This is a genomic window from Streptomyces sp. NPDC058464 (assembly GCF_042721035.1).
Taxonomy (GTDB): Bacteria; Actinomycetota; Actinomycetes; order Streptomycetales; family Streptomycetaceae; genus Streptomyces.
This window is the reverse complement of the sequence record NZ_JBHXMA010000010.1, coordinates 169,302-221,433: the sequence shown is the minus strand read 5'-3', so window position 1 is coordinate 221,433 and position 52,132 is coordinate 169,302. Positions and strand designations below refer to the sequence as shown.

51 protein-coding genes and 1 pseudogene (1 of these 52 running past the window's edge) are annotated in these 52,132 nt (G+C 72.1%); 29 read left to right on the top strand and 23 right to left on the bottom strand.

The genetic code is table 11. The annotated features are described in order from the left end of the window. A pseudogene (locus ACFWPQ_RS16490) lies at positions 1 to 414 on the bottom strand (hypothetical protein); the annotation flags it as partial. A gap of 80 nt (positions 415 to 494) precedes the next feature. Then, positions 495 to 857, bottom strand: coding sequence for a hypothetical protein (locus ACFWPQ_RS16485; RefSeq protein WP_384034418.1), 363 nt, complete (start codon positions 855 to 857; stop codon positions 495 to 497). A gap of 59 nt (positions 858 to 916) precedes the next feature. Here ACFWPQ_RS16485 and ACFWPQ_RS16480 point away from each other — a divergent pair, with 59 nt between their 5' ends. From ACFWPQ_RS16480 to ACFWPQ_RS16470, 3 genes are all read left to right on the top strand, one after another. Then, positions 917 to 1,657, top strand: coding sequence for a response regulator transcription factor (locus tag ACFWPQ_RS16480; protein ID WP_384034413.1), 741 nt, complete (start codon positions 917 to 919; stop codon positions 1,655 to 1,657). A gap of 152 nt (positions 1,658 to 1,809) precedes the next feature. After that, entirely contained in the window at positions 1,810 to 3,030 is a 1,221-nt protein-coding gene (locus ACFWPQ_RS16475; protein ID WP_384034320.1) for a metallophosphoesterase, read from the top strand. A gap of 64 nt (positions 3,031 to 3,094) precedes the next feature. Further along, on the top strand, positions 3,095 to 3,244 hold the full coding sequence (locus tag ACFWPQ_RS16470; RefSeq protein ID WP_384034317.1) for a hypothetical protein: 150 nt from the start codon (positions 3,095 to 3,097) through the stop codon (positions 3,242 to 3,244). 148 nt (positions 3,245 to 3,392) lie between these two features. On the opposite strand, the gene ACFWPQ_RS16465 is transcribed toward ACFWPQ_RS16470, so the two are convergent. The 3 genes from ACFWPQ_RS16465 to ACFWPQ_RS16455 form a co-directional block, all read right to left on the bottom strand. Further along, entirely contained in the window at positions 3,393 to 4,055 is a 663-nt protein-coding gene (locus ACFWPQ_RS16465; protein ID WP_384034314.1) for a hypothetical protein, read from the bottom strand. 106 nt (positions 4,056 to 4,161) lie between these two features. Then, on the bottom strand, positions 4,162 to 4,686 hold the full coding sequence (locus ACFWPQ_RS16460) for an SRPBCC domain-containing protein (RefSeq protein WP_384034311.1): 525 nt from the start codon (positions 4,684 to 4,686) through the stop codon (positions 4,162 to 4,164). 28 nt (positions 4,687 to 4,714) lie between these two features. Further along, entirely contained in the window at positions 4,715 to 5,410 is a 696-nt protein-coding gene (locus tag ACFWPQ_RS16455) for a type 1 glutamine amidotransferase domain-containing protein (protein WP_384034309.1), read from the bottom strand. 158 nt (positions 5,411 to 5,568) lie between these two features. Between ACFWPQ_RS16455 and ACFWPQ_RS16450 the strand changes: the two genes are divergently transcribed. Beyond that, positions 5,569 to 6,516: a LysR family transcriptional regulator gene (locus ACFWPQ_RS16450; protein WP_384034305.1), complete on the top strand. Its 948-nt coding sequence runs from the start codon at positions 5,569 to 5,571 to the stop codon at positions 6,514 to 6,516. Here the strand turns inward: ACFWPQ_RS16450 and ACFWPQ_RS16445 are convergent. From ACFWPQ_RS16445 to ACFWPQ_RS16430, 4 genes are all read right to left on the bottom strand, one after another. Further along, positions 6,419 to 7,933 carry a DHA2 family efflux MFS transporter permease subunit gene (locus tag ACFWPQ_RS16445; RefSeq protein WP_384034302.1) on the bottom strand — a complete coding sequence of 505 codons (1,515 nt, stop codon included), beginning with the start codon at positions 7,931 to 7,933 and terminating at the stop codon, positions 6,419 to 6,421. The genes ACFWPQ_RS16450 and ACFWPQ_RS16445 overlap by 98 nt on opposite strands. Continuing rightward, positions 7,930 to 8,862 (bottom strand): aldo/keto reductase, encoded by a 933-nt coding sequence (locus ACFWPQ_RS16440; protein ID WP_384034299.1) that lies wholly within the window; start codon positions 8,860 to 8,862, stop codon positions 7,930 to 7,932. Before ACFWPQ_RS16440 ends, ACFWPQ_RS16445 begins: the two co-directional genes overlap by 4 nt. Continuing rightward, positions 8,862 to 9,491, bottom strand: a complete 630-nt coding sequence (locus ACFWPQ_RS16435; RefSeq protein ID WP_384034296.1) for a carboxymuconolactone decarboxylase family protein — start codon at positions 9,489 to 9,491, stop codon at positions 8,862 to 8,864. Before ACFWPQ_RS16435 ends, ACFWPQ_RS16440 begins: the two co-directional genes overlap by 1 nt. 261 nt (positions 9,492 to 9,752) lie before the next feature. Further along, a complete protein-coding gene (locus tag ACFWPQ_RS16430) occupies positions 9,753 to 10,577 on the bottom strand; it encodes an alpha/beta hydrolase (protein WP_384034294.1) in 825 nt (274 codons plus the stop codon). 200 nt (positions 10,578 to 10,777) lie between these two features. Between ACFWPQ_RS16430 and ACFWPQ_RS16425 the strand changes: the two genes are divergently transcribed. The 6 genes from ACFWPQ_RS16425 (at position 10,778) to ACFWPQ_RS16400 (ending at position 19,370) form a co-directional block, all read left to right on the top strand. Beyond that, positions 10,778 to 11,581: an IclR family transcriptional regulator gene (locus tag ACFWPQ_RS16425; protein ID WP_384034291.1), complete on the top strand. Its 804-nt coding sequence runs from the start codon at positions 10,778 to 10,780 to the stop codon at positions 11,579 to 11,581. A 566-nt stretch (positions 11,582 to 12,147) separates the two neighbouring features. Further along, complete coding sequence (locus ACFWPQ_RS16420) at positions 12,148 to 13,761, top strand: ABC transporter substrate-binding protein (protein WP_384034288.1); 1,614 nt, start codon at positions 12,148 to 12,150, stop codon at positions 13,759 to 13,761. A gap of 64 nt (positions 13,762 to 13,825) precedes the next feature. Then, a complete protein-coding gene (locus tag ACFWPQ_RS16415) occupies positions 13,826 to 14,764 on the top strand; it encodes an ABC transporter permease (RefSeq protein WP_384034285.1) in 939 nt (312 codons plus the stop codon). Next, entirely contained in the window at positions 14,761 to 16,794 is a 2,034-nt protein-coding gene (locus ACFWPQ_RS16410; protein WP_384034283.1) for a dipeptide/oligopeptide/nickel ABC transporter permease/ATP-binding protein, read from the top strand. The genes ACFWPQ_RS16415 and ACFWPQ_RS16410 overlap by 4 nt, the downstream gene beginning before the upstream one ends. Further along, complete coding sequence (locus ACFWPQ_RS16405) at positions 16,787 to 17,809, top strand: oligopeptide/dipeptide ABC transporter ATP-binding protein (RefSeq protein WP_384034280.1); 1,023 nt, start codon at positions 16,787 to 16,789, stop codon at positions 17,807 to 17,809. Before ACFWPQ_RS16410 ends, ACFWPQ_RS16405 begins: the two co-directional genes overlap by 8 nt. Positions 17,810 to 17,882: 73 nt before the next feature. Continuing rightward, entirely contained in the window at positions 17,883 to 19,370 is a 1,488-nt protein-coding gene (locus ACFWPQ_RS16400) for an aldehyde dehydrogenase family protein (RefSeq protein WP_384034278.1), read from the top strand. Positions 19,371 to 19,443: 73 nt separating this feature from the next. On the opposite strand, the gene ACFWPQ_RS16395 is transcribed toward ACFWPQ_RS16400, so the two are convergent. Further along, positions 19,444 to 20,259 carry an SDR family oxidoreductase gene (locus ACFWPQ_RS16395; RefSeq protein ID WP_384034275.1) on the bottom strand — a complete coding sequence of 272 codons (816 nt, stop codon included), beginning with the start codon at positions 20,257 to 20,259 and terminating at the stop codon, positions 19,444 to 19,446. A gap of 66 nt (positions 20,260 to 20,325) precedes the next feature. On the opposite strand from ACFWPQ_RS16395, the gene ACFWPQ_RS16390 reads away from it, so the two are divergent. Together ACFWPQ_RS16390 and ACFWPQ_RS16385 are read left to right on the top strand one after the other, a co-directional pair. Beyond that, positions 20,326 to 20,760: a VOC family protein gene (locus ACFWPQ_RS16390; RefSeq protein ID WP_384034272.1), complete on the top strand. Its 435-nt coding sequence runs from the start codon at positions 20,326 to 20,328 to the stop codon at positions 20,758 to 20,760. 107 nt (positions 20,761 to 20,867) lie between these two features. Next, positions 20,868 to 22,424: an oxidoreductase gene (locus tag ACFWPQ_RS16385; RefSeq protein ID WP_384034269.1), complete on the top strand. Its 1,557-nt coding sequence runs from the start codon at positions 20,868 to 20,870 to the stop codon at positions 22,422 to 22,424. Between the two features lie 198 nt (positions 22,425 to 22,622). On the opposite strand, the gene ACFWPQ_RS16380 is transcribed toward ACFWPQ_RS16385, so the two are convergent. Together ACFWPQ_RS16380 and ACFWPQ_RS16375 are read right to left on the bottom strand one after the other, a co-directional pair. Further along, the gene (locus ACFWPQ_RS16380; protein ID WP_384034266.1) at positions 22,623 to 22,838 is read right to left on the bottom strand and encodes a hypothetical protein; all 216 of its coding nucleotides are present in this window, start codon (positions 22,836 to 22,838) and stop codon (positions 22,623 to 22,625) included. 321 nt (positions 22,839 to 23,159) lie between these two features. Beyond that, positions 23,160 to 23,525, bottom strand: coding sequence for a VOC family protein (locus tag ACFWPQ_RS16375; RefSeq protein ID WP_384034264.1), 366 nt, complete (start codon positions 23,523 to 23,525; stop codon positions 23,160 to 23,162). Between the two features lie 92 nt (positions 23,526 to 23,617). On the opposite strand from ACFWPQ_RS16375, the gene ACFWPQ_RS16370 reads away from it, so the two are divergent. Then, on the top strand, positions 23,618 to 24,583 hold the full coding sequence (locus ACFWPQ_RS16370) for a helix-turn-helix transcriptional regulator (protein ID WP_384034261.1): 966 nt from the start codon (positions 23,618 to 23,620) through the stop codon (positions 24,581 to 24,583). 63 nt (positions 24,584 to 24,646) lie between these two features. Here the strand turns inward: ACFWPQ_RS16370 and ACFWPQ_RS16365 are convergent, their stop codons facing one another. The 3 genes from ACFWPQ_RS16365 to ACFWPQ_RS16355 form a co-directional block, all read right to left on the bottom strand. Further along, the gene (locus ACFWPQ_RS16365) at positions 24,647 to 25,984 is read right to left on the bottom strand and encodes a DUF3500 domain-containing protein (RefSeq protein WP_384034258.1); all 1,338 of its coding nucleotides are present in this window, start codon (positions 25,982 to 25,984) and stop codon (positions 24,647 to 24,649) included. Positions 25,985 to 26,199: 215 nt separating this feature from the next. Beyond that, complete coding sequence (locus ACFWPQ_RS16360; protein WP_384034255.1) at positions 26,200 to 27,711, bottom strand: sensor histidine kinase; 1,512 nt, start codon at positions 27,709 to 27,711, stop codon at positions 26,200 to 26,202. Continuing rightward, positions 27,689 to 28,405, bottom strand: coding sequence for a response regulator transcription factor (locus tag ACFWPQ_RS16355; protein WP_384034253.1), 717 nt, complete (start codon positions 28,403 to 28,405; stop codon positions 27,689 to 27,691). Before ACFWPQ_RS16355 ends, ACFWPQ_RS16360 begins: the two co-directional genes overlap by 23 nt. Positions 28,406 to 28,777: 372 nt before the next feature. Between ACFWPQ_RS16355 and ACFWPQ_RS16350 the strand changes: the two genes are divergently transcribed. Next, positions 28,778 to 29,854 (top strand): DUF3500 domain-containing protein, encoded by a 1,077-nt coding sequence (locus tag ACFWPQ_RS16350; protein WP_384034250.1) that lies wholly within the window; start codon positions 28,778 to 28,780, stop codon positions 29,852 to 29,854. A 110-nt stretch (positions 29,855 to 29,964) separates the two neighbouring features. After that, positions 29,965 to 31,272 (top strand): HupE/UreJ family protein, encoded by a 1,308-nt coding sequence (locus ACFWPQ_RS16345; protein ID WP_384034247.1) that lies wholly within the window; start codon positions 29,965 to 29,967, stop codon positions 31,270 to 31,272. 436 nt (positions 31,273 to 31,708) lie between these two features. Here the strand turns inward: ACFWPQ_RS16345 and ACFWPQ_RS16340 are convergent, their stop codons facing one another. Continuing rightward, a complete protein-coding gene (locus ACFWPQ_RS16340) occupies positions 31,709 to 33,157 on the bottom strand; it encodes an aldehyde dehydrogenase (RefSeq protein ID WP_384034244.1) in 1,449 nt (482 codons plus the stop codon). A 223-nt stretch (positions 33,158 to 33,380) separates the two neighbouring features. Between ACFWPQ_RS16340 and ACFWPQ_RS16335 the strand changes: the two genes are divergently transcribed. The 10 genes from ACFWPQ_RS16335 to hypA all read left to right on the top strand — a co-directional run bounded on the left by ACFWPQ_RS16335 (position 33,381) and on the right by hypA (position 41,414). Continuing rightward, on the top strand, positions 33,381 to 33,869 hold the full coding sequence (locus tag ACFWPQ_RS16335) for a TetR/AcrR family transcriptional regulator (protein WP_384034410.1): 489 nt from the start codon (positions 33,381 to 33,383) through the stop codon (positions 33,867 to 33,869). 69 nt (positions 33,870 to 33,938) lie between these two features. Continuing rightward, a complete protein-coding gene (locus ACFWPQ_RS16330; protein WP_384034241.1) occupies positions 33,939 to 34,763 on the top strand; it encodes a maleylpyruvate isomerase family mycothiol-dependent enzyme in 825 nt (274 codons plus the stop codon). A gap of 222 nt (positions 34,764 to 34,985) precedes the next feature. Further along, entirely contained in the window at positions 34,986 to 36,482 is a 1,497-nt protein-coding gene (locus ACFWPQ_RS16325) for a hypothetical protein (protein ID WP_384034238.1), read from the top strand. Positions 36,483 to 36,485: 3 nt separating this feature from the next. Beyond that, complete coding sequence (locus ACFWPQ_RS16320) at positions 36,486 to 37,580, top strand: hydrogenase expression protein HypE (RefSeq protein ID WP_384034235.1); 1,095 nt, start codon at positions 36,486 to 36,488, stop codon at positions 37,578 to 37,580. Between the two features lie 59 nt (positions 37,581 to 37,639). After that, positions 37,640 to 39,430 carry a nickel-dependent hydrogenase large subunit gene (locus tag ACFWPQ_RS16315; RefSeq protein ID WP_361287668.1) on the top strand — a complete coding sequence of 597 codons (1,791 nt, stop codon included), beginning with the start codon at positions 37,640 to 37,642 and terminating at the stop codon, positions 39,428 to 39,430. Then, entirely contained in the window at positions 39,423 to 39,971 is a 549-nt protein-coding gene (locus ACFWPQ_RS16310) for a NifU family protein (protein ID WP_384034232.1), read from the top strand. Before ACFWPQ_RS16315 ends, ACFWPQ_RS16310 begins: the two co-directional genes overlap by 8 nt. Continuing rightward, on the top strand, positions 39,968 to 40,588 hold the full coding sequence (locus ACFWPQ_RS16305) for a DUF5947 family protein (protein WP_384034229.1): 621 nt from the start codon (positions 39,968 to 39,970) through the stop codon (positions 40,586 to 40,588). The genes ACFWPQ_RS16310 and ACFWPQ_RS16305 overlap by 4 nt, the downstream gene beginning before the upstream one ends. Positions 40,589 to 40,649: 61 nt before the next feature. Next, positions 40,650 to 40,856 (top strand): hypothetical protein, encoded by a 207-nt coding sequence (locus ACFWPQ_RS16300; protein WP_093506980.1) that lies wholly within the window; start codon positions 40,650 to 40,652, stop codon positions 40,854 to 40,856. 35 nt (positions 40,857 to 40,891) lie between these two features. Then, complete coding sequence (locus tag ACFWPQ_RS16295; RefSeq protein ID WP_384034226.1) at positions 40,892 to 41,068, top strand: hypothetical protein; 177 nt, start codon at positions 40,892 to 40,894, stop codon at positions 41,066 to 41,068. A 7-nt stretch (positions 41,069 to 41,075) separates the two neighbouring features. Continuing rightward, on the top strand, positions 41,076 to 41,414 hold the full coding sequence (gene hypA / locus ACFWPQ_RS16290) for a hydrogenase maturation nickel metallochaperone HypA (RefSeq protein ID WP_384034223.1): 339 nt from the start codon (positions 41,076 to 41,078) through the stop codon (positions 41,412 to 41,414). Positions 41,415 to 41,493: 79 nt separating this feature from the next. Here hypA and hypE read toward each other — a convergent pair whose 3' ends face one another. The 7 genes from hypE to ACFWPQ_RS16255 all read right to left on the bottom strand — a co-directional run bounded on the left by hypE (position 41,494) and on the right by ACFWPQ_RS16255 (position 49,639). Further along, a complete protein-coding gene (gene hypE, locus ACFWPQ_RS16285) occupies positions 41,494 to 42,483 on the bottom strand; it encodes a hydrogenase expression/formation protein HypE (protein ID WP_384034407.1) in 990 nt (329 codons plus the stop codon). Positions 42,484 to 42,550: 67 nt separating this feature from the next. Continuing rightward, positions 42,551 to 43,678 (bottom strand): hydrogenase formation protein HypD, encoded by a 1,128-nt coding sequence (gene hypD / locus ACFWPQ_RS16280; protein WP_384034220.1) that lies wholly within the window; start codon positions 43,676 to 43,678, stop codon positions 42,551 to 42,553. Next, complete coding sequence (locus ACFWPQ_RS16275; protein ID WP_384034217.1) at positions 43,675 to 43,977, bottom strand: HypC/HybG/HupF family hydrogenase formation chaperone; 303 nt, start codon at positions 43,975 to 43,977, stop codon at positions 43,675 to 43,677. The genes hypD and ACFWPQ_RS16275 overlap by 4 nt, the downstream gene beginning before the upstream one ends. Positions 43,978 to 43,980: 3 nt before the next feature. Beyond that, positions 43,981 to 46,398 (bottom strand): carbamoyltransferase HypF, encoded by a 2,418-nt coding sequence (gene hypF / locus ACFWPQ_RS16270; RefSeq protein WP_384034214.1) that lies wholly within the window; start codon positions 46,396 to 46,398, stop codon positions 43,981 to 43,983. Next, complete coding sequence (hypB, locus tag ACFWPQ_RS16265; RefSeq protein ID WP_384034212.1) at positions 46,395 to 47,117, bottom strand: hydrogenase nickel incorporation protein HypB; 723 nt, start codon at positions 47,115 to 47,117, stop codon at positions 46,395 to 46,397. The genes hypF and hypB overlap by 4 nt, the downstream gene beginning before the upstream one ends. Positions 47,118 to 47,327: 210 nt before the next feature. After that, the gene (locus tag ACFWPQ_RS16260) at positions 47,328 to 47,963 is read right to left on the bottom strand and encodes a hydrogenase maturation protease (RefSeq protein WP_384034404.1); all 636 of its coding nucleotides are present in this window, start codon (positions 47,961 to 47,963) and stop codon (positions 47,328 to 47,330) included. Positions 47,964 to 47,968: 5 nt separating this feature from the next. Then, entirely contained in the window at positions 47,969 to 49,639 is a 1,671-nt protein-coding gene (locus ACFWPQ_RS16255) for an enoyl-CoA hydratase-related protein (protein WP_384034209.1), read from the bottom strand. 467 nt (positions 49,640 to 50,106) lie between these two features. Between ACFWPQ_RS16255 and ACFWPQ_RS16250 the strand changes: the two genes are divergently transcribed. From ACFWPQ_RS16250 to ACFWPQ_RS16235, 4 genes are all read left to right on the top strand, one after another. Then, positions 50,107 to 50,436 carry a hypothetical protein gene (locus tag ACFWPQ_RS16250; RefSeq protein ID WP_384034206.1) on the top strand — a complete coding sequence of 110 codons (330 nt, stop codon included), beginning with the start codon at positions 50,107 to 50,109 and terminating at the stop codon, positions 50,434 to 50,436. Between the two features lie 107 nt (positions 50,437 to 50,543). Beyond that, the gene (locus tag ACFWPQ_RS16245; RefSeq protein WP_384034203.1) at positions 50,544 to 51,278 is read left to right on the top strand and encodes a nuclear transport factor 2 family protein; all 735 of its coding nucleotides are present in this window, start codon (positions 50,544 to 50,546) and stop codon (positions 51,276 to 51,278) included. Further along, a complete protein-coding gene (locus ACFWPQ_RS16240) occupies positions 51,275 to 51,619 on the top strand; it encodes a YciI family protein (RefSeq protein ID WP_384034200.1) in 345 nt (114 codons plus the stop codon). Before ACFWPQ_RS16245 ends, ACFWPQ_RS16240 begins: the two co-directional genes overlap by 4 nt. Beyond that, positions 51,616 to 52,132, top strand: partial view of an RNA polymerase sigma factor gene (locus tag ACFWPQ_RS16235; RefSeq protein ID WP_384034197.1) — the 5' portion only. 752 nt of this gene lie beyond the right edge of the window; the window shows 517 of its 1,269 coding nt (coding positions 1-517); its start codon is at positions 51,616 to 51,618; its stop codon lies beyond the right edge, outside the window. Before ACFWPQ_RS16240 ends, ACFWPQ_RS16235 begins: the two co-directional genes overlap by 4 nt.

The following is a 52,132-nucleotide window of genomic DNA, read 5'->3' as shown; positions in this document are numbered from 1 at the left end:
ACGCGTTACCCAACCCACTAACCCGCGGGCTCGCCCGCCCGCTACGCCGTGGGGGGGGGGGGCCGGCGCCCCCCCCCGGGTGTGGGTTTGGTGGTGTCTTTCCCGGGGGGACCACCCTTTCCCCCCCGCCACGGTGAGCCAGTACACGCCCGCCCGGTAGGCGCTCGTGCGGAACTGGACCGCCAGGACGACGGCCAGCAGGGCGCTCATCAGCACCGAGACTCCGGTCAGCCCCAGGCCGGCCTTCTCGTTCAGCAGGTCGGCCGCGGTCGCGCCGACCGTCGTGCACAGGACCTTGATGATCCAGAAGTAGACGGTGGGTTCGGGCACCTTGTTCCGGCGCGGGCGATGACCCGAAGCGGCTGTCCGGCCGGCCTCCGGAACCACCTGGCTCGCAGACGTTTCATGGGTCATGCCGCCCGACCCTGCCAGGCCGTTCCTGAACATATCCTGACCGCCGCCGCGCGTCGGCCCGCCCGGAGCCGGAGACCGCCTTACCGGGCGGCCGAGGCGGCGGCCGGGATGTGGGCGGAGGTGATCGTCATCGGCGTGCCGGTGACGGCGATGAGATAGCTCCCCGGCCCGTGGCCACCGGGCATCGCCCGGAAGCCTCCTTCGGGTTCCACCCGGTACTCCGAGGTGGCGTGCGGGGCCAGCACGGTGGGACCGGAGGCGATCGTCCACCAGTTGGAGGCGCCCTGGCCGGTACGGCTCGCGAAGTGCGGTTCGAGTGCCGTACCGGTGGTGTTGACGGCCCGGACGTCGATGGTGGTGACACCGACACGTGACCCGTGCCTGGCGAAGTGCGGGGCGAGGCTCATGCGCAGCGGCGGCGGGCTCGCGGCGGCGATCACCACGCACGCGAGGGCCGGGGCGAGCAGCCCGGCCGCGACGACGGTCCTGGCGCGGCGGCCACCTGGAAACCGGGCTGCGCGGCCACGACTACGCGCCGACGTGGTGCCGTACCGGAGCGGGCGCGCTGGCGGAGGCCGGGCGGGCACCGTACGAGGTGCTGCTGCTGGACCTGGGGCTGCCGGACATGGACGGCCTGGACGTCGCGCGGCAGCTGCGTGCCCGCCTCCCCGACCTGCTGATCGTCGTCCTGACGGCGCGGACCGACGACATCGACATCATCGCCGGGCTGGACGCCGGGGCCGACGACTACCCGGTCAAGCCGTTCAGCCTGACCGTGCTGCTCGCCCGGCTGCGGGCTCACCTCAGGCGGCACGCGGTGGCCGCGCCGGCCCGGGAGCCGGTGCGGCTGGGCGATCTGGTCGTCGACGTGACGGCCCGGCGCTGCGTCCCGCTCGGTGCCGAAATCCCTTTGCGGGCAAAGGAGTTCGACCTGCTCGCGGTGCTGGCCGAGCGGGTCGGCGAGGCGGTCTCGCGCGAGACGCTGATGGCGGAGGTGTGGGACGAGAACTGGTTCGGCTCCACCAAGACCCTCGACGTGACGCTGGCGGGCCTCCGCCGCAGACTGGCCGGCGCAGCACAGGCGACGCAGACGACCCAGGCGACCCAGGCGACCCAGGCGACAGAGACGGCGCAGGCGGCACAGGCGGGTGGGCGGCAGGCCCGGTTGCCGCGGATCACCACGTTGCGGGGGCACGGGTACCGGCTGGAACGGCTCCCGGATCTGCCGGATCTTCCGGATTGAGAAGGTGCGCATGGCACCCCCTGCACGGCGGACACCTCGTCCCTCGGTCCCGTCGCGCAGGCCCCGCCGGCGCCCTCATGAACGCCGGTCCGCCGGCCCGAGGACGACCGGATACAGTGCGCGAGACGGCAGCCTGGTCAGTGAGGGGAAACGTGACCGACACCAGCAGCACCCGACCCGCCGACAGCGAAGCACAGGCACCGCGGCAGAGCCGCCTGCACCGCCTGATGCGCTACATCCCCCTCATCGCCCCCGTCCTGCTGTGGGCCGTGCCGTGCTGGGTGCTCCTGTACACCGGCCAGCACTGGCCGCTGCCCGTCGCGGCGGCCGGCACCGTCCTGTTCGCCCTCGGCCTCGTCGGCATGCCGCTCGCGATGATGCGCGGCCACGGCCGGCGCCAGCAGGACCGGGCGGCCATCGTCGGTGACACCCTGCTGGGCACCAGTTGGGTCCTGTTCACCTGGTCCGTCCTGCTCGGCGTCCTCCTGCGGCTCGCCCTGGCCGTGGCCGGCGTCGGCGAGGGCCAGGACCGGGCCCGGATCGTCACGTGGGCCGTCCTCGGCGTGTCCGCCGTCCTGCTTGCCTGGGGCTACGCCGAGGCGCGCCGCGTGCCACGCGTGCGCCGGCTCGACGTGCGACTCCCACGGCTGGGTGCCGGGTTGGACGGCACCCGCGTCGTCCTCATCACCGACACCCACTACGGCCCGCTCGATCGCGCCCGTTGGTCGGCACGGGTGTGCGAGACGGTGAACTCCCTGGAGGCCGACCTGGTCTGCCACACCGGCGACATCGCGGACGGCACCGCCGAACGCCGCCGCGCCCAGGCCCTCCCGCTCGGTACCGTGCGGGCCACCCGGGCCCGCGTGTACGTCACCGGCAACCACGAGTACTACAGCGAGGCCCAGGGCTGGGTCGACCTGATGGGCGAGCTGGGCTGGGAGCCGCTGCGCAACAGCCATCTGCTGCTCGAACGCGGAGGCGACACCCTCGTGGTCGCCGGCGTGGACGACGTCACCGCCGAGTCCTCCGGCCTGGCAGGCCACCGCGCCCACCTCGCCGGGGCCCTGGACGGCGCCGACCCTGACCTGCCCGTCCTGCTCCTGGCGCACCAGCCCAAGTTCGTCGACCGGGCGGCGACCGCCGGCATCGACCTCCAGCTCTCCGGCCACACCCACGGCGGCCAGATCTGGCCCTTCCACCACCTGGTCGGCATCGACCAGCCCGCCCTCGCCGGTCTCAGCCGGCACGGCACCCGCACCCTCCTCTACACCAGCCGCGGCACCGGCTTCTGGGGCCCGCCGTTCCGCGTCTTCGCCCCCAGCGAGATCACCCTGCTCGTGCTCCGCTCCCCGCACCTGCCCACCTCGCCGTAACACCGGGCGGGCCACCACTGCCGCGTGGAGCAGTCCACGGGATCCCGTCCACACCGGACGGGCCATGGCCGGTCTCGTCGCGGCCGTGCGCGAGGGGGACATCCGCCCGGGCGACCGCACCGTCTTCCTCCACACCGGAGGGCTGCCCGGGCTCTTCGGCCACCAGGAGGCACTACGACGCGCCGGAGAGGTTCTCACGGACCACACCGTGTGACCGATCGCCGTCTCCACAGCCCACAGCCCGTAACCCACAGCCCGTAACGCACGGCCCACGGCCCACGCCATAGCCCACGAAAGTCCGTGATCGTCCGCGAAGCCGCTGCCACCCCGGACGCCGGAGCGGGTGGGCGTCGGGTCCGTCCTCATCCGGTCGCACCGGGGAGGGGCAGGGATCGCTCCACCTCGACCGTCGTGGTGACCCGGGTGAGAGCGGGTCGGCGCGGGACCGAGCCGAACCCGAACCGCACGGGAGGTTCGACCGGTGCGAGCGCGCCCAGGTCCGCACCGTCGTAGGCGCCCGACAGTTCACGGATGGCGAGCAGATCCCGCGCGCCGTACCACTCCCTGCGGCCGTTGCCCGCGCTGCCGCGGGTCCGTACGCCGGGCAGCAGCACGCGGGCGACCCCGTCCGTGATCGCGGACCACGCCGGGCGGCGGGCGAGCGGGCCGGGAACGGCGTGCAGCAGGTGGCCGAGGGGCGTACGGCGCCCGGTGGTGAAGCGCAGGCGGAGCGGTCCGGCCGTGACCGTCCAGGTGTCCGCGAGGACGGCGACGTCGACCGGTACGACGTGTACCGTGTCGAATTCGTAGGTGTCGCTGACGAATTCAGCTGTTTGCCGCGTCGGAGCGAGCAACAGCCGTTCCCCGTCGCTGCGTTCCAGCATCACATCGCTGAACGGGCCGAACGGCGACCGGGGCCAGTGGCCGAGCACGACGCGGGTGCCGGAGCCGGTGCCGAGTCCCGCGATCCAGCCGTCGAAGCACTGCCGGGGGCGCCGGGTGCCCGGTCGCCACGTCCACGTCACAGGTCCGTCTTCCCCTCGTGGTCCCGGTGGAGGTCGTACCTGAACCGGCGTCGGTGGCCACGGCCGGGTGCGTCCCCGAAAGCCGGAGGCGCACCCTGGAGTCGCGTCACTCGGCGGCGGCGCGGACCAGTCCGTCCAGCCAGGCCTGGTGGCCGTTGAGCATCGGGTTCGGGCGCTCGTCCGCCAGGGCCGCGGCCGGTTCGCCGATCTGGGTCTCCTGGGTGAGGATCCGCACCCGGCCGCCGGGCAGGTCCTCGACCAGCCAGGCGTGCAGCACGTCCAGCCGTTCCTCGGGCTTGCCGTCCTGCTTCGCCGTCCAGGACAGCCGGCCCGGGACGCCGTCCGCCGGCGCCTGGAACTCGACGACGTGGGCGTCCAGGGGCGGGAAGCCGAAGGTACCGAAGCTGAAGACCTGGTCGTCCGTCAGCTGCGGGCCGCCGCCCTCGGGGAAGGAGATGTCGGCGACGTTGTCGTAGTAGCCCTCCCACTCGGATGTGTCGGCCAGATAGTGCCAGACACGGGCGGCCGTAAGGCCCTGGACGATCACCTCGTTGGAGACGAAGTTGTCGCCGGTGCCGGGGAGGTACTTCTCGGGCCAGTTGATCGCGTTCTGCGTGGTCATGCGGGTCATGCGGGTGTCCTTACGGTGAAGTGCGTTGTCAGGAAAGCTTCTTGAGGAGTTCGGCGGCGAGCCTGCCGGCGGAGGCCGGGTTCTGGCCGGTGACGACGTTGCGGTCGACCACGACGTGCGGGGCCCACGGCTCGCCCGCCTCGACCTTCAGGCCGGCCTCGGTGAGGCGGTCCTGGAGCAGCCACCTGGCGCCGTCGGCGCTGCCGGCCAGCCGCTCCTCGGTGTTGGTGAAGGCGGTGATCCGGTAGCCGGCGAACGCGTTGGTGCCGTCCTCCTCGACGGCGGCGAGCAGTGCGGCCGGGCCGTGGCAGACCACGCCCACCGGCAGGCCGGACGCCAGCGCGCGGGTGAGGATGCGGCCGGAGTCGGCGTCGACGGCCAGGTCCTCCATCGGGCCGTGCCCGCCGGGGACGTACACGGCGTCGAAGTCGTCGAGCCGTACGTCCGTGAGGGCGACCGGGGCGCGGAACTCCGGCGCGCCCGCCACGACCGCCCGGACCGCCGCGGCGTTCTCCTCGCCGCCGTTGGCCTGCGCGGTCAGGCTGGCCGGGTCGACCGGCGGGACCACACCTCCCGGGGTGGCGACGGTGACCCGGTGTCCGGCGGCCTTGAACGCCTCGTAGGGGACGACGGCCTCGTCGGCCCAGAAGCCGGTGGGGTGTGCGGTGCCGTCGGCCAGCGTCCACCGGTCGGCACCGGTCATCACGAAAAGGATCTCCGCCATGTCTCTCCCCTGCTTCTGCCTGCATCGTCGCCACTCGGGTGGGCTGCCGCCACTCGGCGACGCCCTTCACGCTAGGACGGCCACCCATCCGGGCACCAATAGGGAAGCCGATTCCCGCCATCGGAGAGCCGATGGCAGGCCCGGTTAGGCTGGAGGCCATGAAGCACCGGACGCACGCCACGGTCACGCCCCGGGAGACCGGCGGCGGACAGCTCCCGCAGCACGCGGACCTCAACCTGCTGCGGACCTTTCTGGCCGTGTACCGTGCGGGGTCGTTCACGGCGGCGGCGCCACGGCTCGGGCTCTCCCAGCCCACGGTGACCGCGCAGATCCGCACGCTGGAACAGCAGACCGGCCGCGAGCTGTTCACCCGGCTGCCCCGGGGCGTGGAGCCCACGCCGTACGCCCGCGAGATGGCGGGACGGATCGCCGCCCCGCTGGACGCGCTGAGCGGCCTGGAGGAGTCCGGCGCGCTCGCCGCGCCGGTGCACCTGGCCGGCCCCTCGGAGCTGCTGTGCGTACGGGTGCTGCCCGCGCTCGTCCCGCTCGTCGCGGACGGCGTTCAGCTCCGGGTCGCCCAGGGACTGCCCGAGCCGCTCCTCGAGGAGATGCGGGCCGGTCGCCACGACCTGGTCATCGCCACCCGGCGGCCCCGCGGCCGGGCGCTGGAGTCGGTGCCGCTCGCCGACGAGGAGTACCTCCTGGTCGCGAGTCCGGCCTGGGCCGAACGCCTCGCCGGTCACCCCGAGGCGGACGATCCGGGCGCCTTCCTCCGAGAGGTGCCCATGGTGACGTACGCGGAGGACCTGCCGATCGTCCGCCGCTACTGGCGCACCGTGTTCGGCAGGCCGCTCACCGCCCGTGCCGCCGTCACCGTGCCCAACCTGTACGCGGTGCTCTCGGCGGTCAACGCGGGCGCCGGCTTCAGCGTGCTGCCCCGTTCACTGTGCCAGGAGTACCTCGACTCCGGCCGTCTCGTCCTCCTCCACGCCCCGCAGGAGCCGCCGCTCAACACCCTGTTCCTCGTCCAGCGGCCCGGCGCCGAGGCCAACCCCGACGTGGTCCGGGTACGGGACGCTCTCCAGCGCACTGCCCGCGGCTGGTAGCGGCCGCGTCGTACGCCTCCCGGACCCGTCGGTCGCTGACGTGCCGGGCCAGGACGGCGGCGCCCAGGCACAGGGCGGCCAGGGTGAGAAAGGCGATGCGGTCGGCGAAGGCGGTGCCGGTGCCGGCCGGTGGGACGAGCGAAGCCGTCAGGGTCCCGGCCAGGGCCACTCCGAAGGCGCCGGCGGTCTGCCGCTGCATGTTGAGGAGGGTGGTGGCATCGGCCGTACGGGCGGGCGGGATGGTGACGAAGGCTGCGTTCTGGGCGCTCGCGAAGAGCAGGCCGACGGAAGTCCCGAGCAGGTACATCGACGGGTACAGGGCGAACGGGTGCGGGGCGGCCGTCAGGATCGCCAGGAGAACGATGATCAGCGCGGCTCCGGCGCCGCCCGCGGCCATCAGGCGGCGGGGGCCGACCCGGTCGTGGAGGCGGGGCACGAGCTGGGAGGCGGTCAGCATGCCGAGCGCCTCCGGGAAGGTGGCCAGGCCCGAGTGGAGCGCGTCGTAGCCCAGGTCGGTCTGCAGGAACTGGGGATAGAGGTACAGCACCCCCATGAACGCCGCGCCCGTCGGCAGCAGGACCAGCTGGGTCGTGCGGAACAGCTGGTCCTCGGCCACCCGCAGATCGATCATCGGGTGGGCGGCCCGCAGCTCCCACGGAACGAACGCGGCGAGAAACGCCACACCGCCCACCAGCGGAACCAGTGTGCCGGCGCTGCCCCAGCCCCGGTCCGGGGCGCCGGTGAGGGCGTACAGGACCGCCGCGAGCCCGCCGCCCGCGAGAACGAAGCCGGGCAGGTCGAAACGGGGTGCGCCCGGGCCGGGGAAGTCGGGCAGGACGGCCGCCCCGAAGAGCAGGGCGAGGACGCCGACCGGCAGGTTGACCAGGAACACCCAGTGCCAGGAGGCGGTGTCCACCAGCCAGCCGCCCAGGACCGGGCCGAGGGCCGGGGCGACGGCGGTCGGCAGCATGACGTACTGCTGCGCCCGCAGCCGCTCGGCCACGGGGAACGCGCGCAGCATCATCGTCATCCCGACGGGGGCGAGCAGACCGCCGCCGACGCCCTGCAGCACGCGGTACCCGGTGAGCGCTCCGAGCGAGCCGGCGGTGGCGCACAGCGCGGAGGCCACGGTGAACAGCAGCAGGGCGGTCAGCGCGGTGCGCCGGGTGCCGAAGCGGTTGCCGAGCCAGCCGGAGACGGGGATGAACACCGCGAGGGCCACCAGGTAGCCGACGTTGACCGAGCTCAGACCTGAGGTGTCGACGGCGAAGTCGCGGCCGATGGCCGGAAGGGCCACGTTGACGATGGTGGTGTCCATGATGGCCATGAAGTTCGCGGCGACGAACACCCCGCAGACGGCGACCTTCGCGGGGACCCGGTGACCGAAGCGCGGCCCGGTCGGCTGGGCGGAGCTCACCGGCCGTGGCGGAGCCAGTGGACCTGCTCCTCGGTGAGGGTGAGGCGGCGCGCCTGGAGGGAGTTGTCGATCTGGGCGGTGGTCCGCGCGCCGATGGACGGCCACACGCCGGGGTGGTGGAGGGTCCAGGCCAGGGCCACGGTCTCGGGCCGGGAACCGAGTTGTCCGGCGAGCTCCCGGCAGCGCTGCCGACGGGCTCGGTTGTCCACGGTGTCGTACGGATCGGGCTTGCCGTGGTGCTCTTTGGGTCCGGTGCGGGCGAAGTGACCGCGGGCCTGCGAGGACCAGCCGAGCAGGGGCAGCCGGTGTCGTCGTACGACGTCGAGCACGGCGGCGTCGGCGTGCAGGCTGCCTTCCAGCAGGGCCGGGTCGGGTTCGGCGAGGCTGAACTGGTAGCTGGCGACGGGCGTGTGGCCCCTCGCGACGAGTGCGGCGGCGAGCTCCGCCAGCCGCTCCGCCCGCCAGTTGGAGACGCCGACGCGGCGGACGTGTCCGGCGTCGACGAGGCTCACGAGGGTGTCCGCGAGCTCTGCGACGGGCCGGGTGGGGTCGTCGCAGTGGTAGAGGAGGACGTCGATGACGTCGACGCCGAGGTTGGCCAGCGCGGACCGCACGTGGGCGAGGACGGTGTCCCGGTCCAGCGGGATGTCACCGCCGGTCGTGTCGTGGCCGACCTTGGTGGTCACGCCCAGCGTGCCGGGGTTCGCGCGCAGCCACGCGCCGACCGCCGCCTCGGCCCGCCCGCCGGCGTAGCTGTGCGAGGTCTCCACCAGCAGCCCGCCGGCGTCGGCGAAGTGGGCGAGCCGCTCGGCGGTGGCCTCGGCGGGCTCCGCGCCGAACGGGCCCCCGAGGACGAAGCGGTGCGCGGCCGTCTCCAGGCCGTCCTCGTCGAGGAGCCCGTCGAGCAACTGCAGCGGGGAACGAGGCATCAGGCGTCGCCTCCGGGGACCCGCCGGAAGCCGTCGACGTCGGCGAAGGGCCGGGGCAGGTGCGGCCGGAGCGGAACCTGGAAGGTGTTGAGCATCATCGCGGACATGCTGAAGCTGCCGATGCAGCCGATCAGGTCCAGTACCCCGTCCTCGCCGAACAGCCCGATCGCCTCGGCGTAGGTGGCGTCCGTGACGAAGTGGTCGTGGAGCATCTCGTGGGCGAAGGCGTGGAAGACGCGCTCGTCCTCCGCCTTGAAGCCGGGGTCCTCGCCGCGCGCGAGGCGGTCGAGGCACTCGGCCGGGATGCCTTCCTCGACGGCCTGCTCGATGTGGGCGTTCCAGGCGGCCTGGCTGTCGAAGTGACGGCCGGCGATCAGCACGCTCAGCTCACGCAGCTTCTGCGGGAACCGGGACTCGTTGCGGCAGTACCGGCCGAGGTTCTCCACCCAGTGGGCGAGTTCCATGTTGCGTGCCCAGACGAGGAAGGGCGGGGGTGGTTCGACGCCGGGGCCGACGATGGTGTCGAGCAGTTCGGTCTGTTCGGGGGTGAGGCTGGTCAGCGGGGTCAGTCGCATGGTCGCGCTGCCTTTCAGGGGGAGGTGGATCACCGAGTCGTGGTCTGTGCTCACGGGCGACGACGGCGCTGGTCCGTCGGAGAGGCCCGCGCCCGGGGCAGGCCCGTCCGTGACCGCGGGCCGCGCCCGAGGGGCGTGCGGTCCCGCGGTCAGGACGGGTGTCGGGGGAGGCGCCCCGGGGCGCGGGCGGCCGCGCCGGCGGGCCGACGGCGAGGGCCTGTCGGCGACCGGGGGAAGGGGTGGTGGTGCGGCGACTCGGGCGGGGAACATCCCGGACGGGATGGTCAACCCGCTGGAGCAGGTGGACGGGGGTCGTCAGGCGGTGCGCCACCACGCGTAGTACTTGTCGCCGTAACCATCCATGATGTCCGCGTACTCGTGGTCCGCGTCCGGGAACTCGAAGAAGTCGTGCGGCACTTCGAGGTCGGTGAAGCGGGTGTCCAGGTCGCGGATGGTGGGTGCGAGGCGGGTGTCGAGCCGGCCGGACAGCAATCGGACCTGGCTGGTGCGGCGCAGTTCGGGGGCGCCCGCGAGGACCAGGCTCCAGGGGTGGCAGAGGTCGTAGTACTCCTGGTCGCCGAAGTAGGTGTTGTTGACCCGGTCCTCCGGCTCGTCCTTGAGGTCGCGCAGGATGGCGGGGGCGACCGCGGACACCTTGCCGAAGGTCTTCGGGTACTTCAGGCCCAGGTGCAGGGCACCGAAGCCGCCCATGGAGAAGCCCTCGACGGTACGGGCGGCGGCTTCGGGAATCGTCCGGTAGGTGTCGTCCATGTGCCGGACCAGGTCGAAGGCGGTGATCTGGGCGAGCGGGCGGGCGCCGTCCTTGGAGTCGACGTACCAGCCGATCGGCAGGATCTGCGGGACGACGACGATCGCCGGGGGCATGACCTCGCCCCGGATCGCCTTGTCGATCCGCGCAACCATTTCGGAACCCTGGCGGGCGTTGCCGAACCCGCCGTGCAGCCAGTAGATGACGGGGAAGCGTCGGTCGGGCTCGGTCTCGTACTGGGGCGGGAGGTAGAGCTGGTAGCTGCCCTGGGCGTCCGCGCTGCCGCGCGAGGGCTGCGGGTAGAGACCGAAGGTGGTGAGTTCCTGGTCCTCCTGGACCTCGTCGATCCACTGCTGTTCGATCTCTGCCATCTGTTGCGGGGTCGTGCGTACCTTGTGGACCTTCTCTGGCACGGGGGTTGTCCTCTCGGGGATGGTCGTGGTGCGGTTCCGGGGTCCTCCGAGGCAGGTGCGGCAGCCCTCCGACCCACCAACCCGGTGTTCCATTACGTGGAATGATGTATTCTGTTGTGGAACGCTCATCAGTGAAACCGTGCGACGGGAGCCTGTCAATGGCCGGGATCGAAACTTCCGAGGACTCACAGACGGGCGGCCGCGGGGGACGCAGCTCCAGCGCGGGCAACGCCACCGACAAGGCGCTCAACCTGCTGGAGGCCGCCTCGGCCCCCGGCTATCCGCACCGTCTGGGAGACATCGCGGCCACCGCGGGAGTGCCCAAGGCCAGTGCGCACCGCATCCTCCAGAACCTGGTGGGGACGGGTTTCCTGGCCTCCGACGGGGCCGGGAGCTACAGCCCCGGGCCGCGGATCCGCGCGCTCGCGGCCCGGATCACCCAGGGCTGCGAGGAGGACCAGGTGATGCGGGCCGAACTCGAAGTTCTGGGCCGGCGCATCGGCCACACCGTGCACATGGGCGTGCGGACCGGCGACGTGGTGACCCTGCTGGTCAAGGTGTCCGGGCCGAACGCGGTGCAGGACTCCTCCCGGGTCGGCCAGCAGCTCGCCCTGCACACCACCGCCATCGGCAAGTGCGTCCTCGCCGGTCTGGCCGACGCGGAACTCACCGCGCTGGTGGACAGGGTGGGTCTGGCACCGCGTACGGAGAGATCCCTCACCGGTCTCGCCGGACTGCGCGCGGAACTCGCCAAGGTGCGCGAGCAGGGTTTCGCCGTGGACGACGAGGAGAACGAACTGGGCGTACGCTGCCTGGCCGTACCGGTCCGCGACGCCAAGGGCGCGGTCGTCGGCGCGGTCAACGTCTCGACGATCACCTTCCTGGAGACGCGGGAGGCCCTGGTGGGCTGGGCCGACACCGTGCGTACGACGGCGGAAGCCCTGCACGGCCTGCTGGGCTGACGCCCGCCTGCACGACCCGCCTATACAACAGGGTCCGGTCTGTACACCAGTCCATGATCCGCACGCTTATCTTTCGCGGCCGGCACCCCATTCCCCTTGCACGGATGCTGGACAGCAGGGCCCCGTTTCATCAGGGTTACACCACTGGGCCGATCGCGTCTCGTCCGCACTGCGGCCGGAGGACGCCCAGGCCCCGGTTCACCGGCCAGCCCCCGGTGGACCGGCACCACCTCAGTACCTGAGCCTGATCCTCGCGAGCAGCGGGAGCACCTCCGGTTCGTCGCCGCTCATCCCTCTGGACCGCCGGTTCCGCACGGCCCGCTCCGGCCGGCACCGCACGACGGTCCCCCGCGACGCACCCGACCCTCCGCACCTCCCGGCCCTCCGCCGGCCGACTCGCACCCTCCGTGAACACGCGCAGGTGGCCCCCTCCTTTACGGGTGCCGCCCGGGCCCCGCGACCCCTCGTCCGCGCCCGGCACGTGCAGATGTTCCTCATCACACCCAGCTGCCCGCCTCCCGGCCCCCGTTGCCCTGGCGGACCTCCCGTGGCGCAAGGAGAAGTACATGCACTCCCTCGACTCCACCTCCGGCCGACTCACCCCGAGATCGCTCCGGACCGCCCGCACCGGCCTCGTCGCCGCGTGCGCCGCGCTCGCCCTGACCCTGACCGCCTGCGGCGGCGGCAAGAACGCGGCAACCGGCGCCCAGAGCACCGGCAAGGCGGTGCCCGGCGACATCCTGACCGTCGCCGAGCAGCAGGCCCCGCCCACCCTCAACCCGGGCAGCCTGGACCTCGGTTTCGTCGACTTCACGATGCTGTCGTACGAGTCGCTGTTCTACCTCTCCCCCGAGGGCACCGTGCAGCCGGCGCTGGCGAAGTCCTGGAAGTACGTGGGTTCCGGCAACACCGAGCTGTCGGTCACCCTGCGCTCGGGCGTGAAGTTCGCCGACGGCGAGGCGGTCACCGCCGACGCGGTGAAGGCCTCCCTGGAGTACGCGAAGAAGGCCCAGGGCAACCAGGCGCACTACCTGACGGACGCCACGATCACGGCTACCGGCCCGCTCACCCTCACCATCAAGCTGGCCAAGGCCAACCCGATCCTGCCGACCCTGCTGACGCAGTCGTACGGCATCGGCCAGATCATCAGCCCCAAGGGCCTGGCGGGCGCGTCGAGCCTGACGCCGACCAAGACCAGCCAGGGCGCGGGTCCCTACATCTACCAGCCGTCCGACAGTGTGGCCGGCGACCACTACACGTACACCGCCAACCCCGGCTACTACGACAAGTCCAAGCAGCACTACAAGAAGATCGTGATCCGGATCGTGCAGAACGGCCAGACCGCGGTCAACGCCATGAAGACCGGCCAGATCGACGTCTACAAGGGCGACTACACCTCCGCCGCCTCGGCCAAGGCCGCGGGCATGTCCACCGTCGGCCTCCCCGTGATCCTCCAGGGGCTGAGCCTGATCGACCGCGAGGGCGAGGTGTCCAAGCCGCTCGGCGACGTCCGGGTCCGCCAGGCGATCAACTACGCCATCGACCGGGACGCCGTCACCAAGGCCCTGCTCGGCTCGGCCGGGACACCGACCGTGCAGACCGTCATCAAGGGCGGCGACGGCTACTCGGAGGAGATGGCGAAGGAATACCCCTACGACCCGGCGAAGGCCAAGCAGCTGCTCAAGGAGGCCGGTTATGCGGACGGCTTCACGCTGCCCGTCCTCGCCGCCACCTTCGTCGGCTTCGACACGATGGCCGAGGCGATCGCCGGCCAGCTGTCCAAGGTCGGCATCAAGGTGAAGGTCACCGCGGTCACCAGCATCACCTCGTTCGTGGAGAACCAGACCAACCACAAGTACCCGGCCGTCTCCGGCGGGTTCACCGAGGAACCGATGTACCTGGAGGGCCTCGACCTCTTCATGCCCGGCTCGAAGGTCTTCAACGGCTTCGGCAGCACCGCCCCCGAGCTGACCGAGCTGTTCGACAAGGCGGCCGCCGCCGAGCCCGCCGAGCGCGCGAAGCTCGACCAGCAGATGCAGGAGTACCTGGTGAAGAACGCCTGGTACGCCCCGGTCGCCTTCACTCCCGTCAACTACTACGTCCGGCCCGGCGTCGGCGGGGTGAAGGTCAGCGCGGGCGCCCCCTTCGTGAGCCCGCTGGCCATCTACGCCACCAAGTAAGCGCTCCGGGCGGCCCCCGGCCTGACCACGGGGGCCGCCCGGCCCGAGAAAGGAGTGAGGTGAGATGCACAGGATCCTCTTCCGCTGGCTCGTCGGCGCGGTTCCCGTGGTGTTCGGCGTGACCGTGCTGACGTTCGTCCTGACCAGCCTGGTCCCCGGCGACCCCGGCCGCACCATCCTCGGTGCGAACGCGAGTCCCGCCCAGGTCAAGGCGCTCGACACCCAGCTCGGCCTCGACCATCCGCTGCTGGTCCGCTACTGGGACTGGCTGACCGCCGCCCTGCACGGCGACCTCGGCGACTCGATCACCTCCGGCGTCCCGGTGAGCGACCAGCTCAGCTCCCGCCTGGGCACCACGCTGTCACTGATCGGCGGCGCGATCCTGGTCGCCGCCGTCGCCGGCGTCGCCCTCGGTGTCCTCAGCGCGCTCAAGGGCGGCTGGCTGGGACGGGCCGTGGACGGCATCGCGCTGGTCGGCCTCGCGGTCCCGAACTTCTGGTTCGGACTGGTGCTGATGACCGCGTTCGCCGTGCAGTTGCCGCTCTTCCCCGTCTCGGGGTACGTGCCGTTCACCGACTCCCCGGTGCAGTGGTTCGAGTCCCTGGTCCTGCCGGTGCTCACCCTCGGGGTGCCGGCCACCGCGCCGGTCGCCAAACAGACCCGGGACGGCGTGCTCACCCAGCTCGACCGGGAGTACGTCCGGGTGCTGCGCGCCCGGGGCGTCCCGGAACGCTCGGTGATCTTCCGGCACGTGCTGCGCAACGCGGCCGCACCGATCGTCACCGTCCTCGGCGTGGTCGTGGTGACCCTGTTCGGCGGGACCGTGCTCGCCGAGACCCTGTTCGTCATGCCGGGCCTCGGCGGCCTGGCGGTGACCGCCGCACAGACGCAGGACATCCCGATGGTCCAGGGTGTCGCGCTCGTCTTCACGGTCACCGTGATGCTGATCAACCTCCTGATCGAAGTGGTGTACGCGATGCTCAACCCGAAGGTGCGGACATGAGGGCCCCGGCGATCGAGCGCGGGACGGCGTCCGGGAGCGGCGGCCCTCGACGGGGTGCGACACGGCGTGGGTTCACCGCCCGGCTGCTGCGCAAGCCCGCCGCGGCCCTCTCCGCCGGCTACCTCCTCCTCGTCGTCCTGGTCACCGTCCTGGCGGGCCCGCTCGCTCCCTACGACCCCGACGAGCAGGACCTGACCGCGGCCCTGCAAGGCCCCAGCGGTGCGCACTGGCTGGGCACCGGCGAACTCGGCCGCGACGTGCTCAGCCGGCTGATGCACGGCGGGCAGATCACCCTGCTCGGCGTGCTGATCACCCTGGCCGTCTATCTGCCCCTCGGTGTCCCGGCCGGGATGGTCGCGGGCTACCGGGGCGGCTGGTTCGACCGGCTCGTCCTCAAGAGCGCCGACCTGATCTCCGCCGTCCCCGTGATCATCGTCCTGCTGGTGGTCCTGTCGGTCTTCACCGACAACGAGAGCGCGGCCATGGCCGCCAACGGCCTGCTCGGCGCTCCCCTGCTGGCCAGGGTCGTACGCTCGGCGACGCTCGGGGTGAAGGAGGAGCTGTACGTCCGGGCGGCGGTGGCGGGCGGCATCCGCGACCGGGTCATCATCCGGCGCCACGTCCTGCCGCGGGTCACCGGAGTGGTCCTCGTCCAGGCCTCGGTGTTCGGCGCCTACGCCGTGCTCCTGGAGACCGGGCTCGGCTTCCTCGGCCTCGGCACCACCCGGGCCAGCTGGGGCAGCATGATCGCCGAGGCGTCCAAGAACATCGGCACCGACCCGTGGCTCCTGGTCCCCTCCGGCTTCATGATCATCAGCTTCATCCTCGCGCTCGGCCTGCTCAGCGACGGCCTGCGCGACACGCTCGCCGAACGGTACGCGCCCCCGGCCGACAAGCCGCCGTCCCGCCGCATGGGCCGACCGCGGGGAGCCACGCCGGAACCGGTGCGGGCCGAGGTCACGGGCACGGTCACAGACACCGACGCGGACGCGGACACGGACACGGACACGGACACCCCGCGGATGATCGAGGAGCCCGACCCCGACGCGCTGCTGTCGGTGCGCGGTCTGACGGTGTCCCTGCGCATCGAGGGCACGCCCACCGAGGTCGTCCGGGACGTGTCGTTCGACCTGCGGGCCGGCGAAGTCCTGGGCATCGTGGGCGAGACCGGTTGCGGCAAGACCGTCACGGCCACCTCGCTGCTGGGCATGCTGCCCGCCGGCGGCGCGATCACCTCCGGCACCGTCCTCTTCGAGGGCGCCGACCTCGCCCGTGCCGATGCCGCCGCGCTGCGCCGCGTCCGGGGCCGTCGTATCGGATGGATATCCCAGGACCCCATCTCCGGTCTCGACCCGTCCTTCACCGCCGGTGCCCAGGTCGCCGAGGTCGTGCGCCTGCACACCGGCTGCTCCCGCAAGCAGGCCCGGGAGCGCACCCTGGAGCTCTTCGCGAAGGTACGGCTGCCCGACCCGGGCCGCGTGGCCAGCAGCTACCCGCACCAGCTCTCCGGCGGTATGGCCCAACGGGTCGGCATCGCCGCCGCGTTGGCGGGCGACCCCGCCCTGGTGATCGCCGACGAGCCGACCACCGCTCTCGACGTGACCGTGCAGGCCGAGATCCTCGACCTGCTGCGCGAACTGCGGGCGGGCGGCACCTCCGTCATCCTCATCACCCACGACTGGGGTGTGCTGGCCGACCTGTGCGACCGGGCGGTGGTGATGTACGCCGGCGAGGTCGTCGAGGAGGCCGAGGTCACCGACCTCGTCACCACGCCCGCGCACCCGTACACGGCCGGCCTGCTGGGGTCCGACCCCCACCACGCCCTGCCGGGGCAGCCGCTGCCCGCCGTGGAGGGCGCGGTGCCGCCCCCGACCCAGTGGCCGGTCGGCTGCCACTTCCAGAACCGCTGCCCGCGGGTGACCGACGCCTGCAAGGAGAAACCCGTCGTGATCTCCCACCTGGTCGAACTGGAACGGTCGACGCGATGCATCCGCCCGCTCGAACTGATCGGAGGAGGAGCACATGAGTGAGCTTCTTCGGGTGCGCGGCCTGGACGTCACCTACCGCCGCTCCCGGCGGCACGGCGGCGACGTCAGCGCCGTACGCGGCGTGGACCTGACCGTGGGCCGCGGCGAGACCGTCGGCCTGGTCGGCGAGTCCGGCTCCGGCAAGTCGACGATCGGCTCCGCCGTACTGGGGCTGGTACCGGTGACCGGCGGCAGCGTCGAGTTCGACGGCGCCGACATCACGCACGGCACCCGCGCGGACCGCCGGATGCTGGCCCGCCGGATGCAGGTGGTCTTCCAGGACCCGTACGGCTCCATGAACCCGGCGCACACGGTCGGCGACACCCTCGCCGAAGCTCTCCGCCACAACCTGGGCCTGCCCGCGGAAGAGATCCGCGAGCGCGTCCTGCGCGCCCTCGACGACGTCGGTCTGCCGCCCGGCGCCGCCCACCGCTACCCGGCCGCCTTCTCCGGCGGGCAGCGCCAACGCATCGCCATCGCCCGGGCGTTGGTCATGGAGCCGGACTTCGTCGTGTGCGACGAGGCGGTCAGCGCCCTCGACCTGTCCGTGCAGGCGCAGGTCCTCAACCTGCTGGCCCGTCTCAAGCAGACCCGGGGCCTGAGCTACCTCTTCATCTCCCACGACCTGGCCGTGGTGCGCTACCTCAGCGACACCGTCGTCGTCCTGTACGCCGGCCGGGTCGTCGAGCGCGGCCCGGCGGCCCTGGTCGCCGACCACCCCTCCCACCCCTACACCCGGGCGCTGCTGGCCGCCGCCCCGGTCCCCGACCCGATCGTCCAGCGGCGCCGCCAGGCCGAGCGGCGCCTCGCGAGCACGACCGTCCCGGCCGGCCCGGTGGCCGGGGGTGTCGGCGCGGGCTGCGCCTTCGCCGCCCGCTGTCCGTTCGCGCAGGAGATCTGCCGGTCCGACCAACCCGAACTGGTGGAGCACGACGGGGTCGCCGTCGCCTGCCACCGCCGCGACGAGATCGCCGCCGGTACGGCCGTGCCCCTGCGGTCCCCGGCCGGAGCCGCCTGACCACCCAGCGGGCTCCGCCCGACCACCCGGCAGGCCTTGCCTCTCCCACCACCCCCGCCTCACAAGGAACTCGATGACCGCCACCGCCCCCGCCTCCACCACCTCCTTCGACATCGCCGTACTCCTGCCCGACGGCAGGCACCTCATCGCCGGCGAGTGGGTCCCCGCCCGCTCCAAGGCCGTACTGGAAGTCATCGACCCCGCCACGGGCGCCCTGCTCGCCCGGGTGCCCCGCGGCACGGCCGAGGACATCGACGACGCCGTACGCGCCGCCGAGGAGGCGCTGCCCGCCTGGCGCGACACCAGCCCCGCCGTGCGCGGCGAACTCCTCTACCGCTGGGCCGAGTTGGTGCGCGAGCACGACGACGACATCAACCGGCTGGAGGCCATGGAGGTCGGCCACCCCGTCGGCCCCTCCCCGATCGCCGCCCGCCTCACCTACCTCGCGGGCAAGGCCGACAAGGTCTTCGGCGACACCCTGCCGACCCGCTCCCCCGACCTGCTCGGCCTGACCCTGCGCGAGCCGTACGGCGTCGTCGGCGCGATCATCCCCTGGAACGCGCCCGGCCCCATGACCGTCTTCAACACGGCCGCGCCGATCGCCGCCGGCAACACCGTAGTCCTCAAGCCGGCCGAGGACGCCCCGCTCACGGCGCTGTACCTGGCCCGGCTCGCGCAGGAGGCGGGGATCCCGCCGGGCGTCCTCAACGTCGTCACCGGATACGGCGCCGAGGCCGGTGCGGCGCTGCCCGCGCACCCCGGCATCCGCAAGATGAGCTTCACCGGCTCGCCCGCCACCGGCACCGCCGTGATGGAGGCCTGCGCCCGCAACCTCATACCGCTGCAACTGGAGTTGGGCGGCAAGTCCCCCCAGATCGTGCTGCCCGACGCCGACTTGGCGAAGGCGGTGCCGGCGATCGTGCGCAGCATCGTCATGAACAGCGGCCAGGTGTGCGCGGCCGGCTCCCGCGTCCTGGTGCACCCCTCGCTCCACGACCGGCTCGTGACCGAGGTCGCGGACGCCTTCCGCGCCGTCCGGGTCGGGCTGTGGGACCAGCCCGTCGACATGGGGCCGCTCATCAACGCCCGCCAGGAGAAGAGGGTCCTGGACTACCTGGCCGTCGGACGCGAAGAGGGTGCCGAAGTGGTCGTCGGCGGCGGCAAGCTGACCGGAGCGCCGTACGACGACGGGTACTTCGTCGAACCGACCCTCTTCGACCGGGTCCGGCCCGGGATGCGCATCGCCCAGGAGGAGATCTTCGGCCCGGTGCTGTCCGTGCTCACCTACGAGGACGAGGAGGAGGCCGTCGCCATCGCCAACGGCACCCGCTACGGCCTCACCGCCACCGTCTGGACCCAGGACGTCGGCCGCGCCGTACGCCTGGCCCGCCGGGTCCAGGCCGGCCAGATCGCCGTCAACACCCTCGGCGACGGCGGGCCGGCCGGAGCCATCGGCGCCCCCTTCGGCGGCTACAAGCACAGCGGCTTCGGCCGCTCCATGGGCCCCGACTACCTGGAGGACTGGACGCAGGTGAAGTGCGTGGTCATCAACGCCGGCTGACGCGGGCGGCCCTGCGCCGCGAACCGCCGGACGGCATGCCGCCGGACGCGACCGTTCACGGGCCTTGAGGCGATCACGACCTACTGACCGCCCTGGCCCTCCGGTCGAACTCCCGGTTGAGCAAGGGCAGGAGAACGCTGCCGAACCGGGCCAGGGCGCGGGTGCCCGCGTCCGGGCAGATCACGAAGCGCCTTCGCTCGACGCCGTCCACGATGGCCGCCGCGACCCGCTCCGCGGTGAGCGGCTTGATCGTCCCACCGACCGCGCGGGTCTCGGCCGGCTTCCACTGGTTCTCCTCGGCGAGCTGCGGGGTGTCCACGTCCGGCGGGAAGACGACCCCGACGTGCACCCCGTGGGGCGTCAGCTCGGCCCGTACCGACTCCAGCAGCCCGCGTACGGCGAACTTGGCCGGTCCGTAGGCGCTGTAGCCGAAGATCCCGATCAGCCCGGCGGCCGACGAGACGGCGACGACGCTGCCGTGCCCGCGCTCCACCATGCCGGGGGCCACGGCCCGGATCGCGTACAGCGTGCCGAAGTAGTCGACGTCCATCATCTGCCGGAAGACCTCGTCGGGCAGTTCCAGGAAGTGCCCCGGGCGAGCGAGCCCCGCCGACGTGACCAGGACGTCGCAGGGCCGGCCCTGCTCCTCCTCCAGCTCCCCGATGGCACGGGTGAGGGACGCCTGGTCGGCCACGTCGGCCGCCCGCGCGGCGGCCGACAGCTCCTTCGCGGCCTCGCCCAGCCGTTCCGGCCCCCGCGCGATCAGCGACACCTTGGCCCCGCGGGCCGCGAACAGCCGGGCGGTGGCCAGCCCGATACCACTCGATCCGCCCGTCACGATCACATGTTCCGAACCGGCGTCCGACGAACGGGAGTTCCGCAGTCTCATGGCCGGGAGCGTATCGAAACGACCCACCATCGGCAGGGAACCCCTGATACCGGGTACGGTGCACCGATGTCGGCGATCAAGAAGTTCCAAGTCACCTTCGACTGCGCGGATCCCGAGCGCCTCGCCCGCTTCTGGTGCGAGGTGCTGGGGTACGTCGTACCGCCTCCTCCGGAGGGGTTCACCACCTGGGACGATTTCGACCGCACCCTGCCTCCCGAGAAGCAGGGATCGTGGGCCGCCTGCAGTGATCCCTCGGGCGTGGGCCCGCGCCTGTACTTCCAGCGTGTCCCGGAAGGCAAGGTCGTCAAGAATCGGGTGCACCTCGACGTCCGGGTCGGCACCGGGCTCGTGGGGGACGAGCGCCTCGCCACGCTCGAAGCCGAGTGCGCACGGCTGGTCGCGCTCGGCGCGACCCACGTGCAGACGCTGTACGCCGACGAGGAGAACGAGTCGTGCATCCCGATGCTGGACATCGAGGGCAACGAGTTCTGTATCGACTGAGCACTCTGTCAGCCGGGGAGGCGGGGAAGCGGGGAGCCACCTCCCTCGGGCCTCTCCGCCAACAGGTCCTGGTCGTGATCAGGTTGCCCGATCACTACCCTGCATGAGTGCTCTCATACGACGAATTGACTTCACCGGAACGTGAGTTGTGGGACGCGTTCCCCGAGGGACGCCGGGTGGACCTGCGTACGGGCGTTCCCGAGGACGACCGTGTCGTCGAGGGCGGGCAGTGGGGTGCGGGGCGGACGGTTCGGGCCGCCGTGATCGTGGCGCTCCTTCTGGGCATGAACACCACGCAGCCGGGCGCCGTCGCCTGCCTGAGGCTCGCCGGGGCGAGGATAACCGGGCCCCTCGATCTGGCCGGCGCGCAGATCGGCCAGTCCCTCTGGTTCGAGGACTGCTGGTTCGAGGAACCGGTGAACCTGTTCGGGGCGTCGACACGGACGCTCGTGATCACCGGCAGCCGGGTACCCGGCATCGACGCCGGGTCGGCGCGCATCGAGGGAAACGTCGACCTGCGCCGCTCACTCCTGGAGAGCGGCGCTTCCTCGCCCTTCAACCACGACATCACCGCCTTGTCGCTCACCAACGCCCGGGTGACCGGCGGAGTGGTCCTCAACAGGGCCGAGGTCAACGCGCCCGGAGGTTGGGCCGTGGCCGCCGGTGGCCTGGTCATGGAAGGGGGCGTCTTCTGCCGGGGCGGGTTCCTCGCACGAGGTGAAGTGCGTCTGCTGGGTGCTCAGTTGCCTGGCGGACTGTTCATGCAGGGCGCACATCTGACGGAGCCCGGGCCACGTGGAGTGGCGCTCGCCCTGGACAACGCCGTGGCCTCGACACTCGACTTCTCCGGCGGGTTCACCGCGAACGGGACCGTACGGCTGCAGGGCACCCGGGCCTCGGGCACCCTGACCTTCGAAGGAGCCGTCCTGAACGGACCGCCCGACGCCCAGGGCCCCTCCTTGGTCGCTCCGCTGATGCAGGCCGTCGACTTCGACTTCACCCTCGCCCGGCCACCGTCCGGCACCGTGGACCTCCAGGGCGCACAGGTGTCCCACCTCCACGACGGCGAGCACAGCTGGCCGGAGGTGGTGGAGCTGGACGGCTTCGTCTACGGCTCCATCAAGGTGGACGAGGCGGCCGGACGGCGGGAGGCAGCGCGCCGGCGGAACTCCGTGCCCCACCGTGTGGCGTGGATACGACGCTGCCCCGGCTACAACCCCCAGCCCTACGAGCAGTTGGCGAGCTGGTACCGGAAGGCCGGTCACGACGACGAAGCCCGCCGCGTGCTCCTGGCCAAACAGCGCCATCGGCGTCGAACCCTGCCATGGGCCGCGCGCGCGTGGGGGCACCTGCTCGACGTGACCGTCGGCTACGGCTACCGCCCCTGGCTGGCCGGCGTCTGGCTCCTCGCGTTGACCTTGCTGGGCGCGCTGTCCTTCAGCACGGACGCCCCCAAGCCGGTTCAACGAGGCGAAGGCGCCCCGTTCCAACCCCTGGTCTACACACTCGACCTCTTGATCCCCATCGGCGGCCTGGGCCAGCGCACCGCCTGGTACTGGCCGAACGCCAGCCTCCAGTGGCTGGCCTACCTGCTGATCGCCTTCGGCTGGGTCCTGACGACCGCCGTCATCGCGGGTGTCACGCGCGCACTGCAGAAGAGTTAGTCGGTCCTAGGCAACTGCGGCAGAGGCTGACTGGCTGACTGGCTCACGGGAAGATCCTCTCCCGACGTACCGCCCGCCGACACCCACAGGCCCGCGCGGCGGGCAACCCCTGCCCGGGCACCCGCCCCCCGCTCAAGGACGTCCTCGGCGCGTACGTCGCCCTCGGTGCCCGAGCGGTGCCCCGGCCTCCCGGACCGGTCAGACCGAGGTCTGCGCTCCGCGCAGCGCGCTGACCGCGTCGGGATCGCCGGCCGGCTCGCGAGTGCCGGGCAGCGTGCGCCTGGTCATCCCCGTGGCGATGACCAGGCGCTCGAACGAACGCCGCGCACCGCGATCCGTCACCACTCGACGCCCGGCCAGGTCGAGGCCCTCCGCCCGCAGCCCCGGCATTCCCCGGCTTCCGGTTGTGCTCACCGCCTGGGTCGATGAAGCGGCGTTCGCCGAGGCCGAGCCGGGTCAGGTGTCGGCTGACAGTTCGCCGGTTGATCACAAACCCGGTGCTCACAGGTTCGTCGGTGATCCGTTGCACGGACCACGTGCGCTCGCGGCGCCGGGACTCGATCTGCTCGATGACCCATGCTGGAATCGCGTTGGGACGTGTCCGGCACCGGTTCACGAGCCGCCTACGGCCCTCGACGCTCAGGGGCGCATTCGCCTGGGGCACTCGTCGTCCTCTCGAAGTCGGACGACGGCAGGCGCGACACCTGTCGTGCGCGCCTGCCGCATTGCGGCCTTTCAGCCCCGCGGGGCGACGCGGATTCGGTTCCCGTCAGGATCGGCTGCGAGGAAGGTCAGCCCGAACCCCGCATCATGCGGCTCGCGCAGGATCGTGACCCCCTTGGAATTCCACTGCTCAAAAGTCGCGTTGAGCTCGTCGGGTCCACCGTCGACGGCCAGGCAGACCTCACTGGTGCGCGGGACGTCCGGTGACAGATCCTCGAACTGGCCGGACCACAGACCGAGGTCAGCGCCTGGCCCGAGGTCGAAGGTGATGTATCCCGAAGTCTCGAACGAGGGGCTCATGCCGAGGAGGTCGCCGTAGAAACGAGCTGCGGCGGGAGCGTCGTTCACGTAGACGATGGACACGACGGATGCGGTCATGGTCGTTCCTTCTCACAGGTCGGAGGTACGCATCCAGCAGCCTGACCGGGATATGCGCCGCATCATGTCGCAATTCCTGAATAAATGTGCGTGTGACCCCGGATCGCTTCTTCACCCTGATGCTGCTCCTCGAATCGAGGGATGCCGTGACCACACAGGAACTTGCCTCAGCGCTCGGCGTGTCCCTTCGAACCATCACCCGAGACCTGAACTGGCTCCGCGACGCCGGTCTGCCGGTGACCGCACACCGGGGCCGCCTCGGAGGCGTGACCATGCTGCCCGGGTCCGGGCTCGACCTCACGCGGCTCACACCGGGCGAGCGTGATCATCTGTCGCTCACCGGGCTGGACGAGAAGCAACGTGCGGAGCTCGACGCATCGGCCGAAAGCCGGCGCGCGCTCTCCAAGATCGCCGCTGCACAGCCACATCGAGTTCATGAGCTCCTGCCGCTCACCGACGTAGTGCACGTCGACAGCCGTCCCTGGCGTCAGGCACGAGCTTCCGGCACGACTCCGGCTTCGCTGATCGGCGCAGTGCGGCGAGGCCGCCGGCTACGGATCGACTACGACAGCCCACGCGAGTCATGCCCACGCGACCTGGTCGTGGATCCCTACGGGCTGTTCGCCAAGGCCGGCGTCTGGTACCTCGTCGCCGACCGTGCCCGAGTGCCACGGCTGTACCGACTCGAACGGATCACGACGTGGAGAGAAGTCGACCAGCCACGACGGATCCGCGAGAGCCAGACCCTGGCCACCGTCGCCGCAGCGCTCGTTGACCAGTGGGAGCACAACCACGCGATAGAGGTCAGCGCCACCATCGACCAGACCCAGATCGAGCGAGCGCAACGGATCTTTGGCCTACGACTCGTCCCGGACGACCATGAAGAGTCCGCCACCGGCCGCAAGGTGACGATCCGCTTCCTGCATCTGGAGGACGTGCGGGCACTACTGCCGTTCGGGAGCGCGATCACTGTGCACGGCCCCACCGAAGCCAGGGCTCATCTCCGCGACCTCGCCACCAGTCTTGCCCACCACTATGCGCCGTCACCGACGTCCTGACCCGCAACAACCAGCCGGCAGCGGCGCCACGGCGCAGTCCGAACCGGCCACCGCCCCGGTCCCTCATCGGTGGTGCGGCGAGGTCAGATAGTGCTGCCTGAGGAGCTCCCTTCCGTAGTCGTTGCCGTTGGGGGTGCGGATGATCGAGTGGACGTGCATCTGGGTGGGCACACCGTCGGTGCCGCCGTAGGCGCCGCGCAGTGGGCCCGGCGCCTGGCAGTCGACCTCGACCCAGACGACGGGGCTGTGCACCCGCACATAGAAGGCGTCGTCCTCTCCGGTGCCGCCCGCCCACGTGACGTACGTGTCGTCGAGGTACTTGCGCACCTCCGCCATCCGTACCTTCGCGGCGTCCGCCTTCGCCCGGCCCACGAAGGCCTCGACGATGCCCAGGAGCTTCTTCTTCTGGGCGGGGTCGAGAGCGTTGCCGCGCAGGCCCTCGTACGCCTGCACCGTGTTGTCGGAGAAGGCGCCGGCCTTCATCGACTCGCTGGTCTTGGTCGACGAGGCGATGGCGACCTTCTGCTGCACGTCGGTCAGGGAGTCGATGAAGGCCAGGCTCGCGGCGACCTCCTCGTGGCAGACCGTCACCGTCTCGCCGTCGATCTCCATCGTCGTCGGCTCCGACCCCCAGAAGCAGGGACTCATCACGACCTGGTCGCCCAGCACGAAGTAGTTGATGACGAGGTGGTGGCCGTCGAACTGGAAGCCCCAGGGCTCGGTCTCGGACGGGGTGCCCATCAGCGTCCAGTAGTAGGCGTCCTCGTTGAAGGAGGTGGTGTTGCCGATCGCCTCACCGGCCGCCTGGTTGATCTTGCGGATCTTCTCCGTGGTCTCCAGACCGTCCGCGCTCAGGGCCGACTTCAACAGGGCCTTGCCGAGCGCCATCTGGTCATCCGTCAGGTCGGCGAGAGAGACGCCCTGGCGCGCGTAGGAGTCGACGTTGCTCCACAGCCGCCACTCCGTGGAGTGGACCGTGAACTGCGTCGAGGTCTTCTGAGTGTCGGTCAGACCGGCCAGGAAGGCGTTGGCGGCCGAGACGACCGGTACGGTGGTCACACCCGTGCGGTGAATCGTGAACAGGTCGTCGATCCGGCTGCCGTCGGTGGTGAGGCCGAAGAACTCCTCGGTGATCGACTGGTTGCCGGGGCCGCCGGTCCCGCCGCCCGGACCACCGCTGGGGGGACCGCTCGGGCTGGGGCTCGCCGAGGCGTCGGCCGTGCCGGTGGAGTCGTCGGCCGTCGCGGCCCAGGCGCCCGCGCCGCCCATCGTGACGAGCGCGGTGGCGCCGCTCGCGAAGAACACCCTCCGCATGAAGTTGCGACGGCTCGCAAGGGCGGCGCCCGCGTGATCGGAGTCGGGCTCCCGGTCCTTCGGCTGTGCGGCGTCGAGCTCGGGCATCGTCGCTGAGTCCCTTCGTCGTGGCACGTCCCTGGTGAACGGCCGTGGAATCACGACTCTGGGACCCCGACCTTAGCCAGGCCTTAGTCGCAAGAGCGGCCAAGCTGCCCGAATCGGGCGCTGACAAAGCTCTGACCTGCGCATCTGTGGGGACGCTGAGAGTTCGTCAGGCCCACGCGAGCCGACGCCGCGGCGCCGCCCGGCCACGAGAGCAGTCAGCGGCCGACGGCAGCGGAGGTGGCGCGCGAAGAAGTACGCGTCGCGGGCAGCCGCACGGAGAACTCCGTACCCCCCGACGCGCTTTCGACCCCGATGTGCCCGCCGTGCGCCTGGGTGATCGCGGCCGCGATGGCCAGCCCCAGGCCGGAGCCGCCGGTGGCCCGCGTGCGGGAGGCGTCGGCACGGGTGAAGCGTTCGAAGACCGAGGGCAGCAGGTCCGCGGGGATCCCCGGGCCGTCGTCCTGGACGCGGATCACACAGCCCGCCTCGGTGGCTTCCACGACGACGGTGACCTTGGTGCCCGCCGGCGTGTGCACACGTGCGTTGGCCAGCAGGTTGGCCACCACCTGATGCAGCCGGGCCTGGTCGCCGACGACCGTCGCGGGCGCGTCGAGGCGCAGGGAGAGCTGCCACTCGTGGTCGACACCGACCGCCCGCGCGTCCCACACCGCCTCCGCCACCAGGGTCGCGAGGTTCACGTCCGTCAGCTGCAGGGGTCGTCCCTCATCGAGGCGGGCGAGCATCAGCAGGTCCTCGACCAGCCCCGACATACGGGCCGACTGGGCGGAGACACGACGCCAGGCCAGCCCGGGCTCGATACGCTCGTTCCCGCGGTTCATGAGTTCCGCGTACCCCGCGATCGAGGCGAGCGGTGTGCGCAGCTCGTGGCTCGCGTCGGCGAGGAAACGCCGCATGCCGTCCTCGACACGCTGGCGTTCGGCGAGCGAGTACTCGACGTGGTCGATCAGCCGGTTGAGCGCGTCCCCGACCTGTCCGGCCTCCGTGCCCGGGTCGGTGTCCGGGCCGGGGACGCGGGTCAGCGCGCCCACCTCGCCGCGGTCCAGCGGCACGCGCGCCACCTCGACCGCGGTGGCCGCGACCCGCCCCAGCGGGCGCAGCTGGCGCCTGATCACCACCGCCGAGACACCGGCGGCCGCGGCGAGTCCGAGAGCGGCGATCACGGCCTCGGCCAGGACAAGGCCGTCGATCATGCGCTGTACGTCGCCCATGGGGAGCCCGGCCAGCACCGGGACGCCGTCGCCGGCGAGTGCGGTCAGCCGGTAGGTGCCGAGGCCCGGAACGGTACGGGTGTGCAGGGCGCCGTCGGCGGTGATTCCGGCGAGGGCCTCCCGCTGGGCGGCCGTCAGGACCCGCTGACGGCCGTCCCCGGTGACCACCTCGGCGGCGAGCACGCCTCCGCTGTCGTCGAAGCGGGCGGCGAGTGTGCCGACCGGCTGTCCGCGTTCGTTGAGGAACCCGAGATCGGTGGCGCCGCCCGGCCTGCGCTGCAGTCCGCCCTGGCTGCGCGCGGCCGCGTCGGTGACCCGCTGGTCCAGGTCCCCCAGCAGGTAGACGCGTTGCACGACGACCGTGGTGAGCGCCATGACCCCGCACACGACGACCATGGTCACGGAGATGAAGAACACCAGCCGGGCCCGGAGCGAACGCCCCCGTCCGCGGGTGCCGTCGTGCGTCGCGATGTCCTTACTCCGTGGCCTTGATCGCATAACCGACTCCGCGCACCGTGTGGATCATCCGCCCCCGCCCCTTGTCGATCTTCGAGCGCAGACTGTGGACATAGACCTCGACCAGGTTTCCCTCGCCGTCGAACCCGGCGTTCCACACGTGGTCGAGGATCTGCGCCTTGCTCAGCACCTGGTGCGGGTGGCGCATGAGGAACCACAGCAGGTCGAACTCCTTGGCCGTGAGCTGGACCTGCTCCCCGCCGCGCTGCACCTCACGCGAGCGCGCGGTGACCACGAGGTCGCCCAGCATCCGGACGGACCCGTTGTCCGGGGCCTCCTCCCCACCGACCCGGCGCAGCAGACCGCGCAGCCGGAGCATGACCTCCTCCAGCGAGAACGGCTTGGTCACGTAGTCGTCGGCACCGGCGGAGAGTCCGTCGAGCCGGTGCTCCAACGCGTCCCGGGCGGTGAGCATCAGCACCGGCAGCTTCCGGTTCTCCCGCCGCAACTGCCGCAGCACCTTGACCCCGTCGAGGTCGGGAAGCATCCCGTCGAGTACGACGACGTGGGGCGCGCAGGTCCGCGCGATGCGCAGCGCGCCGCGACCGTCCCGCGCCGCGAAGGGACGCCATCCCGCTTCGGCCACCGCCGCGGACAACAACTCGGTGAGCTCGGGCTCGTCGTCCACGATGAGCACCCGAACGCGGCCTCCACGGGTCACAGCAGCTGCGGTCATGCCGCGACGATTCCACTGCGAGCTGTGGGACCGCTGTGCCCGGTCCGGGCGCCCCGCCGCCACCGGGCAGGACGTCACGGTGCGCCCCTGGCGACTTCTCCCGCCGGCTCCGCTCCGGCACCCCACTTTACCTGCGCCTTAAGGAAGTTGACAGTCAGTCACGCCTCGGACAGAGAACTTGTTCATGCGGACCACAGCACTGGGCGGTGTGATCCTCCACACCAATCCAGTGCGGCAGGATTTCCCGAAACCCGCTTGTCATCAATTCCTTGGGGAAGCTCTGCCGATTTCCTCCCGGAAGGGAGTCTTGAATTGCAGACGCAAAACACACACCGCAGGTCGCAGGGCAGGCGTCGGAAGGCGATCGTGGCCGTGGCCGCCGCATCCGCCGCGCTGCTGGGCGCGGTGTACGCCACCGCGAACGCCGCGTCCGTCCAGGAGCGTGCCACGCCCCAGGCCTCGCAGGCCTCGGCGGCCGCGACCACCGCCGCGACCACGGCGGACTCGAGTGTCTCGGACGTGGTCGACGCCGCCGAAGCGTTCGTGGACACCCTGGACAGCGACCAGCAGTCCGACGTGCTCCTCGACTTCACGGAGGCCAACGCCACCGCCTGGTCCAATCTCCCGTGCGGCTCCACCTGCCGGGTCGGCATCGAGCTGAGCACGCTCAGCGACACCCAGCTGACCGCGGCCAAGGCGGTGCTGAAGGCGGCGGCCGGCACCACCGCGGACACCGGGTACGACCAGATCACCCAGATCCTGGCGGCCGACGACAAGCTCGGCGAGACCGCCAGCGGCTACGGCAGCGGCAACTACTACCTGGCGTTCCTCGGCACCCCGAGCACCGACGGCACCTGGCAGCTGCACTTCGGCGGCCACCACCTCGCGGTGAACCTCACCTACAAGGACGGCGCGGTCGAGGGCACCACCCCGTTCTTCGTCGGCGTGGAACCGTCCAGCTGGACGGCGGACGACGGCACCTCGTACGCCCCCCTGGACGGAATGCGCGACGCGATGCTCGCGATGGTCGACAGCCTGAGCTCGGACGAGCTGGCCGAGGCGAAACTCTCCGAGTCGTTCAGCGACGTGCTGCTCGGCCCGGACGACGACGGCGCCTTCCCGACGACCAAGGAAGGCCTCTCGGTCGGCGATCTGACCGACGCCCAGCAGCAGTCGGTGCTGGACGCCATCGAGCCATGGGTCGACGTCGCGGACGACACGACCGCCGCTTCGACGCTGAGCACGTACAAGTCGGAACTCGACGAGACCTACATCTCGTACTCCGGCACCACCGCGCTGGACACCCAGGGCGACTACGTGCGCATCGACGGACCGGGGGTCTGGATCGAGTTCGTCTGCCAGGACGGCGTGGTCTACACGAGCCAGATCCACTACCACTCCGTCTACCGCGACCACAACACCGACTACGGAGGGGAGTTCTCGTTCTGATGAACCGTCCGCCGACTTCACCGTCATCAGCACTGCGCATGATGGCAGGGGTCGCGGTAGCGGTGATGGCGGCGCTGCTTCTGGCAGCGCCGCCGGCCGTGGCGCATCCCATGCCTCACTCGGTGCTCCTGCTCGACGTGCACGAGACCTCGGTCTCGGCCGAACTGGAGCTTCCGGTCGGTGACTTCTCCCGGGCCAGCGGTATCGAGCTGGACGAGACCACCAAGGCCGAGCTGCCGGCTAGGACCTCCGCGATCCGCACCTATCTGGCCGCGCACCTGCACCCCGCCACCGTCAAGGGCAAGGCGTGGGCGGTCGCCTTCGGGGACATCGCGCTGGGCAGGGCGCAGCAGACCTCCACCGGCACCTACCGCGAACTGACCGTCCACGCCACGCTCACGCCGCCGTCCGGCGGGGATCCACGCCACTTCCTCCTCGGCTACGACGCGATCGTCCACCAGGTCGTCACCCACGTCGCCCTGGTCTCCGTCCGTCAGGACTGGGCCACCGGCCAGGTGTCCGGCACCGGCCGGGACACCGCCACCCAAGTGGGCGTCATCCGGATCAACACCCGGAACATGACCGTCCCGAACCTCACCGTCGACCTGGAGAAGGGCAGCGCCTGGAGCGGGACGTACGCCATGTTCCGGCTCGGCGCCACCCACATCCTCGAAGGCACCGACCACCTGCTCTTCCTGCTCATCCTCCTGCTGCCCGCGACGATGCGCACCGACCAGAAGCGCTGGCGCGGGACGGTCGGTGCCCGGACCGCCGTGGGCCGCATCGCCCGCACCACCCTCGCCTTCACCGTCGGGCACTCCCTCGCGCTCGCCCTGAGCGCCTTCGGCCGCCTGGACATCCCGGCCCAACCCGTGGAGGTGTTCATCGCCCTGAGCATCCTCGTCGGCGCGGTCCACGCCATGCGGCCGCTCTTCCCGGGGCACGAGGCCGTCGTCGCCGGAGTGTTCGGACTCGGGCACGGCCTGGCGTTCTCCCTCACCCTGGCCGAGATGAACCTCTCCCGCTCCCAACTGGCCCTCAGTCTCGCGGGGTTCAACCTCGGTATCGAGGCGGTGCAGCTCCTGCTCGTCGTCCTCGCGCTGCCGAGCCTGCTCCTGCTGTCCCGGCTCCCCCGGCGGTCGGCCCTGCGCAGCACCTGCGCGACTCTCACCGCCGTTGCCGCCCTGGGCTGGCTGTTCGACCGCCTCGGCGATCCCAACCCGGTCGCCCGCGCCGCGGACAGCGCCGGTTCCCACACCTCCCAGCTGCTCCTGGTACTCGTCACGACCGCGGCGCTCTCGACCCTCTGGGCTGGCGTCCTCCGCCGCCGCGACCGGAGAACGACGAGGACGTGTCAGGACACGGAGCTCCCCGCGGCTCCCGTGGTGACGGCCGCCGACGCCAACTCGGCTGCGTAGAGGGGCGGTCGCCTCGGGCGCGTAAGCAACCGAAATACGCGGCCCTTTCCATCTGCACAATGCACAACTATCGAATCAAATGGCAGTCACCCTTTCCCTGGGAGGACTCTCGCCCGGGAAATCCACGCACCCGAAACCACACCCGGAAGAAAGGTCAGCAGACCGCAGAACAATACGGAGAACGGCTCTGAATCAGCGCCGGCCGACCTCCCGGGCGCCGATGTCGACGCCCGGCGACGGATGAGGAAGAGCTCGCCGCCGCTGTCGCGGAAGCGTCCGAACCGACCGTGTGCATCGCCGGTCCCCCGTCGCCCGGGTCTTCGGAAGCAGTGCACACCCGAGCGGGAAGTCCCGGGAAAACCCCGAACATCCAGGGACATCGCGCGAGTTGCCGACGAGATGTCAGAGCGTCCGACCAGCCCGGCAACGTTCCAGGTCAGGCTCCGGACGCCGGCAGCGTCACCGACTTGTACTCCACATACTGGGCAAGCCCCGCCGCGCCGTACTCGCGGCCGATGCCGCTGGCCTTGTGGCCGCCGAACGGGCCGTCGAAGGAGATGGGTGCGCCGTTGACGGTGACCGTGCCGGTGCGCAGTCGGCGGGCGACCTCTAGGGCGTGGGTCTCGTCGGCGGACCACACGCCGCCCGAGAGGCCGTACTCGGAGTCGTTGGCGATCCGTACGGCGTCGTCCTCGTCGTCGTAGGCGATGACCACGAGGACCGGGCCGAAGATCTCCTCCCGGGCGATCCGCAGGGAGTTGTCGACGTCGGCGAAGACGGTCGGGGTGACGTAGTTCCCGCTCTCCAGCCCCGGCGGGACCTGGGGGCCGCCGGTGACGAGCCGGGCGCCCTCCGCGATGCCGAGTTCGATGTAGTCGCGCACGCGCTGCTGCTGGTCCCGGCGGACCATCGGGCCGATGAAGGTGTCGGGGTCGGCCGGGTCGCCGACCTTGAGCGACTCCACGAGGTCCTTGAGCGCGGTGACGACCTCTTCGTACCGGCTGCGCGGGGCGAGGACGCGGGTCTGGGCGATGCACGACTCGCCGTTGTTGAGGAGAGAGGCGAACTTCAGCCCCTGCACCGCCCGGTCGAGGTCGGCGTCCGGCAGGATGACCGCGGCCGACTTGCCGCCCAGCTCCAGGCTGACCCGCTTCAGCTGCTCCCCCGCGATGGCCGCGACCCTGCGGCCGGCCCGGGTCGAGCCGGTGAACGCGATCTTGTCGATGCCGCGGTGCGAGACCAGGTACTCACTGGTCGCGCGGTCGGCGGGGACCACGCTGATCACGCCTTCCGGCAACCCGGTCCGCTCCAGCAGCTCCGCGAGCAGCCCCATGCTCAGCGAGTTCTCCGGCGACACCTTCAGGACGACCGTGTTCCCGGCCAGCAGCGCGGGGATGATCTTCGCCATGGCCGCCGAGAACGGGGAGTTCCAGGGGATGACGGCGGCCACGACACCGACGGGCTCACGGCGCACCACGGTCCGTACCGAGGAGGCGGACTCCAGCGTCTCCTCCCAGCCGAACCCCTCCGCCGCCCCGAGGTAGGCCTCGGCCTGCCGGGTGAGCCCCGGCTGACCGGCCCGGGTGAACCAGCGGGCCGAGCCGTTCTCGGCCGAGACGAGGTCGGCGATCCGCTCGGCGTCGGCCTCACGCAGGGCGTTCAGCCGCCGTATGACGGCGATGCGCTCCGCCGGGGTCGTCCGCGGCCAGGGGCCCTCGTCGAAGGCGGTCCGCGCGGCGGCCACGGCGCGGTCGACGTCGGCGGGCCGGGCCTGGGCGGCACGGCCGATGACGGCCTGGTCGTGGGGTGAGCGGATGTCGAGCAGTTCCGGGTCGCTGGGCGCCGTCCAGGAGCCCGCGATGTACAGACGGTCGTAAGTGATCATGTGCCCTCTCCTGGGGATCCGAGCGAACCGGGCTAACCGGTCTTGCCGTCCGCCGCGCTGTCCGCTGTCGTCGCTATCTGCCACATCAATGTAGCACTTACAGCTGGTGTCGACTCATTGATGTGCCAGTAGGTGTGGCAGGCTCCACATCCGCGGCTATGCTCGGCGCGTGAGAGCCGACGCAGCGCGCAATCTGGAAGCCGTCCTGACGACCGGGGCCCGTATGCTCGCCGCCGACCCGGGCGCGAGCATCGCCGCGATCGCCGCCGAGGCCGGTGTCGACCGGCGTACCGTCTACCGGCGGTTCGCATCCCGCGACGAGCTGCTGGCGGCCGTCTACGAGGCGCGGTACGACGCGGTCGAGCGGGCCGTCGAGCACGCCAGGCTGCGGGAGGCCCCGGTCGCCGTGGCGCTGCACCGGTACGTCGAGGAGATCATCGGCGTCAATCGCAAGTGGCCGGTGGAGCTCACCCGGCTGAAGGCCGACGACACGATCCGGGAGCGGCGCGACGCCCTGGTCCGGGAGGTCGACGGATTCCTGCGGCGGGCCACCGACGAGGGGCTGCTCCGCGACGACCTCCCCCTCTCCTGGGCCAGTTCACTGCTGCCGCAGCTCATGCATCTGGCGTCGCAGCAGTTGCCCGAACTCAGTGCGGCCCAGGCCGCCGACACGGTCGTCGACACCTTCCTGCGGGGGCTCGGGGCACGGTGATCGCCGCGGGGGTTGTGGTGCGCCCGTACGTCTGATTGGGTTCCGCGCGACAGAACAGGGGTGACCAGCGTGGATCAGGCGGCAGGGCAGGACGCCCGAGGGGCGTTGCCCACAGGGCTCGGGCAGGCGATACGGCAGACCGCCGCCGACATCACGGCCGTGCTCGACGGCGTCGCCGACACAAGCGGCGCCGTACCGGGATCGCAGTGGACGGTCGGCGAGGCGGCGGCCCATCTGGCGCTGGCCAACGAACTGATGGCCGACCTCGCCCAGGGCCGGGAACGCCCGTACGGGGACGGCACGCCGCAGAGCCTGGCGGCGGCCAACACCGAGTCGCTGGCCGCGTTCGGGGAACGCCGGGCCGCGCCGCTCGCGGCGATGATCACCGAGCAGGCGGAGCGCTGCACCGACGCGCTGGCCGCGACGTCCGACGGCCCGGCGCCGGTGACCCCGCTCGGCCCGATGGACCGGTCCGTCCTCGCCTCCTACCTGCTCACCCACATGCTCGGCCACGGCTACGATCTCGCCCGCGCCCTGCGGCGCCCGCACATGGTCGACGCCGAACGGGTCGCCTGGTGCATGCCCTTCCTGCTCTCGGTGATGCCGGCCGTGGCGGACGGCTCGGCCACCGCCGGCCTGACCGCCCGCTACACGATCCGGCTGCGCGGAGCCGACAGCGCCTTCGGCGTCACCCTCACCGACGGTGCCGTCGAGGTGGCGCCGGAACCGCAGGACCGCGCGGACTGCACGATCCTCATCGATCCGGTCGCCTTCCTCCTCATCGCCCTAGGCCGCCGCAACCCGTGGCTGGCGATGGCCCGGGGCCAGGTGCTCGCCTTCGGCCGCAAGCCCTGGCTCGGGCCCCGCTTCCCCGCCCTTTTCGTCGCCCCCTGACCGGCCCCTCACCGTCCCCCGACCGGCCCCTCACCCGTCTCCTCAACGGCCGCTCACCGCCCCTCACCGGCCCCTCGGCCCGCTGACCCGGCGTACGCCCACGCACCATCCACCCCCACCCCCCGTCCGGCCCAACGCCGCTCGGCCAGAAGAGGCGAGCGGGCGTGACCGGTGTGACCGTGGTGGAAGGTATGGGCGCGCGCACGGATCCGAGGAGGCTGCATGGCCGAGGGACTGGTCGACGGCAGAGCGCCCCGCACTGCCCCGGTGGACGGCTCCGGCCGCCCCGTACCGACCTTCGAGCAGATGAGTGCCGTCGCCGATGCCGTGCTCTACGAGGGCTACCTCCTCTACCCCTATCGGCGGTCCTCGCCGAAGAATCGTGCCCGCTGGCAGTTCGGGGTCCTCTTCCCCCGGGACTGGGTGGAGGCCGACGGTCCGGTCAGCCCGGGTGTGTCGGGTTCGGCGGACTCCTGGTACCAGCAGACGGAGTGTCTGGTGCGGGTGCACCGGCCGGATGCGGTCCTATGGCTGCGGGTGCGGTACCTGCAGGTGCAGCACAAGCAGGTCGAGGACGGCGCCGGGCGGCCGGTCGAATCGCTGGGCTGCGACGACGGGACCGTGCAGCTGACCTTCGAGGAGGCGGTGGCCCGCGAGGCCGAGTTCACGGTCGCGCTGGCCGAGGGCGAACACCGGTTTCCGGTGGGCTCCCCGGGCGGCACCGAAACGGCGGAGCTGCCCTCCGGCGCCGGGCGGATCGTACGGCGCCGGGAGAAGGTACGGGCGGGTACCGTCCTCGTGGCCGAGCGGCTCGGCGACGGTCTCCTCCGGCTCCGGGTGCGCACCGCGAACGAAGGGCGCATGGGGGATCCGCACGCCCCGCGCGACCGGGCCCTGCGCCACGCGCTCATCGCCACCCACACCCTCCTCGGCGTCGAGGGCGCGGAGTTCGTCTCCCTGATCGACCCGGGCCCCGCCCTCCAGGAGGCCGCCCGGAACTGCCGCAACGACTTCACCTTCCCGGTGCTCGGCGGCGCTCCCCCCGCCACCGCCCCCGCGGACGGCTCGGTGTCCGCCCTGCTGCTCTCCTCGCCGATCATCCTCCCGGACCATCCGCAGGTGGCGCCGGAGAGCCCGGGTGATCTGCACGACGCCGGCGAGATCGACGAGATCCTCACCCTGCGCACCATGCTGCTGACGGACGAGGAGAAGCGGGAGGCGCGGGCCACCGACCCGCGGGCCGCCGAGATCCTCGACCGCGTCGACACCATGCCGCCGGAGGTCTTCGAGCGGCTGCACGGCGCCATCCGCTCACTCAGCCCGGTCGGCGAAGCCGCCAGTGGCGGATCCCGGCCCGCCTGGTGGCAGGAGGGCGGTGACGACGGGCTCTCCCCGGCCACCGACACCGTGCTGGTCGACGGTGTGCGGGTCGGCGGCGGCAGCCCGGTGCGGCTGTGCCCGCGGGGCAGGGGCGCCGACGCCCAGGACATGTTCCTGGCCGGCCGGACCGCGACCGTGGCCGCCGTCTTCCACGACGTGGACGGCAGCACCCATCTCGCCGTCACCGTGGACGACGACCCGGCGGCCGAACTGCACGGCTGGTACGGCCGTTTCCACTACTTCCGGCCCGACGAAGTCGAGCCGCTCGGGGGCACCGACGTCCCGGATCCAGCGGCGGCTGCCGAGCCGTCCCCGGGGCCCACTCCATCGGAGGCCTAGCGTATGAGCACCAGCAAGAACGGCACCGCGGCCGTCGCCGCCGAACCCGGCCGAGCCGACGGCGAACACCACGGGTTCGAGCAGATCACCATCCTCTGGATCTCCGAGGGCATGAGCTGCGACGGCGACACCGTCTCCGTGACGGCCGCCGACCAGCCCTCCATCGAGGACCTGGTCCTGGGCCTGATCCCGGGGATGCCGAAGGTCAACCTGGTCAACAAGGTGCTCTCGCCGAGCCTCGGCGGCGAGGACTTCCTCGCGCCGTACCGGGCGGCCGCGCGGGGCGAACTGGAACCGTTCATCCTCGTCATCGAGGGCTCCATCCCGAACCAGAACATCATCGAGGGCGACGGCTACTGGACGTCCTTCGGCAACGACCCGGAGACCGGCCAGCCGCAGACCATCAACGACTGGATCGACGAACTGGCACCCCGGGCCTGGGCGGTGGTGGCCGTCGGCACCTGCGCCGCCTTCGGCGGCATCCACGCGATGGCCGGCAACCCGACCGGCGCCATGGGCCTCGCGGACTACCTCGGCTGGGACTACAAATCGCAGGGCGGGCTGCCGGTGGTGAACATCCCGGGCTGCCCGGTCCAGCCGGAGAACTTCATGGAGACCCTGGTCTGGGTGCTCTACCACGCCGCCGGCACCGCTCCCCCGCCTCCGCTGGACCACATGCTGCGGCCGCAGTGGCTGTTCGGGCGCACCGTCCACGAGGGCTGCGACCGCGCGGCCTACTACGAGCAGGCGACCTTCGCGGCGGACTACAACTCGCCCAAGTGCCTGGTCAAGACGGGCTGCTGGGGTCCGGTCGTGAACTGCAACGTGCCCAAGCGGGGCTGGATGGCCGGCATCGGCGGCTGTCCGAACGTCGGCGGCATCTGCATCGGCTGCACCATGCCGGGCTTCCCGGACGCATTCATGCCGTTCATGGACGAGCCGCCCGGCGGCACCCTCTCCTCGCTCGCGATCAAGCCGTACGGGGCGGTCATCCGCAGGCTGCGCGGCTTCACCAACGAACTGGTCAACCACGAACCCAAGTGGCGCCACAACAAGCGCAAGCTCACCAGCGGCTACGCCCCGCGCTGGCGCCCCTGACACACCTCACCCCCACCCCCACCGACCGACTCCCCCCACAGCAAAGGTCAGCGACGCCGATGACAACAGAGGCCCGGCAGAAAGGGCGCAAGCCCGCGCAGATCGTGGACATGTCCTGGGATCCGATCACCCGGATCATCGGAAACCTGGGCATCTACACGAAGATCGACTTCGCCAACAAGGAGGTGGTGGAGTGTCACAGCACCTCCTCCCTCTTCCGCGGCTACTCCGTCTTCATGAAGGGGAAGGACCCCCGCGACGCCGGGTTCATCACCTCCCGCATCTGCGGCATCTGCGGCGACAACCACACCACGTGCTCCGACTACGCCCAGCAGATGGCGTACGGCGTGAAGCCGCCGCCGCTGGCCGAGCACATCGTCAACCTCGGCGAAGCGGCCGAGTACATGTTCGACCACACGATCTTCCAGGACAACCTGGTCTTCGTGGACTTCTGCGAGCAGATGGTCAAGGCCACCAACCCGAGCGTCCTGGCCCGCGCGCAGAAGACCAACGCACCGCGCGGTGACATCCACGGCTACCGGACCATCGCGGACATCATGAAGGCCTTCAACCCCTTCGAGGGCGAGGTCTACAAGGAGGCCCTGAAGGTCTCCCGGACCACCCGCGAGATGTTCTGCCTGATGGAGGGCCGCCATGTGCACCCCTCCACGCTGTATCCGGGCGGTGTCGGCACCATGCCGTCGCCGACCGCGTTCACCGACTACCTCAGCCGGCTGATGCACGTCATCGACTTCGTCAAGAAGGCCGTCGCCATGAACGACGACGTCTTCGACTTCTTCTACGAGGCGCTGCCCGGCTACGAGGAGGTCGGCAAGCGCCGCATCCTGCTCGGCTGCTGGGGCGCCTGGCAGGACCCGAAGGTGGTCGACTACAAGTACGAGAACATGAACCGCTGGGGCAAGGCGATGTACGTCACCCCCGGCATCGTGGTCGACGGCGAACTGGTCACCAACAACCTGGTCGACATCAACCTGGGCCTGAGGATCATGCTGGGTTCCTCGTTCTACGAGGACTGGGTCAACGAGGACCCGTTCGTCACCCACGACCCGCTCGGCAACCCCGTCGACATGCGCCACCCGTGGAACCAGACCACCCTCCCGGTGCCGCAGAAGCGGGACTTCGAGGGCAACTACAGCTGGGTGATGAGCCCGCGCTGGTTCGACCAGCGCACCGGCGACCACCTGGCCCTGGACACCGGCGGCGGCCCGCTGGCCCGGCTCTGGTCGACCGCGCTGAGCGGCATCGTCGACACGCCGTACATCAAGGCCACCGGCACCAGCGTGCGGATCTCGCTGCCCAAGGGGGCGAGCCTGCCGGAGACCACGCTGGAGTGGAAGATCCCGAAGTGGTCCAACACCCTCGAACGGGACCGCGCCCGGCCGTACTTCGTCGCCTACGCGGCCGCCATGGCCCTGCAGTTCCTGGACGAGGCGATGGGTCTGGTCAGGTCCGGCGACACCAAGGTGTTCGAGGACTTCGAGGTGCCGGACGAGGCGATCGGCTGCGGCTTCCACGAGGCCGTGCGCGGGGTCCTCTCGCACCACCTGGTGATCAAGGACAAGAAGATCGCCAACTACCACCCGTACCCGCCGACCCCGTGGAACGCCAGCCCGCGCGACAAGTTCGGCACCCCGGGCCCGTACGAGGACGCCGTCATGGGCCAGCCGATCTTCGAGGAGAACGGCCCGGACGACTTCAAGGGCGTCGACATCATGCGCACGGTCCGCAGCTTCGACCCCTGTCTGCCGTGCGGTGTCCACATGTACACGGGCAAGGGCAAGACGCTGAGCGTCACGCACTCGCCGGTGTACGGGGCGAACCATGGCTGACGCCGGACGGCTCGACGGCCCGGCGGTCGAGGCCCGGCTGGCCCGGCTCGACGCGCTGCTGGAGAGCCTGGAATCCGCTCCGGGGCCGACCGGCGGCTCGGCCGTCGAGGCGGTACGGCTGCTTACCGAGGTCTACGGCGAGGCACTCGCCCGCGTCCTCGACCACGCGGACGCCGAGGCCGTCCGGCAGCTCGCCGACGACGAGCTCCTCGACCACCTCCTGGTCCTGCACGACATCCACCCCGACCCGCCCGAGCACCGGGCCGCCCGCGCGGTCGAGCGGCTGCGCCCCGCCGTCCAGGAGCGCGGCGGCGACGTCGAGTGGGCCGGGGTGGAGGGCGAGGTGGGCCGGGTACGGCTGGCCACGGGCGGCGGTTGCGGCTCGGGGTGCGGCGGAGGTACCACGGAGGTGACCGACGCCGTCCGGGAGGCGGTGCTCGCCGCGGCCCCCGAGCTGGCCGACGTGCAGCCGGTGCCCGAGGCCCCGGCGCCCGCCTTCGTCCCCCTGGCCTCCCTGCGCCGGCCGCAGGAGGCCCGGTGACCACCCGGACACCCGCAGGCGGAGCCCTGGCCCGCCTCATCCGTTCCTCGGCCGACCGGCAGCCGGCGGCCGGGTCGGAGGTGTGCGACCTGTGCGCCGAGCCGCTGGCCGGGGAGCATCCGCATCTGTACGACACCGGGCAGGCCGAGGTCCGCTGTGCCTGCCGTGCCTGCTCGGTGCTGTTCGCCGACACCCGGCAGGGCACCGGCGGCGAGGGCGGGCAGTTCCGGCTGATCCCCACCCGCCGGGTCCGCCTCCCGAAGGTCGACACCGCGGCCCTCGGGGTCCCGGTCGGCCTGGTCTTCTTCGTGCCGCGCGCCGACGGCTCGGTCACCGCCGAGGGGCCGAGCCCGGCGGGGGCCATGCGCTGGGAGGTGGCGGCGGCGGCCTGGCAGCGCGCGGTCGCCGGCTGCCCTCCCCTCGCCGGCATGACCCCCGACGTCGAGGCCCTGCTGGTCAACACCGTGCACGGCCTGGACCACCACTGGATCGTCCCGGTCGACGACTGCTTCCGCATGCTCGCCGTGGTCCGCCGGGAGTGGCGCGGCCTGTCCGGCGGCGGCCGGATGTGGCCGGCCGTGGAGCGTTTCTTCGAGGAGCTCACCGAGCGGCCCTGAGACAGGCGCCCGTGCGAGGCGAGCGGCTTCGAGGAACGGCAACACAGGAAGGAGCAACCCCATGGGCAGCATCCGAGTCGGCCGGGCCCAGGCCCGGCCCGACACACCGTCCCACGTGCCCGGCATGCACCAGGGCAACAGGGGTCCGTACACGAAGCAGACAGGACACCACCCGGACGGCACCGCCGACGCGCGGCGCTCGACCAACATCCACTGGAAGCGGCACGACGTACTGCTGGACGTGATGCCGAACATCCCGCCCGGATGACACAGAGCGACCCAGAGCGACAGGGAGTTCCCCGTATGAAGATGCAACGCAAGAGAACCGGAACGGCGGCCCAGCGCGTGCTGACCGCCGAGGTCGCCGTGGTGGGCGCGCTGTTCCTGGCGCTGTTCGTCACCGAGATCCCCGCCCTGATGCGCGAGATGAAGATCTGGCGGATCGTCGGCGGGCCGCGCGCCGGTCACCGGTATCCGTGAGCCGGACGTGCACGAACTGTCGATCGCGACCGCGATCGTCGAGCAGGCCGACGAGTGGGCCCGGGCGGACGGCGCGGAGAACGTCTCCGCGGTGACCGTCCGGGTCGGCGAACTGTCCGGGGTCGTCCCCGACGCCCTGGACTTCGCCTTCGAGATGGCCCGCGACGGCACCGCCCTCGCCGGCGCCCGGCTCGTGGTCGAGCAGGTGACCGCGCGGGCCTGGTGCGAGCCGTGCGCCGAGGAGTTCGCGGTGGGAATGCCGCCGTTCTTCTGGTGCCCGCACTGCGACCGTCCCTCCACCGAGCTGCGCAGCGGCCGGGAACTGGAGATCACCGCGGTCGAATGACCCCGCCGGTGCCCGGGACGACTCGGGGCACGGGCGGGGTCATCGCCCTGTCGTCAACAGACGTCGTCGACGGACACCGTCAGCAGATGCGCGGCAGTTGCTCCCCGAGCGGAAGGTCGACGACCCGGGTGCCGCCCAGTCCCGTCGCCACCACCACCATGCCGGGGTGCTCGGTCACGCACTGGCCGATGACCGCCGCGCCCGCCCCCTGCGGATGGGCGTGCATCGCGGCGAGGACGGCCTCGGCCTCCGTCGGCGGGACGAAGGCGACGAGCCGCCCCTCGTTGGCGACGTACAGCGGGTCCAGCCCGAGGAAACCGCAGGCGTTGGCGACCGCCTCCGGTACCGGGACGGCGCGCTCGGCGAGCCGTACCCCGGTCCCCGAGGCGCGGGCGATCTCGTTGAGCGAGGCGGCCAGGCCGCCGCGGGTCGGGTCGCGCAGGACGTGGATGTCGGGGGTGACGTCCAGCATGGTCGCGACCAGGTCGGCCAGCGGCGCGGTGTCGCTGGCGATCTCGACGCCGAACTCCAGCCCCTCTCGCACGCTGAGCACGGCGACGCCGTGCAGGCCGATCGGCCCGCTGACGATGACGGCGTCGCCGGGCCGGGCCCGCTGCGGCCGGATGTCGACGCGCTCGGGGACCAGGCCGACGCCGGCGGTGGTGACGTACACCCCGTCCCCGTGGCCGCTCTCGACCACCTTGGTGTCGCCGGTGGCGATGGTGACACCGGCCGTCTCGGCGGCCGCGCCCATGGCGCGCGCGATGCGTTCGACGACGGTCAGCTCGACGCCCTCCTCCAGGACGAAGGCGGCGGAGAGGTAGGCGGGCCGGGCACCGCTCATCGCCAGGTCGTTGACGGTGCCGTTGACGGCCAGGTCGCCGAGGCAGCCGCCGGGGAAGAACAGCGGGCGCACGACGTAGGAGTCGGTGGAGAGGGCCAGTCTGGCGCCGCCGAGGTGGAGGACGGCGGAGTCGGTCATCTGGGCGAGGAGGGCGTTGCCGTAGGCGGGGGCGAAGACCTGCTCGATCAGTTCGGCGGAGAGGGCGCCGCCGCCGCCGTGGCCCATGACCACGACCGGCTGGTCGCGGATCGGCGCCGGGCAGCTCCAGTTCGCGGGGTCGACGACGGTCTGCTCAGCCAACGGGGTTCATCTCCTCGCGCGGGAGCGCCGGTTCGGACATCCGGCGGTACAGGTAGTAGGCGGCGCAGGCGCCCTCGCTGGAGACCATGGTGGCGCCGAGCGGGGTGCGTGGGGTGCAGGTGGTGCCGAAGGCCGCGCAGTCGGTGGGTTTGATGAGTCCTTGGAGGACTTCGCCTGCTCGGCACTCGGCTGGTTCCTCGGTGCGGATGCCGGTGACGTCGAAGCGGTGCTCGGCGTCGAAGTCGCGGTAGGCCTCGCTCAGCCGCCAGCCGCTGCCGGGGATGCGGCCGATGCCGCGCCAGTTCCGGTCGGTGACCTCGAAGACCTCCTCGATCATGCGGATCGCGGCCGGGTTGCCGTCGGCACGCACGGCACGGGCGTAGGCGTTCTCCACCCGGTGCTCGCCGCGCTCCAACTGCCCGACCGTGCGGCGGATGCCCTCCAGGATGTCGAGCGGTTCGAAGCCGGTGACGACGACGGGGACCCGGTGCCGTTCGGCGAGTTCGGGGTACTCGGCCATGCCCATCACGCTGCACACGTGCCCGGCGGCCAGGAAGCCCTGCACCCGGCAGGCGGGGGCGGTCATGATCGCCTCGATCGCCGGGGGGACCCGGACATGGGAGACCAGGAGGGTGAAGTTGGCCAGGCCGAGGCGCTTGGCCTGGTGGACGGCCATGGCGTTGGCGGGGGCGGTGGTCTCGAAGCCGATGGCGAAGAACACCACCTGCCTGTCCGGGTGGCGCCGGGCCAGCTGGAGCGCGTCGAGCGGTGAGTAGACCACGCGGACGTCTCCGCCCGCGCCCTTGACCCGGAACAGGTCCCGGTCGGTGCCGGGGACACGGAGCATGTCGCCGAACGAGCAGAAGATCACGTCGGGGCGGGCGGCGATCTCCAGCGCCTTGTCGATGCACTCCAGCGGGGTGACACAGACCGGGCAGCCCGGCCCGTGGATCAACTCGACCTCCTCTGGGAGGAGTTGGTCGATGCCGTGCCGGATGATCGAGTGGGTCTGGCCGCCGCACACCTCCATCAGGGCCCAGGGCCGGGTGACGGTGGCCCGGATCTCGTCCAGCAGCCGGCGCGCCAGCTGCGGGTCGTTGAACTCGTCGAGGTACTTCACCGGGCCTCGCTCCCCTCGGACTCGGCCTCGGACTGCCGGGCAGCCTGCTGCCAGGCGTCGCCGAACTCCTCCTCCAGGAGCCCCAGTTCCTCGAAGAGCTTGAGGGAGGCCAGGGCCGACTCCTCGTCAAGTCGCTGCAGGGCGAAGCCCACATGGACGATGACGTACTCGCCGACCTCGACGTCCGAGACGTACTCCAGGCACGCCTGCTTCTGCACGCCGCCGAAGTCGATCAGGCCGGTGAGCGGATCGGCGGCGCGGTCGATGCTCACGACTCTGCCGGGCACTGCCAAACACATGGGTCACTCCGTCTCGTCGCTGACTGCCCTACGTCGGTCGTCATCGGGTCGTCGTCGGGTCGTCGTCGGGTCGCTGTCCGGTCGCTGTCGGTCGCTGTCCGGTCGTCGTCCGTGGGCCGCGACCATCAGTTGCCCGAGGGCCAGTCCGCCGTCGTTCGGCGGGACTTCGCCGTGCCGCAGGACCGTGAATCCGGCGCCGCGCAGCAGGTCCGTGCTCGCGTCCTCGAGGAGGGCGTTGGCGAACACGCCTCCGGTGAGGGCGACGGTGGTCAGTCCGGTGGCCCGGCGTGCGCCGTGGCAGAGGTCCAGGACGGCCCGGGCGACCCCGCGGTGGAAGCGGGCCGCGATCACCGGCACCGGGGTGCCGCGCCGCAGGTCGGCGATGATCGCGCGCAGCGCGGGGGCCGGGTCGAAGCGGTCGCCGAAGAGGTATCCGGCCGTCTCCTCGCCCCAGGCCGCGCAGGCCTGGGCCTCCAGTTCCAGGGCGGCCTGGGCCTCGTACCCGGCACGGTGGCACACGCCCGCGAGGGAGGACACGGCGTCGAAGAGGCGCCCCATGCTGGAGGTGGCCACGCAGCCGACCTGGTTCGGCAACTGCCTTGCCAGCAGCCGGAGTTCCTCGCGGGTGCAGGCGGCGACACTGGGCAGGTCGGGGTCCCAGGGCAGTCCGGCCGCCCACAGCCTGGCCAGTGCGGTGCGGCACGGGTTGGCGACGCCCGCGTCGCCGCCGGGCAGCGGGGCCGGGGCGAGGTGGGCGAGGCGCCGGTAGCCGGTGTAGTCGGCGACGAGCAACTCGCCGCCCCAGACGGTGGCGTCGTCGCCGTAGCCGGTGCCGTCGAAGGCGACGCCGATGACGGGTGTGGTGCCGTCGAGGCCTGCCTCGGCCATGGCCGAGGCGATGTGGGCGTGGTGGTGCTGGACGAACACCGGCTTGCCCAGGGCGAGTCGGGTGGCCCGGCGGCGGGCCCAGGCGGCCGAGTGGTAGCCCGGGTGACGGTCGGCGGCGACGAGTTCGGGGCGGACCCCGGTCAGCCGGTACACGTGCCGTTCCGCCCGGACGGCCGCCTCCAGGGTGGCCAGGTCGCCCATGTCGCCGATGTGCGGCCCGAACCAGGCCAGGTCGCCCTCGCCGACGCACAGCGCGTTCTTGAGGTCGCCGCCCACCGCCAGCGCGGGCCGCACCGGGACCGGCAGGCGCAGCGGGCGCGGCGCGTAGCCGCGGGAGCGGCGCAGGACCTGCTCGGTGCCGTCGGCGCGGACCCGCAGCAGGGAGTCGTCGCACGGCGAGGCGATGGGCCGGTCGTGGGCCAGCCAGGCGTCGGCCAGTCCGAACAGCCGGGTCTGCGCCTCGTCGTCGTCCGTGACGATCGGCTCGCCCGAGCGGTTGCCGCTGGTCATGACCAGGACGCGGGGGCCGGGCGGGTCGCCGGGGAGCCCGAGGAGGAGGGTGTGGACGGGGGTGTAGGGCAGCAGCACGCCGAGGTGCGGGCTGCCGGGGCAGACGCCGGGCGCGAGCCGGGCGGCGGGGCGGGGGCGGAGCAGGACGATGGGGCGCCGGGGGCTGGTGAGCGCGGCCCGCTCGGCCGTCCCGATCTCGGCGATCCGTTCCGCCTCGCCGAGGTCCGCGCACATCACCGCGAACGGCTTGTCGCCCCGTGCCTTGCGGGCGCGCAGGGTGTCGACGGCCCGGGCGTCGGAGGCGTCGCAGGCCAGGTGGTAACCGCCGATGCCCTTCACGGCGACGATCCGCCCGGCGGCGAGAAGCTCTCGTGCCCGTGAGAGGGCGTCACCATCGCGAGCGGCTCGCACTCCGCTGCCCGCGGCCGGCACCAGCCGCAGCCGGGGACCGCACTGCCGGCAGGCCACGGGCTGGGCGTGGAAGCGCCGGTCGGCCGGGGCGTCGTACTCGTCGGCGCAGCCGGGGCACATCGGGAAGCCGGACATGGTGGTGACCGCGCGGTCGTACGGCATGCCGGTGGCGATGGTGAAGCGGGGCCCGCAGTGGGTGCAGGTGATGAAGGGGTGGCGGTGCCGGCGGTCGGCCGGATCGGCCAGCTCGCGCAGGCACTCGGGGCAGGTGGCGGTGTCGGGCGGGAGGAGGGTGCGGCCCGGGGCCGACTGCTCGGTGGCGCGGATGGTGAAGCCGGGGTCCGCCCCGGTGACCGGCACCTCCTCGACGCGCACGGCGGTGACGGTGGCCAGTGGTGGCGGCTCGCCGGCCAGCCGCTCGCAGAACCGTGCGACGCCGGCCGCCGCCCCCTCGACCTCGATGAGCACCCCGCTCGCCGTGTTGCCGACGAACCCGGTGAGCGCGAGTTCGGCGGCCAGGCGGTGGACGTACGGGCGGAAGCCCACGCCCTGTACGGTCCCGCGCACCGTGATGCGCCGGCGGACGGCAGCCGTCGTGGCGGGCGCCGTCACGAGGCGGTCGGGGCATGGACGTGACCGTGCGGGTGCGGGGCGAGCGGCGGCGTGTGCACGGGGGCGCCGTCCCGTGCGGCGAGCACCCGGTCGAGGACCGTGTCGACGCCCTCACCGGTGCGGGCGCAGGAGCGGACGATCTCCACCCCGGGGTTGACCCGCCGCACGTGCTCGGCGAAGGCGTTCTCGTCGAAGCCGGCCGGCCCCGCGAGGTCGGTCTTGGTCAGCACGACCAGGTGCGCGGAGCCGAAGGCGGTGGGGTACTTCGAGGGCTTGTCCTCGCCCTCGGTCACCGCCATGAGCACGATCCGCAGGTGCTCGCCGAGGTCGTAGGAGGCCGGGCAGACCAGGTTGCCGACGTTCTCCACGAACAGCAGCGCGGTCTCCGGCGGCAGCCAGCCCTCCAGGTGGCCGCGGACCTGCCGGGCCTCCAGGTGGCACAGCCCGTCGGTGAGCAGCTGCTTGACCGGCGCTCCCGAGCGGGCCAGGCGTCGCGCGTCGTTCTCGGTGGCGAGGTCGGCGGTGAAGGCGGCGACGGGGACGCCCCGCTCCCCCGCGCGGGCCAGCACCCGGCCGAGCAGTTCGGTCTTGCCGCTGCCGGGGCTGGAGAGCAGGTTCACCACGCTCACCCCGCGCGCCGCCAGTTCGCTGCGCAGGCTCGCGGCCAGGCCGTCGTTCCTGGCCAGGACAGCCCGGGTGACCTCCTCCGACTGACACATGAAGACTCCGCTCCTCAATCGCCGGGCTCGGGACGGAGCTGCGGAGCGGGTGGGTCCGCGTCCTGGTCCGCCGAGCGCTTCGCTGGTGGTGCCGTTCGTTTGCCGCGGGCCGGTGGGGGCTGGTCGTGCCCACGCGGCGGTAGCCGCACATCGGCTCGGCCCCGCGCCCCTGCCGGGGCACGGTTCCGCAGCCGACTGCACCAGGTCCGCTCAGCGATCCTCCGCGCCGGTGGCGGCCGTCGGCGGGCGACCGGCCGCGGCGGGGGCCGTGGATTCCTCCGGGCGGTCCAACGCGGGCGTGACCAGGGGATCGGCCAGCAACGCCGGGACCAGGGTGTGCAAGGCCGCGACAGCCTGCTCGACGGCGTCCCGGACGGGTGCGCTGAGCCCGGGCGCGATGTCCTCGTCGCCGAGCGGCAGCTTCCCGGGCTCGCAGGCGAGCACGAGGACGCGGGGCAGGGCCTCCTCGCCCAGGTGGGCGGCGAGGGCGAGCACCTTCGCCGGATCCATGCCGTGCGCCTCGGGCGGGGCCGCCGCGCGGCCGTCGGGGAGTTCGGGTTCGACGAGGGACAGCGTGCCCGGGCGTTCGCCACGTGCGGCCGCGTCCACGAGCAGGACCACCGACCAGCCGTCGAGCAGCGTGTAGGCCAGGTCCATGCCCCGGATGCCGAAGTCCCGGACCCGCACCCCGGGTGGCAGCGGACGCTCCTCCAGGGCGCGGATCACCTCCGGGCCGAACGCGTCGTCGCCGAGGAAGATGTTGCCCACGCCCGCAACCAGCAGCCGCGCGCCCTCCACCGGCAGCCGCGTGCCCTCCACCGGCAGCCGTGCGCCCTCCACCGGCAGCCGCGTCACCGGGCACCGCCCGGGACCTTGCGGACGAAGTCGGAGCGCAGCGCGTGGTAGGCGGCGCCCGGGTCGAAGAACACGGCGTGCATCCGGGCGAGTTCGTCCCGCCGGTACTCGGCGAGCGGCCGTTCCTCCTCGTCGGCCCGGCGCGCCGCGGCCTTGGCGGCGATCCGGCGGTCGAGATCCGGAGCGCCCGCGAGCTCGGCGGCCAGTCGCCCGACCTCGGCGGTGAACCCCTGCGCGGGGACCCGTACCAGCCGGTCGACGAGCCCGGTCCCGGCGGCCGTCGCGGCACTCACCGGCCGGGCCTCCTCCGTCAGCCGCCGGGCGGTCTCCGCGCCGGCGCGGCGCGGCAGCGAGTACGTCCAGAACTCCGAGCCGTACAGGCCCATCCGCCGGTAGTGCGGGTTGAGGACGGCGCCGGCCCTGCACCAGACCTCGTCGGCGGCGAGGGCGAGCATGGCGCCGCCGGCCGCCGCGTTCCCGCCGAGCGCGGCCACGACGAGCCGGTCGGTGGTCCGCAGCACGGCCTCGACCAGGTCGTCCATGGCGTCGAGGTTGGTCCGGGACTCCTCGGCGGGGTCCGGGGCGGCCTCGATGACGTTGAGATGGATGCCGTTGGAGAAGAAGTCGCGCCGGCCGCCGAGCACCAGGACCCGGGAGGGCCGGGCGAGGGCGTACCGGTAGGCGGCGAGCAGGCGCCGGCAGTGGTCGGTGCTCATCGCGCCGCCGGGGAAGGAGAAGGTGACGAGGCCGACGTCGCCGTGCTGCCGGTAGCGGATGTCGGTCCAGGTGCGGCGGTCCGCGGGCAGTTCGAGCGGGACGGGGCTCTCGGGGAGGGCCGGGCCGGCGAGGACGTCGGTGGCGGGGCGGCGGAAGGGTGCCGGGTCGCCGGAGCTCTTGCGGGGGCGCAGTTCGGGGATCCAGACGGCGCCGTCGCGGGTGGCCCGGCAGACCGCGCCCGCCCGGGTCGCAAGCAGCTCACCGGGTTCGCCGCGCAGTCGGTCCTCGGGGTGACCGCCGTGCAGGAACACCTCCCGGCCGAGGAGTTCGTCCAGCACCCCGGGCTGCGAGTCGGCTCCGCGCAGTTTGCGCAGCACCGTCGCGGTGTCGTCGGCCGTCCAGTCGATCCGCCGCCGCTCCTGCCGGAAGACGTCCCGCCAGACGACCTGACCGTGGATGGCGGGGTCGCTCTGCGGTCGCGGTTTGTACGCGCCGTCCGCGTACCGGCGTACGGCGCGGTGGACGGCGGTGAGGGCGGCGTCGGCGGCCTCGTTGCGGTAGAGGTCGCTCTTGCCGACCGGCGGCACCGGGAACGGCTCGCTCGCCCAGACCGCGCCCGCGTCCATGGCCGCCTCGGCCTGCAGCACGGTCACCCCCCACCGGTCGGCACCGTCGGCGACGGCCCAGTCGAGGGACGAGGGGCCCCGGTCGCCGAGCGGTCCCGGATGGACGATCAGGCAGGTGTGCCGCTGCCAGACGTCCTCGGGGAGTGCCGTCTTCAGCATCGGCGCGATGATCAGCTCCGGGCGCCGGTCCCGTACGGCGCGGCGGACGGCGTCGGGGCCGTGGCCGGCGAGGACGACGCCCACCCGGTGGCCGAGGTCGGACAGTTCGGCGTAGACCCGCTGGGACAGGCTGTTGAACGCGCTTGCGACGAGCAGAATGTCCATGGTGCGGCATATTTGCCGCTTCAGCGGCTCCCGGAAAGGACCCGTGCGGCGTTTCGCCGACCGTCCTGCGCCGGACCACCCGCCCCCGCCCGTTCCGGGCGACCTGCCCCCGCCCGGAACGCCCACTCCATCCGGGGCTCCATCACCCACCGGAAGACCCGGCGTACCGGCGGTGTGCACAGCAGGGTCACCACCACGGCGGCGACGAGGTCAGCAGCCAGACAAGTCAGCTGCCACACGAACAGGGCCGCCAGGGACCAGGTCAGGTCAGGTCAGGTCAGGTCAGGTCAGGTCAGGTCACGATCGCCAGGTACTTCGCGTTGTCGAAGCAGGCGTCACGGCGTATGGCGGGTGTGCGGTCCGCGGCCTGCGCGGGCATGTCGAGCGCGGAAACGCGATCCGTCCGGTGCGCCGGGCACGAAGATGGTTCCGCCCGTGTCGACCGATGCCTGTTGGGAGCGTGCCGCGTGACGTCGTCGGACCGTGTCTCCGCACGATTCGTGGAACTGCTGGACACCCGTCCGGAGACCCTGCGGGAAGCCGCGGAGGACTTCGGTCACCTGGTGAGCGCTCCGCCGCTGGGCGCGCTGGGCGTGCTGCGGCCCCGGTCGGCGAAGGAGGTCGGGTACGCGCGGGCGAAGGGCGCGATCGCCTACCCGGTCAACGCGCTGCCGATGTCCCCCGCGGACCGGCGGGAGCACCACGGCAGCCGGTGGAGCACCCTGGCCGAGGCCAGGGGCGTCCACGACCCGCACGGCATCCTGGGCCGGGGAAACGGCCTGCGGGAACCGTCGTGAGGCGGGAGCGGACGGGAACGTCGGCATCCGGTTCCGCGGGTGTGTCGATTCCGGCCGGCTCCGTTCGTCGGTGGGGTGCAGGAAGCTCTTGAGGTCCGGGAGGAACCATGAAGTACATGTTGCTGGTCTGCGGCGACGACACCGCCGACGCGTCCGGGATGGCGCCGGTCGAACCCTGGGTGGAGGAGCACGGCGTCCGGCGCGGGACCCGGTTGTACGGCCACCGGCTGCAACTGCCGGACCAGGCCGTCACGGTGCGGGTGCGGGACGGGGAGGTGCTGCGGACCGACGGGCCGTTCGCGGAGACGAAGGAGTACGTGGCCGGGTTCGACGTCGTCGACTGCGACAGCCTGGCGGAGGCCGTGCGGATCGCCGCCGGGCACCCGGTGGCCACCATCGGGGCCATGGAGGTGCGCCCGTTCTGGGACGAGGGGCTCATGGAGGACGCCGGGACGGCCGTCCGCCGGATCGACGCCGAGCTGACGGCGGCCGCCCGCGACCGGGACGTCGACCGGATGGCGGCCTGCTACGCACCCGACGTGGAGGTCTTCGGGCCCGCCGGTGCGGAGGCGCAGTCGGGGATCGGCGCGCTGCGCAAGGCGGTGGAGGCGTGGTTCGCGACGCTGCGCGGGCCCGTGCACCGCGAGGTGCTGGAACTCCGCGTGCGTCCCGGGGAGGGCAGCACCTTCAGCCACGCCCTCGTCCGGCTCCACGGCACCCGGGTGACCGGGGAGCCCCTGGACCAGGTGGTGCGGGTGACCACCGGCTACCGGGACACCGGTTTCAGCTGGGTGATCGCCCATGAACACGTCTCGGTGCCCCTGGAGGCGAAGCCGTCGTGAAGTACGTCCTGTTCGTCTGCACGCCCGTGGGCGGCGGTGAGGAGCTCGGCCCCGCCGAGCTCGCCGAGGACCCGCGCCTCGCCTCGTACCTCCACGAGGTCCGTGCCCGGGACGTCGTCAGGGGCGGTGCCCGGCTGCGGTCCGGCTCCGACGCGACCACCGTGCGCGTCCAGGGCGACGAAGTGCTGCTGAGCGACGGGCCGTTCGCCGAGACGAAGGAGTACATCGCGGGCTTCGACGTCGTCGAGGTCGCCGACCTCGACGAGGCGATCGCGCTGGCCGCACGGCACCCCGCGGCGCTCGCCGGCGGCTCGGTAGAGGTCCGGCCGGTCTGGGAGTGAGCACCACGGAGGAGGTCGAGGAGGCCGTCGCCGCCGCCTTCCGCGCGGAGTGGGCCCAGGTCGTCGCCACCCTGATCCGGGTGACCGGCGACTGGGACCTCGCCGAGGAGTGCGCGCAGGACGCCTTCGCCCAGGCGCTGGAGCGGTGGCGGCGCGACGGCGTGCCGGGCCGCCCCGGCGCCTGGCTGACCACGACCGCCCGCAACCGCGCCCTGGACGTGCTGCGCAGGGAGGCGGTGGGGGCCCGGAAGCTGCGGGAGGCGGCGGTGCCGGCACGGGACGAGGGGCCGTACGACCCGTACGACCCCTTCGGCGAGGACGACGGCAGCGGGGTGGCGGACGACCGGCTGCGGCTGGTCTTCACCTGCTGCCACCCGGCGTTGCCCATCGAGGCGCGGGTCGCACTGACGCTGCGCACCATCGCCGGGCTGACCACGCCCGAGATCGCGCGCGCCTTCCTCGTCCCGGAGGCGACGATGGCGCAGCGTCTGGTGCGGGCCAAACGGAAGATCC

Bases quoted from the DNA above. Each gene is read 5' to 3' on its own strand.
- ACFWPQ_RS16470 (WP_384034317.1), top strand. From the start codon at position 3,095: ATGGCCGGTCTCGTCGCGGCCGTGCGCGAGGGGGACATCCGCCCGGGC.
- ACFWPQ_RS16460 (WP_384034311.1), bottom strand. From the start codon at position 4,686: ATGACCCGCATGACCACGCAGAACGCGATCAACTGGCCCGAGAAGTAC.
- ACFWPQ_RS16455 (WP_384034309.1), bottom strand. From the start codon at position 5,410: ATGGCGGAGATCCTTTTCGTGATGACCGGTGCCGACCGGTGGACGCTG.
- ACFWPQ_RS16450 (WP_384034305.1), top strand. From the start codon at position 5,569: ATGAAGCACCGGACGCACGCCACGGTCACGCCCCGGGAGACCGGCGGC.
- ACFWPQ_RS16440 (WP_384034299.1), bottom strand. From the start codon at position 8,862: ATGCCTCGTTCCCCGCTGCAGTTGCTCGACGGGCTCCTCGACGAGGAC.
- ACFWPQ_RS16430 (WP_384034294.1), bottom strand. From the start codon at position 10,577: ATGGCAGAGATCGAACAGCAGTGGATCGACGAGGTCCAGGAGGACCAG.
- ACFWPQ_RS16425 (WP_384034291.1), top strand. From the start codon at position 10,778: ATGGCCGGGATCGAAACTTCCGAGGACTCACAGACGGGCGGCCGCGGG.
- ACFWPQ_RS16420 (WP_384034288.1), top strand. From the start codon at position 12,148: ATGCACTCCCTCGACTCCACCTCCGGCCGACTCACCCCGAGATCGCTC.
- ACFWPQ_RS16415 (WP_384034285.1), top strand. From the start codon at position 13,826: ATGCACAGGATCCTCTTCCGCTGGCTCGTCGGCGCGGTTCCCGTGGTG.
- ACFWPQ_RS16410 (WP_384034283.1), top strand. From the start codon at position 14,761: ATGAGGGCCCCGGCGATCGAGCGCGGGACGGCGTCCGGGAGCGGCGGC.
- ACFWPQ_RS16405 (WP_384034280.1), top strand. From the start codon at position 16,787: ATGAGTGAGCTTCTTCGGGTGCGCGGCCTGGACGTCACCTACCGCCGC.
- ACFWPQ_RS16400 (WP_384034278.1), top strand. From the start codon at position 17,883: ATGACCGCCACCGCCCCCGCCTCCACCACCTCCTTCGACATCGCCGTA.
- ACFWPQ_RS16395 (WP_384034275.1), bottom strand. From the start codon at position 20,259: ATGAGACTGCGGAACTCCCGTTCGTCGGACGCCGGTTCGGAACATGTG.
- ACFWPQ_RS16390 (WP_384034272.1), top strand. From the start codon at position 20,326: ATGTCGGCGATCAAGAAGTTCCAAGTCACCTTCGACTGCGCGGATCCC.
- ACFWPQ_RS16375 (WP_384034264.1), bottom strand. From the start codon at position 23,525: ATGACCGCATCCGTCGTGTCCATCGTCTACGTGAACGACGCTCCCGCC.
- ACFWPQ_RS16365 (WP_384034258.1), bottom strand. From the start codon at position 25,984: ATGCCCGAGCTCGACGCCGCACAGCCGAAGGACCGGGAGCCCGACTCC.
- ACFWPQ_RS16360 (WP_384034255.1), bottom strand. From the start codon at position 27,711: ATGCGATCAAGGCCACGGAGTAAGGACATCGCGACGCACGACGGCACC.
- ACFWPQ_RS16355 (WP_384034253.1), bottom strand. From the start codon at position 28,405: ATGACCGCAGCTGCTGTGACCCGTGGAGGCCGCGTTCGGGTGCTCATC.
- ACFWPQ_RS16345 (WP_384034247.1), top strand. From the start codon at position 29,965: ATGCCTCACTCGGTGCTCCTGCTCGACGTGCACGAGACCTCGGTCTCG.
- ACFWPQ_RS16340 (WP_384034244.1), bottom strand. From the start codon at position 33,157: ATGATCACTTACGACCGTCTGTACATCGCGGGCTCCTGGACGGCGCCC.
- ACFWPQ_RS16335 (WP_384034410.1), top strand. From the start codon at position 33,381: ATGCTCGCCGCCGACCCGGGCGCGAGCATCGCCGCGATCGCCGCCGAG.
- ACFWPQ_RS16325 (WP_384034238.1), top strand. From the start codon at position 34,986: ATGGCCGAGGGACTGGTCGACGGCAGAGCGCCCCGCACTGCCCCGGTG.
- ACFWPQ_RS16320 (WP_384034235.1), top strand. From the start codon at position 36,486: ATGAGCACCAGCAAGAACGGCACCGCGGCCGTCGCCGCCGAACCCGGC.
- ACFWPQ_RS16315 (WP_361287668.1), top strand. From the start codon at position 37,640: ATGACAACAGAGGCCCGGCAGAAAGGGCGCAAGCCCGCGCAGATCGTG.
- ACFWPQ_RS16310 (WP_384034232.1), top strand. From the start codon at position 39,423: ATGGCTGACGCCGGACGGCTCGACGGCCCGGCGGTCGAGGCCCGGCTG.
- ACFWPQ_RS16300 (WP_093506980.1), top strand. From the start codon at position 40,650: ATGGGCAGCATCCGAGTCGGCCGGGCCCAGGCCCGGCCCGACACACCG.
- ACFWPQ_RS16295 (WP_384034226.1), top strand. From the start codon at position 40,892: ATGAAGATGCAACGCAAGAGAACCGGAACGGCGGCCCAGCGCGTGCTG.
- hypE (WP_384034407.1), bottom strand. From the start codon at position 42,483: ATGGGCCACGGCGGCGGCGGCGCCCTCTCCGCCGAACTGATCGAGCAG.
- ACFWPQ_RS16275 (WP_384034217.1), bottom strand. From the start codon at position 43,977: ATGTGTTTGGCAGTGCCCGGCAGAGTCGTGAGCATCGACCGCGCCGCC.
- hypB (WP_384034212.1), bottom strand. From the start codon at position 47,117: ATGTGTCAGTCGGAGGAGGTCACCCGGGCTGTCCTGGCCAGGAACGAC.
- ACFWPQ_RS16255 (WP_384034209.1), bottom strand. From the start codon at position 49,639: ATGGACATTCTGCTCGTCGCAAGCGCGTTCAACAGCCTGTCCCAGCGG.
- ACFWPQ_RS16245 (WP_384034203.1), top strand. From the start codon at position 50,544: ATGAAGTACATGTTGCTGGTCTGCGGCGACGACACCGCCGACGCGTCC.